Origin of the sequence: Sphingomonas canadensis, from assembly GCF_026013525.1 — a bacterium.
Taxonomy (GTDB): domain Bacteria; phylum Pseudomonadota; class Alphaproteobacteria; order Sphingomonadales; family Sphingomonadaceae; genus Sphingomonas; species Sphingomonas canadensis.
In genome coordinates this window covers 1-55,474 of sequence record NZ_JAPDRA010000015.1, presented here as the reverse complement: position 1 = coordinate 55,474, position 55,474 = coordinate 1, and the positions used below count along the sequence as shown (strand labels likewise).

Sequence of the window (55,474 nt, the reverse complement as noted above, 5' to 3'; positions counted from 1 at the left end):
CGCAGATCTTCGCCGATTATCAGAGCAGCTATTTCACCGATCCGGTGAACGCCGCGACCAACCTGATCGAGGGCCGCACGCTGGTGAACGCCAACGTTCGCTTCAAGTCGGCCGACGGCGACTGGGAGCTGACCGGCGGCGTCACCAACCTGGGCGACAAGCATTATTACATCAATGCGTTCGACATCGTCGCGACCAACGGAACCTCGTCCAAGGTCGTGGGCCGTCCGCGCGAATTCTACCTGACGCTCAAGCGCAACTTCTGATCCCGTCCCGCAATTCGGGTCGCAAAAAAGGGGCCTGGCTCATCGGCGTGAGCCAGGCCCCGTTTTGTTGTTGGCCGCGCTTCGTTCATGTTTCACGCGAAGGCGCGCATTCAATGGCCGCGCGCGGCGGTGCTGGAAATGGAGAGCCGCTATCGCGGCAAAACCCTCTCCGCGCACTCCGCGCCTTCGCGTGATTCAAATGGAGGTGGGCCAGCGCCGCCGTCCTGGGACCGCCATCCCGGCGCTACCGAAGAACGCGGCTCAGGCTTGCGGCGCGACGCGCTAGCCCCAGACGCGCCGCGCGACCTCGACCACCAGCGCGAGCTTGCGTTTCTGTTCGTCGACGGTCAGCAGGTTGCCGAGCTCGGTCGAGGCGAAGCCGCATTGCGGGCTGATCGCCAGATCCTCAAGCGGCACGATCTTCGCGGCCTCGTCGATGCGGCGGCATAGCGCGTCGGGGTCTTCGAGCGCGCCGGTCTTGGTGGTCACCAGCCCCAGCACGACGATCCGCCCGCGCGGCACGAAGCGCAGCGGCTCGAACCCGCCCGCGCGTTCGCTGTCGAATTCCATCAGGAAGCGGTCGGCGTCGACCTGGCCCAGCAGGAACTCCGCGACGCTTTCGTAGCTGCCGGTCACCGCCCAGGCGCTGCGATGGTTGCCGCGGCAGATATGGACGCCGCGCGTCACGCCCGCGCGCTTCATCCGGCCGAGCACGCGATTATCCACCGCGACGAGCGAGGCGAGGGTGTCGCGCGCGTCGGCCGCGGCGATCTGGCCCTTCTCCACCGCGTCGATCGTATCGATGTAGCGCAGCGAATCGAGCTGGAGATAGGGAACTCCGATCGCGTGGAGCGCATCGACCTCCTCCAGATACAGGCCGACCAGATCCTCCATCAGCGCATCGACATCCGGATAGGTGCCGCTGCTCAAATCCTTGTCCCACAGCCGGTTGAACATCGTCGGGCTGGGCATGGTGATCTTGAACGGCCGGCCGGCGTTGGCGGCCAGGAAGCGCGCTTCTTCGGCGGCGAAGCGCCGGGAGAGGCCCACCTTGCCGGTGACAACCTTGCGTTCGGGCAGCGATTCATGCGCCAGATCGGAATGTTCGCCCTGCCAGCGCCGCGCGCCGCCGGTACGCTCGGCATAGGCGCGCGCTGCGGTGCCCATGCCGGTGAGCGAATCGATCAGGCCGTTGCCCCAGGCGGATCGGCGGAATTCGCCGTCGCTCACCACTTCGATCCCGGCCTCGGCCTGTAGCGCCAGCGCGTCGCGGATGGCCGCGTCCTCCACCTCGCGCAGCGCGGCATCGGCCAGCGCACCCGCCTCATGCGCGCGGCGCGCGTCGAGCAGCGCCTGGGGGCGCAACAGGCTGCCGACCTGATCGGCGCGGATCGTCTTGCTCATGGGTTCGCTTCCTTGCTGTCGTCGCGGGTTATTCGGGTTTCGGCCCGCCCTTGTAGCGGCCGGGCTCCAGCGGCCCATCGACCATCGACCGGCCGGAGACGCTGAATTCGGGGATGGGCTGCACCACGTCCCAATGCTCGGCGATCCTGCCGCCGCGCAGGCGGAACAGATCGATATAGGCGATGCCGCGCGGATCGCTGTCGGAGGTGACGCGGCGGTGGACCATCACCATGTCGCCGTCCGCGATCACCCGGGCGATGTGCGAGCGGCGATTGTCCGCGCTGCGTGCCGCGCCGCGGGCGGCGAGATAGGCGATCAGCCCGTCGCGCCCCGGCGGGATGTTGGGGCTGTGCTGGACGAAATCCTCGGCGAGGTAGGTGTTGACCGCCTCCTCCATCTTCCCCGGCTGCTGGCCCAGCGCCATATAGGCGAGGACGATGCGGCGCGATTCCGCGCTGTCCACGCTGCGGTCCGGCGCGCCGCAGACGGGGTTGGCGACGGTATCGCCCACCGCCTTGGCCGCCGCATAGGTCAGGCCGACGCCGCAGCCCACCGGGCGGGGGTTCACCCCGCCCACGGGCAGCGGCTGGATGACGTCCCAATGCTCGATGAACTTGCCGTCCTTCACCTGCCACATGTCCACGAACTCGCGGCCCGGATCGACCGGGCTGGTGAAGACATGCGACTTGATCGCCACCAGATCGCCGTCGGCCAGGATGGTGTGGATCACGGTGACATATTGATCGAGCGCGTCGTGCTGGCCCGGCTCGGCCTCGCGCCGGGCCTCCAGGAATTCGTGGTCGCCCTCGCTGCCGTCGCCGATCCAGGGATCGTGCTGGATCAGATTGGGCGCGAAATAGCGGGCGAAGGCGGTGTGCGGCTTATGCTCGACCATCAGCAGCCGGGCATAGTTGGTCACCGATTCGAGCGGCGTTTCCGCCGCGGCCGGCGGCGGGGGAGGGCCGGGGGGCGTATCCGCCGGGCCGGTGCAGCTCGCTCCCAACAGTCCCGTCATCATCGCCATCGCGCGCTTGCGTGGACCCATGTCGAACCCCTCCTGGCCTGGGCGGCCGGCTCTGCCGGTCTCGCCGTTGCGCCGCATAACGATGCGGCCATGATACGCAGGCGCCGGGGCCGTTGCCCCGGCGGTTACAAAATCGCGGGCGCGACGCGCGCGAAGCGGCCGGAATGAAAGATCAGCGGATCGCTGTCGCACTGCTCGAACCGCACCACGCGGCCCAGGAAGATCAGATGGTCGCCGCCCTCGAACCGCTCGGCGGTCTCGCATTCGAAATGCGCCGCGCAGCCGGTGAGCAGCGGGACGCCGCCATGGCCCGCGATCACGTCCAGCCCGGCGAACTTGTCCTGCCCGCGCGCGGCGAAGCGGGTGGCGAGATCCTGCTGGTCATGGCCCAGCACATGCACGGCGAAGGCGCGCGCGCCCTCGAACGCGGCGAACGAGCCCGAACTGCGCGCGAGCGACCACAGGATCAGCGGCGGATCGAGCGAGACCGAATTATAGCTGTTGGCGGTCACGCCATAGCGCCGCCCCTGGGCATCGACCGTGGTTACGATCGTCACCCCGGTCGCGAAGCGGCCGAGCGCGTCGCGGAACTCGCGGGTATCGAAGCTGGTCATCGCGCGGCGGCCCGGGATCAGGCCTGGGGCGGTTTCATCGCGGCGATGCGATAGCGCCGCACCGACACCAGCTCCACCACGCCCGCCGCGACATAGGGATCGCCGTTGGCGAGCGAGGCCGCCTCCGTCGCGTCGGCGGCCTCGATGATCACCACGCTGCCGACCGGCTGATCGTCGTCGCCCAGCAGGGGGCCGGTGAGCGGCATCGCCGTCCCGAACCCCTTGCGATAGGCGATATGGTCGCCGCGCAGCGCCTCGCGCCCGGCCGGATTGCCGAGCTCGCGATATTCGACAAGATAATGCGGCACGATCAGGCTGCCGCGTCGACCGGCTGGAGCTTCTCCGGCAGCGGCTGGATTTCCTGCCACTTCTTCTCCGGCGGGAAGATGAAGGTTTCGGCGGTGATCTCGTTCCAGTCGAACGCGCCCTGGTCCGCCTGCGGCAGCGTACCCGTTTCCTGGAGCTGGCGCACCGCCTTCAGCATCATCCGGCGGAAGGCGACGACTGCCATGTCCGAACGGCCGAGATGCTCCTTGGTCCGGTCCGCGATCGCGCCCATCGTCTCGCTGACGGCATGATCCTCCAGCGCGACGCCGACGATCCCCGACAGGTTCTGGGTCTTCATCATCGCACGGTCCTGGTTGTACCAGACCGACTTTCCGTTGGTCTTGAAGAAATTCTCGTCATGCGGGGTGTTGGCTTCGGCCATGCGGTGCGCGCGGTCGATCTTCTGGCCCGGATCGTAGAAGAACTGGATGTGCCAGGTGGTATAGTCGTCGCGCGGCACGAAGGCGTTGACGAGACGGCGGTTGCGGCGGAACTCCGGCGCGGTGGGGCCATCGGGCGGGATGAAGGTCCAGAAGGGCAGCGGCACCTGGGTCATGCGGCCGTTCTTCTTGCCCTCGCCCGCCTCGCGCACCGCGCAATAGCGCATGCCGTAGCGGGTGAACTCGATCTCCAGCTTGGGCCGCAGATCCTTCTCATGCGGCCAGCGGGCCTCCTGGTCCCAGGGCACGGAGCGGTGCAGGATGCCGGCGTGGCTGCTGTCCACCGCGCCTTCCAGCGCCTGGGAATAATTGCACTCGTAGATGACCTTGAACGCCTCGCAGCTACCCTCCGGCATGTCGAACCAGGGGAAGGCGGGGAAGGGAGGCTCGTTCTCCTTCTCGCCCATATAGGTCCACACCATACCGCCGGCGACGCGGGTGGGATAGGATTTCACGCGCATCGCCTTGGCGAGCTTGGAATTCTCCGGCTCGGCCGGGGTGTCGATGCACTGGCCGGTGACGTCGAACTTCCATCCGTGGAACAGGCAGCGCAGACCGCAATCGGCGTTGGCGCCGAGCGCCAGAGAGGTGCCGCGATGCGGGCAATGCTCGTCGAGCAGGCCGATGCGGCCCTGGGTGTCCATGAACGCGACGAGATCCTCGCCGAGCAGGCGGATGCGCACCGGCTTGCCGTCGGCCTCCAGCTCCTGCGTCAGCAGCGCGGGCATCCAGAAACGCCGCATCAGATTACCCATCGGAGTCCCCGGGCCGACCCGGCAGAGCAGCTCGTTGTCCTCGTGAGAGAGCATTTGACGCACCTGTTTTGTTAGACGATACAATATAAATATCGTGCTACTCGCCAAGAGTCACTACCTATCCGCAAAATTCCTTACCCGGAGGCATTCGTTGGACCTCGACAGTATCCTGCCCATCGAGAACATGTCGGACCTGACCATCCAGACGCTGGTGGACCGGATCCAGCGATCCCGGACGGACGAGCAATTCATCTATCGCGAGAGCGAGCTGGACGAGCTGTGGCGGCTGGTGGACATCGCGTTGCGCGCGGGCGATCCGGACGGGCTGCGCGACGCGGCCCAGCTCCGCCAGATGCGCGACGCCATCCATCGCGCGCACGATCTGGTGGGCATGGAGGGCAAGCCGGCCGAGGCCGCCGCGGCGCTGCGCGGGGCGCTGGTCTAGGAACGGCTTTCGGTCCGGTTGCACCGGATCGCCGCTCCATTTTTTCGTGTCTGCCGTGATTTCCGGGCCGCCGGGTGATTCCACCCGGCTGGAAATCGCGCTGGCGACGCCCCTGCGCGGAGGGCGCGCGAGGCTCAGCGCCAGTAGACGAAGCCCATCGCGTTCCCGGTGCCCGCCTCGCTGCGATAGCAGGGGATATAGTCCATCACATGCGGCTCCAGCCCGAGCTGCGCCATGGCGCCGGCGACGGGAACCCAGTTCTTCATCTCCGACGTGCCGTCGCGGAAGATGTCCTCGCCCAGCGCGAACACCGGCTCGAACTGCTTGTTGGCGAGCCCGTCCAGGAAGGTGCGGTCCACCGCTTCGTCGATGACGAAATGGGTCAGCCCGCCGCTGGCGATCAGCGCGACGCGCTTGTCGCTGTCCCACTCGCGTATCGCCTGAAGGATCGACTGGCCGAACTTGTAGCAGCGCCGCACCGTGGGCTGGTTGGGCGGGAAGAAGGTGTTCACCGTCACCATCACGCTGGGGCAGGGATTGTCGCGCATGATGCGGCGGTAGACGAAGCCCCAGGCATGCGGCGTTTCCGGCCGCGGCATCGCGTTCATCGCCGCCACGTCGAACTCGTCCGCGATCGCCTGGCCGATGATCCTGAGCGCGAGTTCGGGACAGCCCGGATATTCGGCGCCGCCCGCGGGGATATAGCCCGGCAGCGACTTTTCCACCCCCGGCGGGACTTCCTTCATCCGCTCGGGCGTGAACTCGTAATTGGTGATCGTATCGCCGTAATGGACCGCGAAGGCGGGGTTCAGGCTGTTGCGGTAGATCTCGTTCTGATCGTTGCCGACGATCACCGCGATATCGACGCGCGCATCCGCGAAGATATCGGCTAGCTGCTCGATATTGGCCTGGCAGCGGGCCTGGCGCTCATCCCACACCTCGCGCGTGATCTGGGCGGCGAGCCCTTCACCGGCGCGCGCCTCGACCAGTTGGTCATAGGTCCAGTCGCCGTTGCGCCATGCGTGGACGCTCACCTTGTCATTGGGTACGCGCGCGCCCCAGATTTCGGTTTCGGTGACGAGCATCGGCCCGTGGCTGGTGCCGATTCCCAGTACGATTTCCGCCATGTCCCATTCTCTCCCGGGCCGGACGGACTTGCGACGTGCCGTCGGATAGGTTACCTATCTTGTATAACAATGCTGGCTCGCCGGTCAATCGCGGGCGGCTGGCCATCTCACCAGGCTGGAGGAATGTTTCATGGCAACCACCGCTGAGGACCGGGACCTTGGCATCAACCTGACCGGTGCCTGGCCGGTGCTGCAATCGGGCGAGGCGGCGATGGCCGCGGTTCGCGCGATGCTGCCCGAGGTACGCGCGGCCGACGCGCCATCGGAGGCGGCGCGGCACCTTTCCGACTCGCTCGTGGAGAAGATGCGCGCCTCCGGCCTGTTCGGGCTGGTGATGCCACGCAACCTGGGCGGTTCGGAGCTGGGCTTCGCCGATCTGGTGCGCGTGACGTCGGAACTGGGGTCGGCGTCCGGCTCGGCCGCCTGGATATTCGGCGTGCTCGCCGGCCATAGCTGGCTGATCAACCTGTTCCCGGAAGCGGCGCAGCGCGAGATCATGGGCGATCCCACCACGCTGATCGCCACCGTGTTCCGCCTGGGCGGCTCCGTGGTGCCCGAAGGCGACGGCTATCGCCTGACGGGCGCCACCGGCCGCTTCTGCTCGGGCATCGATTATGCGACCTGGGTGATCATCGGCAATGCGGTGAAGCTGCCCGACGGCAGCATGGAGCCGCGCTTCTTCGTCGTCCCCAAGTCCGAGATCACGGTGATCGACGACTGGACGACGATGGGCATGCGCGCCACCGGCAGCCGTTCGATCAAGATCGACGATTGCTTCATCCCCGCGCACCGGAGCTGTTCGCTGGCCGATATGCTGGCGGGAACCACGCCCGGCGCGCGGCTGCACGAGGGCGCGATCTTCCGCATGCCCTTCGCCGATCTGGCGCCCTTCTCGATCGTCGGCGCGCCGCTGGGCATGGCGCGCGGCCTTGTCCGCGGCTTTGCCGAGCATCTCGGCAAGCGGCTGGAGGGTGCCGATCCGCTGGAGCTGGCGGAGCAATCCGCCACCTTCGCGCGGATCGCCCAGGCGGGGGCGGAGGTGGACGCGGCGCTGGCGCTGGTGATCTCCGACGCGCAGATGATCGATCGCGCCCGCGAGCCTTCCGATATCTCGCCGCTGCAGCGCGCGCAGATACCGCGCAACTGGGCCTGGGCGGTGCAGACCGCGCGCTATGCCGCCAATCGCGTGTTCGAGGTGGCGGGCGGCAGCGGCATCTATGACGGCGATCCCTTGCAGCGCATCTTCCGCGACGTGAACTCCGCCGCGCAGCATTTCGCCTTCACCTGGGATCGCGCGATGACGGGCTATGGCCGCGCGATCTGCGGGCTGCGGCCCAGCGAGTTCGCAATCCAGAAGCGCAAATGAGCGCGGACGCATCCCGCGACGCGAACGCGGCCCGCGCCTATGATTCGGTGGCGGCGGCGATCCATTGGGTCACCGCGGCGATGGTGGTCGCGCTGCTGCTGCTCGCGCTGTTTGACGACGCGATCAGCGACGGGCTGGGCATCGCCGCGGTGCCGCTGCACAAGTCGCTGGGGATCACCGTGTTCGTGCTGACGCTCGTGCGGATCGGCTGGCGTTTCCGCCGGCCTCCGCCGCCGTTGCAACAGACCGGTCCCGCATGGCAGCGGCGCGCGGCCGCGGCGGCGCATGCCGCGCTGTACGGTTTCCTGATCGCGATGCCGCTGCTCGGCTATGTGCTCAGTTCCGGCGGGCCGTATCCGCTGCGCTGGTTCGGCATCGGCCTGCCCAAGCTGCCGGTGGACAGGGCGACGGGGACGATCGCGGGCGACATTCATGTCGCCGCCGGATATGCGATGATCGCACTGATCCTGGTGCATGTCGCCGCCGCGCTGTGGCACCAGTTCGCGCTGCGCGACCGGACGCTGGGGCGGATGCGGCTGGGACCGGCGCCCGAGTGAGGCGCGGGCCGTGCCGCCCCGGTCAACGGGGCGGGGCGAGTACCGCCAGGCTGCTCCACGGGATCAGCCCGATCGCCATGCCGACGATCCACAGCGTTGAGGTGGCGCCGACCGTATAGGACAGCCAGCGCAGCGCCAGCTTCAGCCAGCCCGCCTCGAAGAAGCCGGCCCAGGCGGGCGCATCGCCATCGGGCCGCACCGCGAACATCGGGCGATAGCGGTCGAAATACTCGCTCATCAGATAGGCCTGCATCACGAACACGCCCGCGCCGAAATAGAGCATGTCGAGCGTGCTGGCCCACATCGCCCCCGGCGCCACGCTGCCGGTGACGAACCCGCCGAGCTTGCCCGCGAACGGGAAGAAATCGAGCAGGAAGGTCATCAGCATCACCGGGAAGGACAACACCAGCATCAGCAGCACGTGGCGATTGAGGATCAGCGCCAGGCCCAGCAGGATCTCGATCCCCTTGGTGGCGGTGAACATCCAGCCCGATTCGACCATGGTGCGCAGGATTTCGTGCTTCACCGGGCCGGCCACCGGTTCGGCGATGTTGGGGAAGGGGAGCAGCTTCACCCACCAGTTGATGCCCGATATAAACGACTGCACACCGAGCAGCCACCGCACCGCGGCGATCGCGAAGCGCCTGTCGTTGAGCGCCAAACCGGCCATATATCCTTCCCCTCCCGACCCTGGCGAAGTCCGGCCGCGGGTGGCGGGCGGCTCCCGATTGTAATATCTTATTGGTAGACGATTCTGCCGCAGGGCGCTAGCCTGGGTGCAGCCGGGACGGATCGCCCGGGCATGCGCAGAAGGGGAGTGGGCCGATGTGGCGCGCGATCGAGAAATATGGGGTGATCTTCATCCGCTACTATATGGGCGGGTTCAACCTGATCTCCGGACTCAATTATTTCCTGCTGTTCTGGCCGCAACCGCGGATCACGCAGAGCACGGGTAACGATTATGTGATGATCTCCGTCGAGTTGGGGCTGTTCCAGTTCGCCAAGGTGCTGGAGATCATCGGTGGCGCGAGCCTGTTGTTCAACCGCTTCGTGCCGCTGGGCCTGGTGATCCTGATGCCTGTGACGGTGAACATCTTCCTGATCAACGCGCCATGGTCGCCGCTGCCGCATATCGTCTATTCGACGACCCGGAACTTCGTGTTCCACTGCATCCTGCTCGCGGCCTACGCCAATTATTTCTACCCGATGCTCAAGATGCGCGCCGCTCCCCAGCCGGTGTGGCGCGACGTTTCGCGCATCTGGAAATCCTTCTGAGACCGGAGGGCTGACGATGGCCACCTTCAATTTCGCGCTCGACGGCAAGGTCGACATGATGAGCATCAACCCGCTCGAAATGACCAATTTCGAGATGGCGGGCACCCTGTTCGGGGTGGCCGGGGTGCTGATCGCGCTGGCGCTGAACCATTATGCCAAGAACCGGAAGCGTCAGCTTCCGCACGTCTTCACCGCGCAGGAGACCGAGCAGGACGCCATTGAATAGCGGGCGCGGGAGCGCGGTGCGAACGGCCGCGCTCCCCCTCGCCCCGGCCGCGCGGCTCGGCCACAAGCGCTTCCCGTGAACCGATTCCTGCGTCTCCAGAGCCGCGACATCGTCGTGGCCGTTTCGATCGCGATGTTCATGGTCCAGCTCGACGCGACCGTGCTGGTCGTCGCGCTGCCCCGGATCGCGGCCGATTTCGGCGTGCGGACGATATCGCTGAGCCTGTCGATCACCATCTATCTGACGATGCTGGTGGCGCTGCTGCCGGTCAGCGGCTGGGCGGCGGACCGCTTCGGCGCGCGGCGGGTGTTCTCGCTCGCGATTCTGGGATTCGCCGCGGCATCGGCGCTGTGCGCGCTGTGCGAGAGCTTCTGGCCGTTCATCGCCGCGCGCGCGCTGCAGGGCGCGGCGGCATCGCTGCTGGCGCCGGTCGGACGGCTGATCCTGCTGAAGCGGACGCCCAAGAACGAGCTGGTCGACGCGCTGAGCATCACCGCGATGCCGATGCTGATCGCGCCGACGGTGGGGCCGTCGATCGGCGGCTTCATCGTCGATTACGCGCGCTGGGAATATATCTTCCTGCTCAACCTGCCGTTCGCGGCGTTGCTGTTCTGGATCGCGCAGGCCCGGGTGCCGCGCATTCCGGCAGAGGCGGCGCGGCCGCTCGACTGGCGCGGGGCCGCGATGATGGCAGGCGCGCTGGTCTGTGTGCTGACCGGGCTGGACCGGCTGACGAGCGGCTTCGCGCGGCCGGCGCCGTGGCTGCTGGTGGGGGCGGGCGCGGTGCTCGCCTGGGCGACGTGGCGCCACCTGCTGCGACATCCGGACCCGATCGTGTCGCTGGAGCCGCTGCGCGTGCGCGAATATGCCACCACCGCGATCGGCTCGGGCGCGGTGGTGCGCGTGCCGCCGCGCGCGCTGCTGTTCGTGCTGCCGCTGATGTTCCAGATCGGCTTCGGCATGAGCCCCTTCGCAGCCGGGTTGCTGCTGATGGCGCTGAGCGGCGGCGACCTGTTGATGAAGCCCGCGGTGCGCCCGCTGTTTGACCGGATCGGCTTCGCCAGCACGATCCTGTGGGCGAGCGGTGCGGGGATCGCGGCAATGCTGCTGCTCGCCGTGGTCCAGCCGGGGAGCATCGCGGCGCTGGCGGTGATCGCGGCGGCGCTGGTCGTCTCCGGTATATCGCGATCGCTGCTGTTCACCGGCATGGTCGCCCAGTCGTTCACCGCGCTGCGCGACGCGCACGTCAGCTCCGGCAACGTCGTCGCAAGCATCAGCCAGCAGCTCGTCAACGCGCTGACGGTGCTGCTGTGCGCGATCCTGCTCGCGCTGATCGCCTGGGCGCAGGGCCGGGCCGAGCCGGCGCTTGCCGATTTCCGCATCACGCTGGCGATCATCGCCGCGATCGGCATTGCCGCGACGCTGCGGCTGCGCGCGTTCCTGCCCGCAAGCCTGCACGACGCGCGCGTCGAGGAGCCGTCGCGGGTTGCGGATTAGGCCACGATTGATATACGCAAATGAATACAATTTAGATCAGGCGAATCAGGGGAGACGGCCAATGGCGATCGGACGCGCTGCGGTGCTGGCGCTCGTTGCGGCGGCGCTGACGTCGCCGGCGGCGGGGCACGCGGGCGCCGGCCGGGCCGTTGCGGTGGCACCTGTGGGCAAGAAGCTGACCGGGGCGGAGATCGCCGCGATCCGCCAGGAGTGCGAGACGCTCGCCGCGCGGTACAGCCTCTATCTGGACGGCAAGGATTGGCAGAACCTGCCCAGCGTCTTCGCCGAAGACGGGGTGTGGGACATATTGTCCAACCACCTGGCCGGCCGCGACGCGATCCGCGACTATTGGAAGTCGCGCACCGCCGACTGGGCGCCGACCCATGGACGGCTGCACCAGGTGACCAACCAGGTGATCGACGTGATCGACCGCGATCACGCGCGCGGCACATCGATGGTGATCGTCTATTTCTTCGATACCGCGCCGGGCGCCAACAAGGCGCTGACCCCGCTGCTGATCGCGCGCAACCATGACGAGTTCGTGCGCACGGCGGAGGGCTGGAAGATCAAGCACCGCCGCGTCGAGCGCATCGCCGACGTTGCCCACTGACAGGCACCCACAATTTCTCCAGGAGTTTCAGGTATATGCGTCACAGCACCGATCGCATCCTATGCACCCATGCCGGCCGGCTTTCGTCGTCGCTGCGCGAATTCGAGACGCTCGACCAGGAGGTGTGGCAGGGCCGCAAGCCCGAGGATGACGCCTATCTGGCGATGAAGCGGGAGGCGATCGCCCATGTCGTCGATCACCAGCTTGAGATGGGGCTGGACGTGATCAGCGATGGCGAGCTCGGCCGCCGCCGCGATTTCCCTTATTACGACAAGCGGATGACCGGCCTGGAGCTGCGCGACCTGAAGGAAGGCGAGGTGGGCGCCACCGTGTTCAAGTCGCGCGAGCGCGACGCCTTTCCCGGCTATTACGGCGACGTGGATTCGAAGCGGCCGGCCATCGCGCGGCCCAAGAAGATCGTCTGCACCGGGCCGCTGACCAGCAAGAGCCTGGACACGCTCCACGACGAGATCGCGACCTTCAAGGCCGCGCTGGCGGGCAAGGGCGAGGCGGAGGCGTTCTTCCCCGTCATCGCGCCGGGCTGGCTCGATCACTTCATCTTCAACGAATATTACAACAGCGACGAGGAGTTCATCGAGGCGCTGTCGGAGGTGATGCGCCCCGAATATGAGGCGGTGGTGGACGCCGGGCTGATCGTGCAGATCGACGATCCGGGCCTGGCCGATAGCTGGCCGACGCTCTATCCCAAGCCGACGATCGAGGAATATCGCCGCTACGCCAAGATCCGCGTTGACGCGCTGAACCATGCGCTGCGCAACATTCCCGCCGAACGCATCCGCTATCATTGCTGCTGGGGAAGCTGGGTCGGCCCGCATTCGGAGGACCTGCCGCTCAAGCACATCGTCGACCTGATGCTGAGCCTGAACATCCAGGCGTACAGCGTCGAGGCGGGGAATGTGCAGCACGAGCATGAATGGCAGGTGTGGGAAGAGACGAAGCTGCCCGCGGGCAAGATTCTGATCCCCGGCGTCGTCAGCCACAAGACCGAGGTGGTGGAGCATCCCGAGCTCGTCGCCCAGCGGCTGATCCGCTATGCCAATGCCGTCGGCCGCGAGAATGTGCAGGCGGGCACCGATTGCGGCATGGGCCTGGGCCGCGTGCATTATGAGATCGGCTGGGCCAAGATCGCGAGCATGGTCGAAGGCGCGAAGCTGGCTTCCGAAAAGCTCTGGTGAACATGGCCGGCGCCGCCGATCCGGCCGCCGCGGCGCCGCCTTCCGTCTCGCGCGGGGCGGCGCTGTACATGCTGCTGCTGCTCTGCCTGGTCAATGCGTTCAACTATGTCGATCGCAGCATGCTGGCGCTCGTCATGCCGCAGATGACGAAGGAGCTTCAGCTTTCGGATACGGTGACCGGGCTGGTCGCCGGTCTGCCCTTCGCGCTTTGCTACGCGAGTTGCGCGATCCCGCTCGCCTGGGTTGCGGACCGGTATAACCGGCGGAACCTGCTGGCGGGCGCGCTGGCGGGGTGGAGCGTAGTGACGGCGCTGACCGGCGCGGCGCAGAGCGGGTGGCAGCTCGCCGCGGCGCGTTTCGCGCTGGGGGCGGGCGAATCCGCCGGGCACCCGACCACGGCATCGCTGATCGCGGGCAGCTTCGCGCTCAAGGACCGGACGGCAGCTTTTTCCGCGCTGTCGGCATCGGCCTATCTGGGGCCGTTCGTCGGCTTTCCGATCGTCGGCTGGCTGCTGGCCGAACATGGCTGGCGCGCGGCCTATTACGCCACGGGGATCGCCGGGGTGGCGATGGCGGCGGCGTTCTTCCTGACGGTGCGCGAGCCGCCGCGCGGGCAGGCGGGGCCGGCGGTGCCCGGCGGCGGCGGCTTCGTCGCGGGCGTCCGGCGGCTGCTGGCGACGCCATCGTACCGGCTGGTGGTGCTCGCGGGCGGCTTCAGCGCGGTCAATCAGGGCGCGCACCTGACTTGGGGGCCGACATTCCTGGCGCGGGTGCATCATCTCGATCCGCAGGCGATCGGACTCTATTTCGGCACGCTGCGCGGCGCCGCGGGGCTGGCGGGCGCGCTGTTCGCGGCGGTGGTGGTGGGGATGCTGGTGCGGCGCGACATCCGCTGGCAGGTGCGCGTGCCGATCCTGGTCGCGGGGCTGCCCTTCCTGTCCGATCTGCTGTTCCTCGCCGCGCGCGATCCGCTGCTGTGGCAGGCGGGGCTGGCGCTTTCGGCGTTCGTCACCGCTATCGCCGTGGCGCTCAGCTATCCGCTTTACGTCAACATCGCCCCGCCCGGGCTGCGCGCGACGGCATCGGCCTTCTATTTCCTGGTCGCCAGCCTGATGGGGTTCATCCTGGGGCCGCTCACCGTGGGCGCGCTGAGCGACGTGTTCGCGGCAGCCTGGGGGGCGGAGGCGATCACCGTGGCAATGGCGGCGGCCTCCGGATCGGCGCTGCTGTCTTTCCTGCTGCTGCTGCGCGCCGGACGGAGCTGGACGGAGGACGTCGCCCGCGCGGAGGGGGCGGCGTGAGCGGGGCCTCCGGACCCGGCTCAGCCCATGAGCTTCGGGGAGAGCAGAATCTTGCCCACGCCGTCACGGCCGGCCACCCGCTCATGCGCCTCGGCGGCGCGGGAGAGGGGGAGGATCGCGTCGATCAGCACGCGAAAGTCGCCGCGCGCCGCCGCCTCCAGGCTGGCCATGACATCGGCATCGGTGAAGCCCAGGCTGCCCATCACCGCGATCTGATAGAGATAGAGCCGCTTCACATCGAGCGTCACCTCGCCCCCGCCGTGGCTGCCCGCGGTGACGAGCCGGCCGTGGCGGGCGATGGCGTGGAACGCCTTGGGGAACAGCACCGGATCCCCGATATTCTCGAACACCACGTCCACGCCGCGTCCGCCGGTCAGCTCCAGCACGCGCGCGGTGAGATCTTCGGCGCGATAGTCGATGCCGTGATCGGCCCCCAGGCCGCGCGCCGCCTGCACCCGGTCCGGCGCGCCCGCGCCCGCGATCACCGTGGCGCCCAGCAGCTTCGCCACCTGCACGCCTGCGCTGCCCAGCCCGCCGGACGCGCCCATCACCAGCACGGTTTCGCCGGCCTTCAGCCCCGCGCGATCGCGCAGCAGGTTGAACGCCTGGGGGGCGTGGCGCGTCACCACCGTGGCGGTGGCGAAGTCCAGCCCGTCGGGGATCGCCACCGTCGCCTGGGCAGGGAGCTTCACATATTCGGCATAGCCGCCCAGATGCTGCATCCCCACCGCGTCGAGCGGCCCCGCCGGCTTGCTGCGCCAGGGGAGCGCGACGACGCGATCGCCCACGCTGCGCCCGGCAACGCCCTCGCCCACGGCGCTGACCACGCCCGAGGGATCGACGCCCAGGATGTGCGGCAATTTCACCGGCGCGCCATAGGCTCCCGCGCGCACCACAAGGTCGAGCGTGCGGTTGACCGACACGGCATGCACCTCGACCACCACTTCGCCCGGCCCGGGAACCGGCTTGGGGAAGCGTTCGTAGCGGAGCACCTCCGGTCCGCCGAACTCGTGCATGACGATGGCGTTCATCTGGTCCATTGGGCGGGTCCTTTCAGGGCTGGGGAAGCATGGTGATGGAGCAGGCGCAAGAACTGGCGGCGGTGCTGGACGGGCGGATGCCGCTCAACGCTTCGGGCGCGGAGGCCGCGTGCCTGCTCGCCCGGCGCATCGCGGCGCTTCCGCGCGGGCCGGGGCCGCTGATCCTGGGCATCAACGGCGCGCAGGGATCGGGCAAGTCCACGCTGACCCATGCCACGGTGGCGGCGCTGGCGCGGTTCCACGGGCTTCGCGCGGCGCTGCTCTCGCTCGACGATTTCTACCGGACACGCGCCGAGCGCGGGGAACTGGCGCGCGCCATCCATCCACTGTGCGCCACGCGCGGCGTTCCGGGTACGCACGACATGGCGCTGATGGAGGCCGTGCTGGCCAGCCTTGCTGCCGGGGGCGTCACCGCGATCCCCGTGTTCGACAAGCTGGCCGACGATCGCGCGCCGCGCGCGGACTGGGTGACATTCGAAGGCGTGCCGGACGTGGTGCTGGTGGAGGGCTGGTGCGTCGGCATCCGCGCCGCCGATCTGCCCGCCTGGAGCGGCCCCATCAACGCGCTGGAGGCAGAGGCCGATCCGGACGGCCGCTGGTTCGGCTGGAGCCGGGCGGCGCTGCCCCATGGCTATGAGCCGCTGTGGGACCGGTTCGCGCTGCTGGTGTCGATCGAGGTGCCGGACCTGGAGACCGTCATCGATTCGCGGTTGCGGCAGGAGGACGGCCTGGCCGCTGGCACCGCGCGGGCGCGGATGGACCGCGCCGCCGTCACCCGCTTCGTCCAGCATTACGAGCGCTACACCCGCGCGCTGTGGCCCGCGATGCGCCAACGCGCCGACATCCTGTTCGCCCGCGACCGGGATTTCGGCTTCACCCTCGTCAAGGAATAGCGAATGTCCGATCACCCCGCCCAGGTCCGTATCGCCGTGAAGACCGGCGTGCAGGAAACCAGCCTGCGCTCCTATCCCTGGCCCGATCTGCGCCCCGACGAGGGCATGCTGAAGATCGAGGCATGCGGCGTGGGCGGCGCCGAGCCGGAGGTCTATCGCGCCGGGGACAAATGGCTGCCGGTGGCGATGGGGCACCAGATCGTCGGATCGGTCGTGGCGATGGGCGCGGATGCCGCCCGCCTGTGGAAGGTCGCGCCCGGCGAGCGGGTGGTGATCCAGGAATATCTGCCGTGCAAGGCTTGCCGCTGGTGCCTGCAGGGCGAATACCGCTTCTGCCCCGACGCGGACTTCTTCGGCGGCACGAACCCGCGCCGCTATGGGCTGATCGATCCCGGCGCGGCGCCGCATCTGGTGGGCGGGTTCGCGGAATATATCCACCTTCCCTGGAACACCGTGTTCCACAAGATCCCGCAGGATCTGCCCGCCGAACTGGCGACGCTGGCGATCCCGATCGGCAACGGCGTGCAATGGGTCGCGCGCGACGTGAACGCCGGGCCGGGCAAGACCGTGCTGATCATCGGCCCCGGCCAGCAGGGGCTGGGCGCCGTGCTGGGCGCGAAGGACGCGGGCGCGGAGACGGTCATCCTGGCGGGGATGACCCGCGATGCCGCCCGGCTGGCGCTTGCGCCCGAGCTGGGGGCGGACGCGGTGATCAACGTGGAGGAAGAGACGCTGGACGCCGGGCTGCGCCGCATCCTGGGCGCGCGCGGGCTGGACGTGGTGGTGGACACCACCGGCGATCCCGGCGGGGCGAACATGGACCAGTATCTGGCCCACGCCAATTACGGCGCCTGGCTCTGGGTCAACTGCATGGATCGCGGCGTGCCGGTGCGCGAGATCAAGCGGAAGTTCCTGACCGTGCGCTCGGGCCGCGGGCGGAGCTGGTGGGCGGTGGATACGGCGCTGCGCATCATCACCTCGCGCCGCTTCCCGCTGGAGAAGATGTGTACGCACCGCTTCGGGCTGGATGAGGTCGATCTGGCGATCAAGGCTACCGCCGGCCGCGAGGTGGAGGGTGCTATCCACGTGGTCGTCGATCCCTGGAAATAGCCGGGCGGGGCGGAGCTGGGCGCTCCGCCTTCAGGCCGCCAGCCAGTCGCGCAGCGCCGCGGTGACCGCTTCCGCTTTCTCCAGCATCGGAAAGTGAGCCGCGCCGCCGATCAGGATCAGCCGCGCGCCCGGAATCGCATCCGCCATCGCGCGGTTGCGATCGGGCGTGCTGAGTGGATCCTCCTCGCCCGAAAGCACCAGCACGGGCACCGCGATGCCGCCCAGCAGTCCGCGCGGATCGGGCCGTTCGAGCAGCGCGCGGACCTCCCGCGCATATTCCTGCGGGGTGAAGCTGCACGCCATCGATTCGAGCAGGCCCATATAGTCCGCGTCGCCATGCATCGAGGGATGGGCGATGCGCGGGTTCCACCAGCGCGCGAGCGCGGCCATCCCCTGATCGCGCGCCATGTCGATCTGGGGCTGGCGCCGCGCCGCCTCACCCTCGGCGACCGGGTGGACGCTGGCGTCGATCAGCGCGAGCCGGGTGATCCGCTCGGGTGCCAGCCGCAGCATCTCCAGCGCAACGCGCCCGCCCATCGAAAAGCCGCACAGCGCGAACCGCTCGGGCGCCTCCGCGAGTACCGCGTGGGCCATCGCCACCAGCGAATCATGGCCGTGCAGGTGCGGAATCCAGGGCTCCGCGACGTCGGAAAGCGCCTTCGCTTGATGATGCCAGACGCGCGCGTCGCACAGCGATCCCGGAACGAGGACGAGATGCTGCCGGGCCTGATCCACTATATTCTCCAAAATCGTCTAACAATTTCGCCTAATATTTTGTCTGGCGGTATGCAAGCTTGTGCTGCATCAGGGCCGGGAAAGCAGGAAGGATTTCGCCGATGAATATCGTCGACGCGCATTGCCACGCATCGCCGCAATGGTTCGAGCCGGTGGAGCCGCTGGTCTGCCAGATGGACCTGAACGGCGTGGCGCGGGGCGTGCTGACGCAGGTGCTGGGCCAGTTCGACAACAGCTATCAGGAGGCGTGCGTCGCGCGCTATCCGGGGCGCTTCGCCAGCGTGGGCGCGGTCGCGGTTCAGTCCGAAGGCGCGGATGCGGCGGTGCGCTCCTGCGCCGCGCGCGGCATGACAGGACTGCGCCTGCGGCCCGAGGCGCGCAGCCCCGGCGCCGATCCGCTGGCGGCATGGCGCGCGGCGGATGAGTGCGGGCTGGCGATCAGTTGCGGCGGGCCGAGCGCGAATCTGCTGACCGCGGATTTCACCGCCCTGGCCACGGAGCTGCCCGCGCTGCCGATCGTGATCGAGCAGCTCGGCGGCTGGACCCGCCCCGATTGCGACCGAGATTCGGCGACCTGGGCCGGCATTCTGGCGCTGTCACGCTTCCCCAACGTCTCGCTCAAGCTGCCCACGCTGGGCCAGATCGCGCCGCGCCAGATCGGCAAGCCGCTGCCGCCCGAGGGCGAGCCGGTGCTGGACGCCGCGGCCGGGGCGATCGTTCTGGAGGCGCTGGACGCTTTCGGCGCGGAGCGGCTGATGTGGGGCAGCGACTATCCCGTGGTCAGCTCGCGCGAGGGCTATGCCAATGCGCTCGGCTGGACCCGCGCGCTGTTCGCGGGGCGGCCGGAAGCCGACGTTGCGCTGATCTTCGGCGGCAACGCGGAGCGAATCTTCTTTCGTTGAGCGGCTTCACCGCCTTGCATCCGCGCCACGATAGTTATACGATCTAGTTATACAAAACTGCGCTGTGGAGTGCCAGGATGGCGTACGATTCCGAAGAGACGATCCTCTGCATCTCGGCCAACGGAAAAACCACCTCGTCGAGCCGCAAGGCGGCACGGCGCATGCTGGTGGCCACAACCGAAGGCGTTCTGGATTTCCGCCGCGATGGTCCGGCGGGCGCGTGGCTGCGCCAGGATGGGCTGTTGCTGGAAGGGCAGCATGTGAGCTGCCTGGTCTATGACGAACCCACCGGGCTGCTGTTCGCGGGCATGCACTTCGCGGGCGGGCTGCTGAAAAGCGCCGACGGCGGCAAGAGCTGGCAACGCGCGGACAACGGCGTCGCCTCCGGCCATGCCTATACGCTGCTGGTCCAGCATGTGGGCGGCGAGACGATCCTGAACCTGGGTACCGAGCCGGTGATGTTCTACCGGAGCTGGGACCTGGGCGAGAGCTGGACCGCTTATCCGAGCTGCACCGAGGTGGAAGGTACCGAGCACTGGATATTCCCGCGCGCGCAGCCGCACATCAAGCATATCGCCGCGCACCCCGACGAGCCGGAGACGATCTACATCTGCGTCGAGCAGGGCGATCTGCTGCGCACCACCGATGGCGGCAAGAGCTGGGAATCGCTGCATTCGATGGAGCGGTCGGACGACAAGTTCCGGCGCGACCAGCATCGCGTGGTCTTTTATCGCACGCCGGACGAGATATTCTTCACCACCGGGATCGGCCTCTATCACAGCGCGGACAAGGGCGCGACCTGGGAACGGCTGACCGACACCAGCCACCCTTGCGCCTATCCGGACCCGTTCTTCGTCCATCCGACCAAGGACGTGCTGTTCATGCAGGGCGCGGGAGAGAACCCGAACCCGAAATGGGCGACCGAGGGTACCGCGCATCCGCAGTTCATGAAGAGTATCGATCACGGCAAGACCTGGCAGCAGGCGATGGCGGGAATGGTCGAGCCCGTGCGCGGCAACCTGGAAATCGCGGCGATGCACGATGCCGAAGAGGGCGGGCTGGAACTCTACACCGGTTCCGCCTGTGGCGAACTCTATGTCAGCCGCGACGAGGGCGAGAGCTGGCAGTTCGCCACCGGCGAGCTTCCGCCGATGTCGAAGGGGCCGCACTTCCGATGGTTCCTGACCGCGGAAGAACGCGAGGCATATGAGAATAAGCTTCGTGGAATCAACGCTTTCGCCTGACGCCTCACGTAGGGCGAACACCTGGGGCGGCGCCGGCGTGTGACAGCGGAGTTGCGCGCCGCCCCACCTTTGGGGGAGGATTTCTTGATCGATACGCACGCCCATCTCGTCACGGGCGATACCGCGGCCTATCCGCCGTCGCCGCCGAGCGGCGCGCTGAATCCGGGCGATCTCGACGATCCGATGACGGTCGAGCGGCTGCTCGGCGAGATGGACGCGAGCGGTGTCGAAAAGGCGGTGCTGGTGCAGCGCGGGTCGATTTACGGCTTCGACAGTTCCTATGTCTGCGACAGTGCGGCGCGGCATCCGGCGCGGCTGGCGGCGGTCTGCTCGATCGATGCCGCGGCTGCCGATTGCGGCGCGGCGGTGGAGCATTGGATACGTGATCGCGGCGCGGCCGGCATCCGGCTCATGGAGCTGGTGAGGGGCATGGGGATCGGCTGGCTCGATTCTCCGCTGGCGCGCGATGCGTGGAAGGCGGCGGCGGAGCTGGAAGCGCCGGTTTGCGTCCACCTGTTCCCGTGGAACCGGGCGGAGGGGCTGACGTGTCTTGCCGGCATCCTGCGCGATATCCCGAACGTGACGGTCGTGATCGATCATTTCGGTGCGATCGCGAGCGATGCCGGGCCGCCCGATCACGGCGTTGACGAGTTGCTGGAGCAGGTCGCGGCGTTCGACGGAACGACGATCAAGTTCACCACCATTCCGCTGGGCCGGCTGGACAAGGCCGGGATCGACTATCGCCCGGTCGTGGAGCGCGTGGCCGCGCTGTTCGGGCCGGACCGGATGATGTGGGGATCGGACATCACCCAGTCGCCCGGAAGCTATGCCTATATGGCCGATCTGGGCCGCAGCTCGGTGGAGGGTTTCGGGGCGCGGGAACGTGAACAGATCCTCTCGGGCACGGCGGAGCGCGTATACGGGCGGGGCTGGCACTGATGCGCCGGATCGCGACCGAGGAGGCGTTCGTCATCCCCGAGGTGCTGCGCCCGATGCTCGATCGCGCGGCCGGCGAACCCTATGATTCAGACCTGTTCTTCTGGTCCAAGGCGGCGGACGGCACGCCGCTGCAGCGGCGCCTGCTCGATCTGGACGACGAGCGGCTGCAGATCATGGACGAGACCGGGATCGACGTGCAGTTGATCTCGCTCGCCTCCACCGGCGTGCAGATGTTCCCGGCGGATGAGGCAACGGCGCTCGCCACGCTTGCCAACGATGTGCTGGCCGATGCGATCGCCCGCCATCCGGCGCGCTATGCCGGCCTGGCCAGCTTCGCGCCCCAGGACCCGGCGGGTGCCGCCCGCGAGATCGAGCGGGCGATGACCCGGCTCGGCTACAACGGCGTGATCGTCAATTCGCATACCAACGGCGATTATCTGGATCAGCCCGAATATTGGCCGATCCTGGAGGCGTGCGAGGCGACCGGCGCGCCGCTCTATATCCATCCGCGCGCGCCTTCGCCGCAGATGATCGCGCCCTATCAGGCTTATACGCTGGAACATGCGATCTGGGGGTTCCAGGCAGAGACGTCGCTACACGCGCTGCGGCTGATCGCGGGCGGTATATTCGATCGCTTCCCGCGGCTCCAGGTGGTGCTGGGCCACGGCGGGGAGGGGCTGCACTATTGGCTGCCCCGGCTCGACGCGATGCACGCCAACTTCAAGGCGCCCGAAGGCAGCCGCCCGGCGCTGGAACTGGCGCCGAGCGAATATATCAAGCGCAACTTCGCGATCACCACCAGCGGCATGAACTGGGGGCCGGCCGTGCGCTTCGCGATCGAATCGATCGGCGCGGACAAGGTGATGTTCGCGATCGACTATCCCTTCGTCGACAGCGGCAAATCGGTTGCCGAGATGGAGGCGATCGATTTGCCCGCCGAGGTGAAGGCGGCCATCTGGCACCGCAACGCCGAGCGCATCTTCAACATCGCGCCCAAAGGCTGAGCGAAAGCCGGACGCAGGGAAACGCAGCCTCTCCCCGGCAAGGACCGGGGAGAGGCTTCTCGCGTCACACCGCCTTGGGTATCTGCCGCCGGATCAGCGCCACGCCGGCCACCGACACCGCCAGCGCGCCCGCGATCAGCAGGAAATAGCTCGACGCTCCGCCGATCCCCAGCGCGATCACGCCCGCCCAGGAACTGGCGATCGCGCCCACCCGCCCTGCCGCAGCGGCCGCGCCCACGCCGGTGCCGCGCGCATGATCGGGGTAGATGAGGGCGGAGAAGGTGTAGAGCCCGTTGAGCAGCCCCGCGCTGAACACGCCGATCACCGCGAGCGAGGCCAGGATCACGCCAAGGCTCTTCACCTCTCCCATGATCATCAGCCCCAGCCCGAGCGCCGCGATCACGCCGCCCGATCCCAGGCTGAGCACCGTTGCCCGCGAACCGAAGCGCTTGATAAGCCAGCCGCAGCCGACGCCGCCGACGATTCCGCCGAGCGACAGGGCCGTCATCCCCAGGCTGGTGAGCGACAGTTTGAAGCCCAGCGCGGCGAGCATCGCCGGAACCCAACTGAACATCGCGTAATTGGCCAGCAGGCAGAAGAAGAAGGCGATCCACAGGAATATCGTGCTCGACGCCACATCGGGCGTGAACAGCGCGCCCAGCGGCGTGCGGTGCGTCGATGCCTTGTCGGGCGTGTTGGCGCCGATCGTGCCTTCGCCCAGCTTCAACCCGCACCGCGCGGCCACGGCACGCAGCCGTTCCTGGCTGGCGCCCGAATTGACCAGGTAGATCGGCGATTCGGGCAGCGCGACGAACAGCAGCGCGGCCACCAGCAGCGCGATCCCGCCCAGCGCGAGGAACAGCCCCTGCCAGCCATAGGGATCGAGGAGCAGGTTGCCGATCAGCCCCGCCACCATCGCGCCGACCGCGATGAAGGTCATCCCCACCGCCAGCGCCAGCGCGCGTTCGCGCCGGGGCGTCAGCTCGCTGATCAGCGCGGCGCCGTTGGGGATCATCGCGCCAATGCCGATGCCGTCCAGGAAGCGCAGCGCCAGCAGTTCCTGCGGGTTGGTCACCCATGCCTGGGCCATCGTCATCGCGCCGAAGAAGGCGGTGCTGGCGATCATGGTCGTGCGCCGGCCGAACCGGTCGCCCAGCATGCCACCCACCACCGCGCCCAGCGTCAGGCCCAACAGCCCGAAGGCCGCGATGCTGGCGAACGCCTCCCGCGGCATGCCCCAGTCATGCATCAGCGCCGGTATGGCGAGGCCCATCGACTGGTTTGCGATGCCATCGGTCAGATAGGCGAGCGCGATCAGTGCGAGGATCAGCTTTTGCCGCCCTGTCCAGATGCTATCGTCGAGAGCCGCATTGAGGTTGACGGTTCCGGGGCGGTCTGAGGCGATTTGCTGTTCCATATCGTCTAAATAAATGGTCTAACAAAACAGTCAAACAAACAGGTGCAGGGAAAGCCTAGGGATATGCGAGAGGATGCCAAGACCTGGTTCATCACCGGCTGCGCGACGGGGTTTGGCCGCGCGCTGGCGATGCTGGCGCTCGAACGCGGCGATCGCGTGGCGGTCACCGATCGCGATCGCGCCGCGGTGGCCGAATGGGAGGAGCGCTACCCCGGGACCGCGCTCGCGCTCCAGCTCGACGTGACCCGGCCGGACGAGGTGGCCGCCGCCGCCGATGCCGCCTTCGCGCGCTTCGGGCGGATCGACCTACTGGTCAACAATGCAGGCTACGGGCTCCAGGCGGCGGTGGAGGAAGCCGGCGAGGATCAGATCCGGCGGCTGTTCGAGGTCAACCTGTTCGGCATGATCGATGTGATCCGCGCCTTCGTGCCGCGGCTGCGCGATCAGGGCGGGGGGCATGTGATCAACTTCTCCTCGGTCGGCGGGCGGGTCACGGCGCCGTTGCTGGCGCTCTATGCCGCCAGCAAGTTCGCGGTGGAGGGGCTGACGCTGGGGCTGTCGCACGAACTGGCCGGGTTCGGGATCAAGGTGACGGCGGTGGAGCCGGGCGCCTTCGCCACGCGCTTCGGCACCTCGGCGGCGATGGCCGGCCAGCAGCATCCCGCCTATGCCTCGATCCGCCAGGGGATGGAGGCGATGATCAAGCACCTGCCCCAGGGCGAGCCCGAGACGCTGGCCGCCGCGATCCTGGAACTGGCGGATGCGCCGGAGCCGCCGGTGCAGTTTATCGGCGGCGGCGACGCCTATGTGATGATCGAGGCGGAACTGGAGCGCCAGCAGGCCGAGATGCGCAAGTGGAAGGCGCTGAGCGAGGCCGCGAACAGTCTGGTCCGCGAACGGGCGTAGCCCGCGCCCGGCGCTATTCCGCGGCCTCCGGGCGCCGCAGCACGATCAGCCGGATCGACGCCGCGCAGCCGATCAGGCAGCATGCGATGACGATCGCCAGCCCGCGCGGCGTGCCATCATACAGCAACCCGCCGATCGCGGAGGCTGCCGCGCCGCCAGCGAAGGTCATCGCGCCGAACAGCGCCGCCGCCGATCCCGCGCGCAACGGATCGATCGCCAGCCCGCCGCCCATCGTGTTGGCCTGGATCGGCGAGACCGATCCCGCCAGGAAGAAGAACAGCACATTGATCGCCCACATGCCGCCGGCCTGGGTTCCGGCAAAGAGCAGGAACAGCGCCGCCAGCACCAGCCCGTTGCGCGCCGAAAGCGCCAGCAGCGCATCCGGCGTGCGGTTCTTCAGCAGGCTGCGGTTGATCTGGCCTGCGCCCACCAGCGCCACCGAATTGAGCCCGAACAACAGGCTGAACGCGGCCGGGGTCAGCCCATATCCGCCGACGAACACCACCGACGAGTTGGCGATATAGGCGAAGAAGGACGCGGTGTTGAACATCGCGGCGAGCAGATAGCCCAGCAGCGCGCGGTTGGTGAGCAGCGCCCAATAGGCGGCGAAGGGCTGTTCGGCGCGGGCGTTGGCTGCGGTCTCGGCCGAGCGCGTCTCCGGCAGCGCGGCCATGCCCGCGGCGAACAACACCGCCGCGAACCCCGCCATCACCCAGAAGATCAGCCGCCAGTCGCCAACCAGCAGCAGCCCCGCGCCGATCAGCGGCGCCAGCACCGGCGCCAGCCCCCCGATCAGCGCGAGCAGCGAGAAGAAGCGCGCCGATTCGGTCGCGTCCAGCCGGTCGCGGACGATGGCGCGTGCGGCCACCATCGCGGAACACGCTCCCAGCGCCTGGAGCAGCCGCGCCGCGAGCAGCACCGCGAAGCTGGTGGTGACCGCCGCCAGCGCTCCGGCCGCGACGAACAGCGCAAGCCCGGCGATCGCCACCGGTCTGCGTCCCAGCCGGTCCGACAGCGGTCCGCTGACGAGCTGGCCGCCCGCGAGCCCGAACAGGAACACCGACAGGCTCTGGCTCGCCTGGTCCATGGAAACGCCGAGGTCGGCCGCCAGCGGCGGCATGGCCGGCAGGTACATGTCGATCGCGAGCGGCGCCAACGCCGTAAATCCCGCGAGCAGCGCGGTCTGTCCCCTGGTAAGCACGGATGCCTGTTTCCTTATTTCCGGGATTTTTGTTAGTCTCTTGTGACTAACAATGCTAGAGCGAGATGCCATGACCCAGCCGATACGCGCCGCCGTGAAGACCGACATCGAGACTAGCGTGATCCGGGAGTTCGAGCGGCCCAGGATCGGACTGGACGATGGCCTGCTGCGGGTCGAATCCTCAGGCGTGGGGGGCAGCGATCCGGAGATGTACCGCCGCGCCAACACCGCGCCCTGCATCATGGGGCATGAGGTGGTGGGCACGGTGGAGGAACTGGGCGAGGCCGCGGCGAAGCGCTGGGGATTGCGCCCGGGCGATCGCATCGCGCTGCACGAATATCTGCCCTGCTGGCATTGCCACTGGTGCCTCCAGGGCGATTTCCGCCTGTGCATGGAGGCCGATTTCTTCAACGTGAAAGACCGGTTCAACACGCTGCGCTATGGCACGTGCAACGCTGGCATTGCGCCGCATCTGTGGGGCGGGTTCGCCGAGCATCTGTATCTGGCGCCCAACGCGGTGATTCACCGCATTCCGGCCGACATGGACGCGCGCCATGCCACCCTGGCGGTGCCGCTGGGCAACGGCGTGCAATGGGCGGTGCTGGATGGCGGCGCGGGGATGGGCAAGACGGTGCTGGTGTTCGGCCCGGGCCAGCAGGGGCTGGGCTGTGTGCTGGCGGCCAAGGCGGCGGGATCGGCCTTTGTGATCCTTGCGGGGATGACGCGCGACCGGGCGCGGCTGGATCTCTCTCTGGATCTTGGCGCGGACCTGGCGGTGGACGTTCAGGAGGAAAACCTATACGCGGCGGTGATGGCTGCGACCGGCGGGCGCGGTGTCGACGTGGTGGTCGATACCACGGGGGACCCCGATGGCAGCATCGCGGCCCAGGCGGTGGCCCTTTCGGCCAAGGGCGCATGGTTGAGTTTGAACGGCCTGGAGGCGTCGGTGCCGCTTGGTGAAATCAAGAAGCGCTACCTGACCGTGCGGGCACCGCGCGGGCATAGCTGGCGCGCGGTGCAGACGGCCCTCGATATCGTCGCGTCGCGCCGCTGGCCCGTCGACAAGCTGTGCAGCCATGATTTCGGCCTGGAGGGCGTACATGATGCGATCCTGGCCACCGCCGGCCGCGGAACCGAGGGCGCGATCCACGTCACGGTGAGTCCCGGAGCCGAGCCCGCATGACCGACGCGGAGGTGTTGCTGGAACAGATCGACGATGCCTGCCGCCGGCTGCGCATCGCCCAGTCCACCTTCGGCCGCCAGGCGGTGAACGACGGCAAGTTCGTCAGCAGGCTGCGCCACGGCGGCCGCGTGACGCTGCAGACCGTCGAGCGCGTCCATCGCTTCATCGAGGAACAGGGCGGGCCATCCGCGCGGATGCTGCGATCGGCCATCCGCGGGGCGGAGACGATCGATCCCGCGCACAACTTCCGCTTCTATGACAACCGTCAGAAATATCTGATGTTCGTCAACACATCGTCGGAAAAGCAGATCGTCGCGGATCGCGCGCTGGAGCAGCTTGCCCACGCCCAGCCGGAGCCGCCCGCGATCCGGCTGTTCGACGGCGGCACCGGCGACGGTACCGCGCTCGCCCGGCTGCTGCGCGGGGCGCACCGGCGCTATCCGTGGCTGCCCCTCTATGTCGTCGCGAAGGAGATCAGCGCGGAGAACGTTCGCCTGACGCTGGAGCGCATGCCGGACCGGTTCCAGGAACATCCCGGCACGGTGCTGGTGATGACCAACCTCAACTATGCCGAGGCGCCCTGGCTGAACCCCGGATCGCCTGTCGCCGCCAGTGCGATGGTGTGGCGCGAGGTGGCGCTGGACGGCACCACCGCGGGGGAGTTCGAGGAGGCGATTGCGGGGCTCCAGCCCTTTGTCGAGGCCAACTGGCAGGTCCAGGTCAGCCCGCGCAGCGGACATCCGCTGCCGCGCGTGCCCGCGGTGCTGGTGATCTATCGCCGCGATCAGCGATTCACGCTCGATTCGATCCTGCCGCGGCGCGGCGCGGCGCGCGCGGACTTCGATTTCGTGCTGCTTTCCCATGCCTGGAGGGCACGCGCGCCCGTGGAGTTCAAGGCGGAACGGATCGTGGCGCCGCTGGTGCGCGCGTTGCGCCGCAACGGGCGGCTGATGGGCGTGCAGGGCTATGGCGAGGATCCGGGGATGGAGATCATCCGCGGCGTCTGGCCCGGCGAGGCCCCCTTCATCACGCGGCGCGACGCGCTGATGCGTGCGGTACAGTCCGCGCTGGGGCTGGAGGAGCGGCGCTATTGCTTCCACCAGCTCTCGGATGAGCAGGCGGTGTTCCGCTATCAGATTCGCACGCTGCAGACCGAGATCAAGCCGGCCGGCGACATCGGAACCTCCACGCTGATCGCCGCGTGGAACGCCGCCAGCTATGTCGCGCAGATCGAGGATGCGCGGCTGGCCAATGTGATGAACCACGACCGCTATCTGGACGTGACGCGCGATGTGCTGCGGGCGCATGGCGGGCTGTGGTTCAAGGACGAGATGTTCGTGATTTCGCGATCCGCCGGGCTGGGGACCGTCCCGGCCATGGGCGGCGCGGACAATTGAGCGATGGTCCGCATGCAAATCCCGCCCGCCATCCGCCCTTCCTGCCCCTTCTGCCGCGCCGAATGGACCGATGCGATGCTGGCGCAGTTCGACGCCTATACCGTCGCCGCGTCCTGCGCGTGCTGCGGCCATGGCGAGACGGCGCACGTGCATGGGGACGCGCCGGAGGTGCCGCTGGAGGACATCTGTTGCGCGGCGTGCGGACGGGCGATCTACCTCAAGCCGCAGGCGGCGGCGCGATGACCGGCGGAGCGACCGGCCAGGCTTGCCGAAAGTCAAATTTCGATGTTGCGCATGCGCGTAGCTATGCCAACAATCGCGCGAAGGGTGGGGAAGCGATCAGGGGGGCCAGATGGCAGAATATTCCGAGGTTGACGATTCCCTGCCCAATTACGTGGCCGACGAACTGCGTAGCCTGATCGTGCGCGGAACGCTGCTTCCCGGCGAACATCTGGGCCAGACGCAGCTCGCCAAGCGTTTCGGCCGCAGCAAGGTGCCGATCCGCGAAGCGTTGAAGCTGCTTTCGACCGAGGGATTTCTTCGCCACGATCGCAATCGCGGCTATTTCGTCTCGCCGCTCGAATATCCGGAGGCGTTGCAGCTCTACAAGCTGCGCCGCTGGCTTGAGATCGAGCTGTTGAAGACCGCCGAATGGCCCGAGCCCGAGCAGGTCGCGCGCTTCCGCAAGCGGTTCGACGAACTCGATGGGCTCAGCCCGAACCGCGATTTCGCGCGCTGGTCGGAAACGCTGGGGCAGATCCGGTACGAGATATTCGATCTGTCGCCCGAAAAGGTGCTGCTGCGCGAGGCGAAGCGGCTGTGGACGCTCACCGATCGCTATCGTTCGCTGTTCCCCCGCAACACCGAGGGGAGCCCCGAGCGCAAGCTGATCGACGCGCTGGAGGCGCGCGACCGCGACCGGCTGATCGCCGACTATCTCGCCGCGCGGGGCGGGGTGGAGGCGGCGCTGGAGCAGGCGTTCAACATCGTCGCGGCGGCCTGAACGAACCGGCCTCTAGCGCTTCAGCGTCGCTGCCCAGCCTTCGACGGCGGTCGAGGGGATTTCGGTTCCGATCGCCGCGAACAGCTCCGAAAGGCCCCGGAAATGATGCGCCGCGCCCGGAACATCGGCGAGCATGGAGGAGAGTATCTGCATCTCCTCCACCCATCGCGGCGCCTTGTATGCGAGCTGGGGGAACTGACGTTCGGCCCAGGCGACGGGGCCGGGATGCGATATGCGAAGCTGCTCGATCAGCGCATCGCTCACCTGTTCGCGTTCGGCCAGCGCCATGGTGAAGGCGAGCAGGCCGGTGAGCCCTTTCGAGGCGGCCGCGAATGCCATCTTGAGCGCGGAGGCGGAGCCGGCAGGTGCGTCCAGGACGCGGATGTCGAGCCCCAGCGCGCCGAGCGCGGCGAACTCCGCCGCATCCGGCCCGGACGCATAGAAGCGCGGGCCGGAGCCGCCGCCCGGCGCGGGCGGCCCGCCGACGATCCCCGCATCGGCGAAGCGGACCCGGGCCGGCGCCAGCAGCGCGGCGATGGCGCGGGCCTCTTCCGGATGGATCGCGTTGCATTCGACGAACAGCGGCGGGGAGGGCGCCTCCGCCAGAAACGGGAGCAGGGCCTGCGCCACCGGCATCGCCTGGCTGGGCGCGACGATCGAGAGGATCGTGTCGCACTGTGCAACCTGGTCCATCGTCGCCGCGATCATCCCGGCGTCGCGCGCCCGCGCCCTGGTAGTGTCGCCGCGCCCGTCGAGCGGGGTCAGGACGCGCGCGCCGCCCACCGCAAGCAGGCGGCCCACCGCCGCCCCCATCATCCCGGCGCCGATCACGGCGATACTGCGCTGTTGCGTCATGCGCCCGGCCTAGCATGCGCCGGCCGCGCCATCATCCCCAGGAACATGCCATGACCTTCCTCATCGATTGCCACGCACTGATCGCCAGCACCGATCTGGCCCGCTATCCGCTCGCCGCCGATGCCGCGCCGCTGGAGCCCGGGGAGCTGGAGGGTTTCCTCTCGCCCGCGGGGCTGGCGCGGGCGCTTGACGGTGGCGCACTCAGGGGCGCGGTGCTGGTGCAGCGCGGACGCCTCCACGGGTTCGACAACCGGCTGGTGGCGCAGACCGCCGCGGCCGATCCGCGGCTGCGCGCGCTCTGCACGGTGGATACGGACGCGGCGGATTGCGCGGCGACGGCGGCCGGGCTGCTTGCCTCGCCGGGCGTCGCGGGGCTGCGCTTCATGGAGCCGCGAAAGGGGGCGGACCTGGGCTGGCTGGCGGGGGAGGGCGCGCGGAGCCTGTGGCGGCTTCTCGCTGAAAGGGGAGGAATCGCCGATGTCCATGTCTTTCCCTGGAACCGCGCGGCCGGGCTGGAGGCGCTGGCGGCGCTGGCGGCCGAGTTCGCGGAGGTGCCGGTGCTGCTCGACAATATCGGCGGCGCCGCGGTGGAACAGGGCGCCCCCGATTTCGGCGTGGATGCGGCGTTGGCGCGGCTGGCGGAGCGGCCGGGCGTCATCTTCAAGTTCAGCGAGATGACGCTCGGGCGGCTGGACCGCGCCGGGATCAATCCGCCCGCCGCGATCGCCCGCTATGCGGCGATCGCCGGCGCCGGCCGGCTGTGCTGGGGCAGCGATGTGCTGCCCGCCGGCATGGTGCCGGAGCAGGCTGCCGCAAATGCAGTGGCCGCCGCTGAGGGGCTGGACGCGGCCGGGTGGCAGGCGGTGCTGGGCGGCGCCGCGGCGCGATTGTTCGGGTTCGATTAGTCCCGCCGGGTCTGCAGCGAGTGGTATTTGAACTGCTTGCGTGCGTCGTCGAGGCGCATGCCGGAGCGGCAGGCGGCGCGGATGCGTTCCTCGGCGGCGTGGATCTCCTCTGCGGCGGCGAGGACGGCGTCCTCATGCTCGCGGGGGATTACCACCACGCCATCGGCGTCGCCGCGGATCAGGTCGCCCGGCGCCACGCGCGCGCCGCCGATGTTCACCGGACAATCCATCCGTTCCACCTGGACGCGATCCTTGCCGGTGCGCATCCAATGGCCCTTGGAGAAGACCGGATAGCCAAGCTCGCGGCACAGCGCGACATCGCGGCTGATCCCGTCGATCAGCGTCCCCGCCAGGCGGCGCCGGTGCGCGATCTCGGTCAGGATGTCGCCCCAGATCGTCGCGTCGTCGCGCCCGCCGTTGTCGATCACCACCACATGCCCGTCGGGCACGTCGTCGATATAGTCGCCCACCGTCCCCGCCGGCTTGCCCGCCGGGCCGCAGATCATCGTGAACGCGCGGCCCGCCATCCGGAACCCCGGATCGCGGCCCGATATGCCGTAGCATTGCCCAACGATCCCAAGGCGATCCAGCGCGTCCGACAGCGTCGCCGTATCCAGCGCGGCCGCGCGGGTGACGTTGGTATCGGCCATGATCAGTCCTTCTGAAGCATATGTTCGTAGTTGCCGCCCAGCACCGCGCCCATGCGGGTGCCGCGCGCGATCTCCGCGATCATCGCCGCCTCGCGCGCGACGATGCCCTCGGCGGCCGTCAGCACGGCATCGGCGTCTTCGGGGCGGATGACGATAACCGCGCTGCCGTCCGCCACGATCAGATCGCCGGGGTGGACGGTGACGGTGCCGATCTCGACCGGCACATTGGTTGCCTTCTCCACCACGCGGGCGCGGGCGGTGAGGCAGGTCAGCCGGTTGGTGAAGACGGCGAAGCCCAGCTCGCGCGCCTCGTCGATGTCGCGCACCGGGCCATCGGCCACCACCGCGCGCACGCCCGCATGGATCGCCCCGCGCGTCAGTAGCCCGCCCCAGCAGCCCGCCTCCACGCCGGTACGCTGCTCGACGACGATGATCGTGTTCGCGTCCGCCGCCTCGATCGCGTTGCAGCCCAGGTGCGTGGGCGGCCCCGGCGGCGGATCGCCCGTGCCGAGCTTCACCGTCACCGCCACGCCCGCCACGCGGCCGGCACCGGATTCGCGGCGCAGCCCGGTGACCTGGCCTGCGAGCCCCAGCTTGTCGAGCGCGTCGGAAAGCGCGCAGGTGTCGATCGCCGCCAGCCGCGCCAGCGTGTCCGCCAGGCCGCTCATTTCTTCGGCGGATCGAGCTTGAACAGCGCCATCGCGTTGCCGAACATGATGCCGTCCTTCTGTTCCTGCGTCAGCCAGTCGAAGCCGGTGATGAACGGCGCGATATCGTCCAGCGTCTTGCCCGTCGCCGGATCGACCGCCGAACCCACGCCCGGGCATTCCGCGCCGAACAGGCAGCGATCGTGCCCCACGGTCTTGATCAGAAGCTGCAGCGCCTCTTCCGAATAGAGCACGGTATCGAAATAGAGTTTGCGCAGCCGGTCCAGGAACTCCTCGCCGCGGCGCAGGCCCGAGGCGCGGAAGCGGCCGATGTGGAACGGGATCGCCCCGCCGCCATGGCTGACGACGATCTTCAGGTCCGGGAAATCCTTGAACACGTCGCTTTCGACCAGGCCATAGGCGGCCATCGTCTCTTCGAGCAGGAAGTTGAGCGTATAGGGGGCGCGGCGCGATCGCGACCCGGCGGAGTGGATATGCGCCGGCACGTCCAGCTCGCACAGCTTCTCGTACAGCGGATACCAATAGCGGTCGCCCATCGGCGGCGGCTCGGTGCCGCTGTTTTCATAGGGATCGGGATTGAGCAGGCAGCCCTTGAAGCCCAGCCGCGACACGCAGCGTTCCAGCTCCGGCAGCACATTTTCCACCGGCTCGCCCGCTGCCTGGGGCAGGCCGCAGATCGGGGCGAAGCGATCGGGCAGCAACTGGCACTGGCGCGCGATGATGTCGTTGGTCGCCTCCGTGAACCAATGGACCAGATATTCGGGCTTTTCCGAATGCATCATCTGGAAGGGACGGGGGCTGAGCAACTGATAGTCGGTGCCCACGCGATCGAGCATGTCGAGATGGCCGCACGGCGCCATCTCCTTCTTGTTGGTATAGGCGAGGATCTCCTCGTCGGTCAGGTCCGGGAAGCGCTTGCCATGCTCGCCGCGGTGCGAAAGCAGCAGCGACTTGTAGACCCACAGCTCCGCCGGCGCGCTGACATGGCCGTGACAGTCAATGATCATCGCCGAAACCCCTCTCGCGAAATTGAAGCAGGTTATTGAATACGATTTCGTATACCGATCAGCGCGAACGGGTCAATGTTGCGCGCGACCGCGATCAGAACATCGGGTGCCGCCCGGATCGCTTGTCCGATACCGGCTGGCCCACCGCCCAATGCTCGACGATCAGCCCGTCGCGCACGCGGAAGATGTCGACAAATGCCAGGCCCGGATCGCCCGGGCCGCGTGTCATATGGTGGAACACCATGACCCGGTCCCCGTCGGCGAGCACCTGATAGACGGTGCTGACATTGCCTTCGCCCTCCTTCCACCCGCGCGTTTCGAAAAAGCCGATCGCGGCCTCCTTGTCGCTGGCGGGTTCGTCGGGAGCGGCGAAGTCCGGGTAGCGCTCGATAAAGCCGGGGGCGAGGTAACGACGCATCGCCGCCACCGGCTTGCGATCGAAGAAAGCTAGCTGGTTGAAGCGGTTGACGACCGCCAGCGGCGAAGGATCGTCCTCGGGGAATGCCAGCCGCTCGGCTTCGGTCTGGGGGACGGAGGGCGGGGGCAAGGGCATGGCGGCGATCCTCTCCGTGGCGGCATAGCGGTATCCGCCTTGAATCGGATACAAGATTGACTAATCATCCTGCAACGATTTCGATCCAGGGGAGGAATGGCATGCGGCAGGTTCGGCTCGGCGCGATGCGCGTCGATCGCGTGTGGGAAATGGACGGATCGATGCCGATGCCGATGGCGCTTCCCGGCGTCACCGCCGCCGACCTGGCGCGGATGAAGCCGTGGCATTGGAGCGAGGAACTGTCCGACGATCCGGCGCAATGCCATATGAAGCTAAGCGTGCAGAGCTATGTGTTGCGGCTCGATGGCCTCAACATCCTGGTCGATGCCTGCAATGGCAACCACAAGACGCGCGGCATGCCCTTCGCCAACAATCTGGAAACGCCATGGCTGGAGCATCTGGCCGCGCTCGGGCTGCAGCCCGGGGACATCCATATGGTGATGTGTACCCATCTCCACGCCGATCATGTCGGCTGGAACACGCGGCTGGAGAATGGCCGCTGGGTGCCGACCTTCCCCAACGCGCGCTACGTGTTCAGCCGCAAGGAATATGAGCACTGGAGCCAGGACGACGCGGAGGAGATGCACCGCGGCGCGTTTGAAGACAGCGTGCTGCCGGTCGTCTCGGCCGGGCTGGCGGACCTGGTGGAGACCGATCACGTCGCGCATCGCGAGATCGGCGACGGCATCTGGCTGGAGGATATCAGCGGCCATTCGCCGGGATTGGTGGCGATCCACGCCCAGCGCGGCGGCGGCCATGCGGTGTTCCCCGGCGATTGCTTCCACCACCCCATCCAGCTCGTCCGGCCGGACCTGGTGTTCTTCGCCGACGAGGACGGGGCGGAGGCGTCGCACCAGCGCCGCCGCCTGCTGAGCGCCTGCGCGGACACCGGTACGGTGGTGTTCCCGGCGCATTTCCGCGATCCCTGCGCCGGCCATGTGCGCGGCGATGGCGAGGTCTTCCGGTTCGAATTCCTGGAATAGGCCGCGCGTCCCGCCCCCGCGCCGCGGGGGGGCGGGTCGGCGTCACCACATCGGGTTGCCGCTCTCCGTCTTCTCCGGCACCGGCTGCTTCAGGTCCCAATGTTCGCTGATCTGGCCGCCGCGGATGCGGAAAACGTCGACCTGGGCCGATTGCTTGCCCGTCGCGCCGTCGGTCAGGATGTAGTGGACCAGCACATAGTCGCCCTCGGCGACGATGCGCTGCGGCCCCAGGCTGGGCTTCGGGCCGGAAAGGTCGCCCCATTCGCGGCGCAGATAGTCGATCGCGCCCTGCTTGCCGTCCCCGATCACCGGGCTGTGCTGGCGGTAGCCGGCGGACAGATAGCGCTCGATCGCGCCGAACACGTCGCCCGCGCCGACCTGCGCCACATAGTCTTGAAAGGTCTTGAGCGAATCTGCGCGCTTTGATGCGGGATCGGGGCGGCCGCAGGTGGGATTGACGATGCTGTCGGCCCAGGCCTGGGCGCGCTCCCAGGTCTCGTAATTGCCGCAGGCCATGCCGTTGCCGTGCGCGGAGGTGGCCGGGATGTCCTGGATAACGTCCCAATGCTCGGCGATCTTGCCGTCGGCGACGCGCCAGATATCGACGAACAGGCGCGCGGCGCCGGTGGAATCGACGCTGTGATGCATTACCGAGAACAGGTCACCGTCGACCAGCACCATGTCGGTCACATGGCGGGGCGGGGGCGGGGCCGGATCGGGCTTGGGCGCGCCGAATATCTTGGCGAAATAGGCGCGATGCCCGGCCACGCCGTTGGCGATCTTCGGGTTGTGCTGGATGAAATCGGGATGCGCGAATTCGGCATAGGCGCCGAAGTTGTGCTCGATGAAATAGCGGTTGAGGAACGCCATTGCCACCGCGCGGGTCGCCTCGGTCTGCGCGCGGTGCGCGGCTTCCGCGTCGCTGGCAGCGGTCGCGGCGGGGGCAGGGGCCTGCTGCGCATGTGCGCATCCTGCGAGCGCGATGCCCGCAATGGTGGCGGCGATCGTCCAGCGGCGCATCATTCGTCTCCCAGGCTGTGGCCCGCCAGCCGTTCGAGCTGGCGGACGATCGCGGAATGGTCCAGCCCGCCTTCGCCATTGCCGCGGGCGCTGTTCAAAAGTTGCTGGCAGAACGCAGTCTGCGGCAGCGGCAGGCCGAGCGCGTTGGCGCCGGACAGCGCGAGCGCCAGATCCTTGTGGTGCAGATCGATGCGGAATCCGGGGGTGAAGCTGCGCTTCAGCATGCGCTCGCCATGCACCTCCAGCACGCGCGAGCTGGCGAACCCGCCCAGCAGCGCCTCGCGCACCTTGGCGGGATCGGCGCCGGCCTTGGCCGCGAACAGCAGCGCCTCGCCCACCGCTGCGATGTTGAGCGCGACGATTATCTGGTTGGCCACCTTCGCGGTCTGCCCCGCGCCGCTGCCGCCCACATGGGTGATGTTCTTGCCCATCGCCTCGAACAGCGGGAGCGCGCGGGCGAAGGCGGCGTCGCCGCCGCCGGCCATGATGGTGAGCGTAGCGGCCTTGGCTCCCACCTCGCCGCCCGAAACCGGCGCGTCGACATAATCGGCGCCCAGCGCGGCGATGCGCGCGGCGAAATCCTTGGTGGCGAGCGGCGAGATCGAGCTCATGTCGATCACCAGCTTGCCCGGCGACAGTCCCTCCGCCACGCCGTCCGCGCCGAACAGCACCTGCTCCACCTCGGGCGTGTCGGGCACCATGGTGATGATGATGTCGGCTGCGCGCGCGATCGCGGCATTTCCGTCGCATGCGGTGGCGCCCAGCGCTACCGCCTCGGCTGCGCGCGCGCTGCGGGAAGAGACGAAGAGCTGGTGCCCGGCGGCGATCAGGTGGCCTGCCATCGGCATTCCCATGATGCCCAGCCCGATGAATCCGATGTTCGCCACGGGCCGTCTCTCCTCCACTCAACCTCAGAATTGCCTACACTTTAGTTATGCGATTCTGCAAGCCTATCTGTTCGCAATTGCCATTGCTGCAATTTGTAGGCAATTTGTCCTGCGTATGACGATCGAAACCAGCACGGAGCGGGGCGTACCCGCCGCAATCGCCAGCCAGCTACGTTCGCTTATCGCGCGGGGCACGCTCGCCCCTGGGATGCGGCTGGGCCAGACCGAACTCGCCGAGCAGTTCCAGGCCAGCCGCGTCCCCGTGCGCGAGGCCTTGAAGCTGCTCAGCTCCGAAGGCGTGGTGGAGCATGATCCCAACCGTGGCTTCTTCGTCACCAAGCTCACCCGCGACGAGGCGGAACAGTTGTTCACCCTGCGCAACATGATCGAGGACGAGCTGATGCGCACGATCGAGTGGCCCGAGGAGGAAGTCCTCTTGGACCTCGAACGGCGTGCGCAGCGGCTGGAAGACCTGCTGGACGCGGGCGACCGTTCGCGCTGGTGGGATGAACATCGCGAATTCCATACGATCATCTTCAACCTGAGCCCGAAGAAGACGATCATGCGCGAGGCGATGCGCCTGTGGATGCTCACGGATCGCTTCCGCGCCCTGCTCCCTTTGCCGCGCCGCGCGAGCGAGGAGCGCAAGGTGGTGAACAAGCATTCGCTGCTCACCGCGCTGCGCCAGCGCGACCGCCGCAAGCTGATCGCCGCACGCCGCAACCGCCGCGAAGGTTTCGAACGGCTGTTGCTCGAAACGCTCGAGGCGCGCGGGCTCTGATCCCGTCATGCTGCTTGGCGCGGCGGCGAGAATATGGGGCCGGCGCGAGACCGGAAACGCGCCAGCCCCGCGGCGTTACGCCGCAACCGGTTGCCACAACTCCCGCGATGCGAGCGCCGATCCGTCGACCATCGCCTGGATCTTGGCCCAGCCGATCTCGTGCGACATGCGCCCGCCGCCCATGCCGCAATCGGTGCCCGCGATCACATTTTCGCGGCCGACATAGCGGGCGAAATTCTGGAGCCGGTCCGAAACCACTTCCGGATGCTCGATCGTGTTGGTGCGGTGGCTGACCACGCCGGGGATCAGAATCTTGCCCTCGGGCAGCTTCACGTCCTTCCAGATCTTCCACTCATGCTCGTGGCGGACGTTGCCGGCTTCGAAGCTGTAGGCCTGGGCCTTGATCTCCAGCATCAGGTCCACGACGTGGGCGAAGGGGATGTCGTCGATGTGCGGGCCGTTCCAGCTACCCCAGCACAGGTGGTAACGGACCATCTCCTCGGGGATGTTGCGCAGCGCATGGTTGGTGACGTCCACGCGCAGCTTGGCTTTCTTGCGATATTCCTCAAGCGTGATTTCCGGCACCAGCGTGGCCCATTTGTCGGGCAGGTCGGGGCCATCGAGCTGGAGGATGAAGCCGGCGTTGACCACCGCCTCATATTCCGGCCGCAACACCTCGGCGAGGGCATAGAGGAATTCCTCCTCGTTGCCGTAGTGCTCGTCATAGATGAAGTGATCGAGCCAGCCGGGCGACATCATCGGGAAGAAGGCGTCGCGATCGTTCAGGTCCAACTCGGTCAGGATGCGGCGGAAGCGCTCCAGCTCGCCGGCGATGATGTCGATGTTCTTCACCTTCAGCGCGTCGACGGCGACCATGCGCATCTGGTTGTTGGTCGGCGCGCCGTCCTTGAAGCGTTCGGCGTCGGCGGCCTTGTAGAAGCCCGGGAAGGTGCGGCGCTCGCGGCTGTCGAACACCACGGCGCCGACCTCGCCCGGCTTGCATTCGCGGTAGATCAGCCCCTCGATACGCTTGCCGTATTTGGCGAAGGTGTTGAAGCGCCCCGCCTCGCCGTCGGAGATCACGTCCACGCCCATGTCCACCTGGCGCTGGATCATCTCGCGGATCGCGGCTTCGAGCTGGGGGATATAGACCTCGTCCGGGATATCCTCGCCGCGCGACTTGCGCTGCTCGAGCGCGCGGAACTCCGGGTTCTCCGGCGAGAGCCGGCCCGCATGGGACACGAGGATGCGGTCGCTGCTGCGCTTCATGAAACTCTCCGGCTATGATTGTTAGTCAATATTGTATCACGATTTGACCAATGTCAAACGCGGACTGCCCCTCAGGCCGCCTGCGCGGCGGGGATTGCGCGGTTTCCCAGGATCATGTCGGAGGCCTTTTCGCCGATCATGATCACGGGCGCGTTGGTGTTGCCGCCCACCACGCGCGGCATCACCGATGCGTCGGCTATGCGCAGCCCCTCGATCCCGCGGACCCGAAGCTGCGGATCGAGCACCGCCATCGGATCGCTTTCCGCGCCCATCGCGCAGGTGCTGGAGGCATGGTGGGCCAGGATGCAGGTCTTGCGGTTGAACGCATCGATCTCGTCGTCGGTCTGCACCGCTGCGCCGGGCATCAGCTCCTTGCCGGCAAGCGCGGCGAGCGGCTCGGCCGCGAAGAATTCGCGCATCTGGCGGACGATCCGCCGCATCGTCTCCAGATCGCGGCGGTCCTCGAACATGTTGATGCGGATGCGCGGCGGGGCGGCGGGATCGGCGGAGCGCAGCGTCACGCTGCCGCGGCTGTACGGGCGCAGCAGCACGGCGAAGACCGTCATCGCATGCCCCGCGCCCTTGCGGATGCCGGGGAACCACACGCGCCCGTCCAGCCGGGTGGGATAGACGTTCGCCTTGATATCCGGCCGTTCGAGATCCGGCAGCGTGCGGACGAAGCCGAAGCTGGTGACCGGGAGCTGAAGCGCACTCGAATCGAGCCCCAGCGCGAACCGGGTGACGTTCAGCGCCAGCCGGTCGAAGCGGAGCTGGCTTTCGAAGCCGACCGGCCGGTTCAGCTCACAACCCACGCCCGTCAGCGGGTGTTCCTGAAGGTTGCGGCCGACGCCGGGCAGGTCCAGCACCGGATCGATCCCCGCCGCGCGCAAATCGTCCGCCGGGCCGATGCCCGACAGCATCAGCAGCTTGGGCGAATTATAGGCGCCCGCGGAAAGCACCACCTCGCGCTCGGCCCGGATCGTGCGGGTGCCGCTCTTGTCCGCCAGCTCCACGCCCGTGGCACGGCCCTTCTCGATCACCACGCGGGTCACCAGCGCGCCGGTGATCACGGTCAGGTTGGGGCGGTGCATCGCCGGGCGTAGGAACTGGGTGGCGCTGCTGGCGCGGCGGCCGCGGTCCACCGTCACCTCGGGCGGGCAGAAGCCCTCGCCGGTTTCCGGCCCGTGCTGGTCGTCGGTTACCTTGTGGCCCAGTGCGCGGGCGGCGGCCATGGTGGCGTCGAACACCGGCCCGCGCACGTCCACCGGCGCCACCGGCAGCGGCCCGCCCGCGCCATGCCATTCGCTCGCGCCGCGCCAGCTATCCTCGGATCGCTTGAAATAGGGGAGGACCTCGTCCCAGCTCCAGCCATCGGCCCCCAGCTCCGCCCATTCGTCGTAATCGCGCGGGTGGCCGCGCGAATAGACCATGCCGTTGATCGACGAGGTGCCCCCCAGGCATTTGCCGCGCGGCAGCCACAGCTTGCGGCCGCCCAGCCCCTCCTCGGGTTCGCTCCAATAGCCCCAGGAGAGGCGCTGCACGAACTGGAGCTTCATGAAGGCGAAGGGCATGCGCATGAACGGGTGGCGATCGCGCCCGCCCGCCTCGATCAGCACCACGCGGTTCGCCGGATCGGCCGAAAGGCGGTTGGCCAGCACGCACCCCGCGGAGCCCGCGCCGACGATCACGAAATCCGCTTCACCTACGCTTGCCATCGCCTTTTGCCTTCCCTCTCCGGTCAGATTGGAATACTCGATTGTAAGACGATTTCAAATCAATGAGTCGTGACGAGCGCGGGAGAGGGACGCTGGAAGCGCATCGATTCTACATTGGCGGCGCCTGGGTGGACCCCATTGGAACCGAACGGGTGACGGTGCGCAACCCTGCCGACGGCAGCGTGATCGGCACGGCGGCGATGGGCAATGCGGAGGATGCGGACCGGGCCGTGGCGGCGGCGCGCGCGGCGTTCGACGGCTGGTCGCGGACAGGCGTTGAGGAGCGGCTGGCGCTGCTCCGCCGGATGCGCGCGGCGTTCGACGAGGCCGCTCCCGCCATCGCTGCGCATCTGGTGCGCGAGGTGGGGCTCACCACCATGGTTGCCGAGGGGCAGAGCGCGATGTGCCGTTCGCATTTCGACGGCATCTTCGATCTGCTGCCCTCCTATCCCTTCAGCGCCAGCGACGGCGGAATGGTGGAACTGGCGAAGGAGCCGGTGGGCGTGGTCGTGGCGATCACGAGCTGGAACGCGCCTGTCAGCCAGATGCTGTGCAAGGCGGTGCCCGCGATCGCGGCGGGATGCACCGTGGTGGTCAAGCCGAGCGAGCAGGCGCCGCTGTGCGGCATGCTGCTGGCCCAGGCGATGGACAAGGCGGGCATCCCGCCGGGCGTGTTCAACCTGCTCAACGGCCGTGGCGGCGATTGCGGGCGGCGGCTGGCCGAGCATCCCGATGTCGACATGGTGTCGATGACCGGATCGGTGCCCGGCGGCGGGGCGATGGCGGCGGCCGCGGCACCGACGATCAAGCGCGTTCACCAGGAACTGGGCGGCAAGTCCGCCAATGTGATCCTGCCCGATGCCGATATGGCGGAGGCGGTGCGCAAGAGCGTGTTCGGCTGCATGATGAACGCCGGTCAGACCTGTGCCGCGCCGACCCGGCTGATCGTGCCCGAGGACCGGTTTCAGGAGATCGCGGCGCTGGCGGTGGCGGCGGCCGAGGCGCTGGTGGTCGGCCCGCCCGATGCGCCCGGCGTCACCTATGGCCCGTTGTCCAACCAGGCGCAGTTCGATCGCGTCAACGCGATGCTGGAGCGTGCCATCGCCGAGGGACTGCCGCTGCTGACCGGTGGTCCCGGCCGGCCGGAGCATCTTTCCACGGGCTTCTACGCGCGGCCCACCGTGTTCGGGCCGGTGCCGGTCGAAAGCTTCCTGGCGCAGGAGGAGGTGTTCGGCCCGGTGCTGAGCATCCAGACCTACACCGATGAGGAGGACGCGATCCGCATCGCCAACGCCACCCCGTTCGGCCTCGCCGCCTATGTCCAGTCGGCGGACCCGGCGGCGGCGCGGCGTGTCGCCGGGCGGCTGCGTGCGGGCTATGTCACGATCAACTTCCCGCCCTGGACCGCCGCGGCGCCGTTCGGCGGATACCGCAGGTCGGGCAACGGCAAGCAGTACGGCGTCTGGGGCTTCGAGGAGTTTCTGGAGACCAAGGCGATCGTGCGCGCCTGAAACGTCGCCGGAGACAAGCGAGGAGGAACCATGGGAGACAGGAGCGGGCGCGTCGCGGTGATCAGCGGCGCGGCGGGCGGGCTGGGCGCGGCGATTGCCGAGCGGCTGGCGGCGGAAGGCCATCCGGTGGCGATCGCCGACATCAAGGACGGCGGGCCGGTGGCCGAGCGTATCCGCGCGGCGGGCGGAACCGCCGCCTTCTTCGCCTGCGACATCACCGATCCGGCGGCCGTCGAGGCGATGCGCGACGCGGTGACGTCCCGGCTGGGCGCGCCTGCGATCCTGGTGAACAACGCCGGCCGCTATGAGCATGTCGCCTTCGCCGATCTCAGCTTCGAACATTGGCGCAAGGTGATGGCGCTGAACCTGGATGGCGCCTTCCTGATGCGCAAGGCCTTCGCGCCGGCGATGCGCGTGGCGGGATGGGGGCGGATCGTCAACATGGCGTCCAACTCTGCCTTCCTCGCCCCGCCGGGGATGGCGCAATATGTCACCTCCAAGGCGGCGCTGATCGGGCTGGCGCGCGCGCTGGGCGCGGAATTCGGGGCGGACGGCGTGACCGTGAATGCCATCGCTCCCGGCCCGATCGGCACCGAAAAGGTCCGCCAATCCTATGCCGAGGACATCGGCGGCGGCAGCGAGGCCGGGTTCGACGAATTCATGGGCATGCTGGTCGCCAACCAGACGGTGAAGCGCCCCGGCACGCCGCAGGACGTGGCCGGGCTGGTCGCCTTCCTGGTCAGCGACGACGCGGCGTTCGTGACGACCCAGACGATCGTGGTGGACGGGGGCTGGGCGCGGGTCTGAGGCTGCGCCGGGGCCGCGGCGAAGCGGCTCGCTCCCCTCAATGCGTCTGGCGCGAGGGGGCGGGGGCCTTGGTCTCCTTGCCGCTGCGGCGCGCGATCGTATCGTTGATGATATAGGCCTTGATCGCGGCGATGTCGGCCGGGCTGAGCTGATCGGCGAAGCTCGCCATGCCGGCGAAGGCCAGCGCGCCCTTGCCCACGATCTGCTCGAAATTCTCGATCACCGACGGCGGCATGTTCCACAAATTGGGATAGACCGCGAACGCGCCCCCGGGGAAATGGCAGCGGCTGCAGCGATCGAGGAACAGCGCCTCCCCGCGCTGCATCGCCGCCGCGCCCGCCGCGATCGGCTCGGGCAGCGGGGCCAGCTCCAGCGGCGCGCGCTTCGGCGGCAGAGGGACATCCTTGCCCCCCAGCTTCAGCACGATCAGCCGCTGGTAATTCTCGCGCTCGGCGGCGATCACGCCCGGGCCGAAGAAGCCCCCCTGCGGCCCGCCCGCTCCCGCCAGCACCGCGACATATTGTACGCCGTCCAGCGCATAGGTCATCGGCGCGCCCATGATCACGGTGCCGATGGGCAGGTGCAGAAGCTGCTTGCCGGTCGCGGCGTCATAGGCGTCGAGATGGCCCGACGCCGTGCCCTGGAACACCAGGTCGCCCGACACCATCGTCCCGCCGTTCAGGAAGGTGAGCGGCGCGCTTTCCCAGGCGATCCTGCCGGTGCGCGGGTCCCACGCCTTCAGCCGTCCCTCGAACTTCGATTGCGCGCGGCCCTTCAGGCTTTCGGCGCTGAACGGCGGGAAGCGGCCGAAGGTCGCCTGGTTGATATTGCCGGGAATGAACTGGGCGGGGCCGTGTGCCTGATCCTCCATCCCGGCTTCGTAGACCGGGATATAGACCAGCCCGGTGCGCGGGCTGTATGCCATCGGCTGCCAGCTATGGCCGCCCGCGCCGCTGGGCCAGATGAGCTGCGGCTGGCTGCGGTAATCGGCTTCCGGATTCGGGCGCGGCCGGCCGGTCTTCATGTCCACGCCGGTGGTCCAGTTGATCCGCGTATAGGGGTCGGCGCGCAGTAGCTCGCCCGTCACGCGATCGAGCACATAGAAGACGCCGTTCTTGGGCGCCTGCATCAGCACCTGGCGCGTGCGGCCGCCGATCTCCATGTCGGCCAGCACCATCGGCGAGGTGGCCGTATAGTCCCAGCTATCGCCCGGAGTGGTCTGGTAATACCATTTCATCCGGCCGGTATCGGCGTCCACCGCGACGATCGAGGAGAGGAACAGATTGTCCATCACCTCGCCGGATCTGCTGCGCAGCCAGGCGGGGTGGGGGCCGCCGTTACCCAGCCCCAGATAGGCGGTGTTGGTGGCGGGATCATAGGCCAGGCCGTTCCAGGCGTTGCCGCCCAGCCCAAGCTCCCAGCGCGTATCCTTGGGCCAGGTCTTGCGCGCCAGCGTAACCTCCGGCGTCTCGTCCGGCCCCGCGGCGGGATCGCCCGGCACGGCCCAGAAACGCCAGGCCAGCTTGCCGGTCTTCACGTCATAGGCGGAGACATAGCCGCGCGCGCCCATGTCCGCGCCCGCATTGCCGATCATCACCACGTCGCCCGCGATCTGCGGGGCGCCGGTGGAGCTGTAGTTCCAGCGCTTGTCGGCCAGCGTGTCCGTCTTCCACAGCGGCTTGCCGGTGGCGGCGTCGAGCGCGAAGAGCTTGCCGTCCATCGCGGCGACGAACACGCGGCCGTCCGCCACCGCCACGCCCTTGTTCACCACGCCGCAGCAGGCGTTGCGCGCGAAGCTGCCGTCCGCTTCGGTATCATGGGTCCAGCGCTTGGCCCCGGTGCGCGCGTCGAGGGCATAGACCTCGCCCCAGGGACCGGAGAAATAGAGTGTGCCATCGACCATCACCGGGGTCGATTCCATCCCGTAGTGCGTCCGGCCGCGTACCAGGAAGTCCCTGAACTCCCAGGCGAAGCCCAGCTTCGTCACATTGCCCGCGTTGATCCCGTCGAGCGGCGAGAAATAGCTGTCGCCCATGTCCCGGCCCGATCGCGGCCAATCGCCCGCGCGTTCGGGGGCGCCGAGCAGCCCCTTGTCCGCGGCGCCCGAGCCGCCCGGCGAGCAGGCGGCGGCGAAGATCGCGACCGCGGCGGCAGCCGCGGCGAGCATCGGGCGCGTCGGAAGCATGGACGGGGCGGCTATTCGGCGGCGATGGCGGTGGCCGCCGCCTCCGCAGCCTGTTCGGCGGCGATCAGTTCCTTCAGCATGCGGCGTGCGGTGACCGGCGGGCCGTCGGTCTTCAGCAGTACGGGATTGAGCGAATCGAGATCGCCGGTCGGCCCCATCCGCGCCTGCACCGCCTCGATCATCGGCTCGTCCTGGGTACGGAAGGCGGTGTTGAGCACGCCGAGCAGTGCCGCGTCGATCGCCGGATCGTCCAGCTTCAGGTTGCGCGCGGCGGCGAAGAAATAATGGCAGGTCGTCTCCGTCTCCGGCGTCATGCAATGGGCCTGGGGGAAGCAGAAGCCCTCCATGTCGTCCTGGCCGGGGAATTTGGTGCCGTTGTCGAAATCGATCAGCGCGGGCGGGTACCATGTCATATGCGTGCGCGTCTCACAGGGCTCGGCCGGGAAATCGAACAGGTCGATCGTCGCCTGGTTCGGCGGCAGCCCGGTGCGCAGGCGATAGGCGAGCAGGCGATCGTCGAACCGGTCCAGCCGCGTGGTGGTGGCGGCAAGCTGTTGTTCGGGCGTGACGTTGGGCATCTTGAAGCCCGGATGCAGATAGGGGGCGTGCGTCAGATCGAGCAGATTATCGGTGACGAGCTGATAGTTGCCCTTCACGTGCAGGTGGCCGCGCTGGACCTTCCAGCGGCTGTCGTCCTCCAGATAGGGATAGTGCGGCAGCAGCGCGGGATCGGCCAGTGCGGGATCGCCCGGCCAGATCCAAACGAAGCCATAGCGTTCGAACAGGTGGAAGCTGCGGATATCGGCGGCGCGCAGCGGCTTGCCCCCGTTGTGCGGATTGGAGACGCAGGCGCCCGAACAATCGAACACCAGCCCGTGATAGCCGCACTGGATCGCATCGCCGATCAGCGTGCCGGTGGAGAGCGGGGCAAAGCGATGCGGGCAGCGATCGACCAGCGCGACCGGCGTGCCATCCTCGCGCCGGTAGAAGACGATGGGCGTCTCCAACAGGGTGCGCGACATGGGTTCGCGCGTCACTTCGTCCGAAAAGGCGGCTGCATACCAGCAATTCTTGAGAAACAGGCTCACTGGATTCCTCTCCACTCGCGTTGCCCGGCCGCTCCGCCCAGCGCCGGTCTTCTATCCCCACATGCCAAAAAACTCCGGGCGATGCACCCCAGAATTGACTAACACGATTTGCTACCACATTATCCGCAGCGAGGGGAGAGGGGAAAGGCGGCAATGGTGTATTCCGGGCTGAATCGATCGCTCTTTCCACGCGCGCCGCGCTTCGCGGGTGAGGAGGCGGAACGGGCATGAGGTACAGGCTGTTTGGCGGAGGCGCGCTGGCGGCGTCGGCGCTGCTGCTGGCCGGCACGGTCGCGGCGGACCAGGCGGTGCAGAGCGACCGGCCCTCGTGGCGATCGCCCGCGGGCGAGGTGGCGCGCGGGCAGGGGCTGGCGCAGGCCTGCCTCGCCTGCCACGGCGAGAACCCGACGGCGGCGGCGGGACTGGACCGGCCACCGCCCAAGCTGTTCCGTCAGCGCGCCAGCTACCTGTTCTTCGCGCTGCGCGAATATCGCGACGGCACGCGCAAGCATGCGGTGATGCAGGGCTTCGCCCAGGGCCTGTCGGATCAGGACATGCGCGACATCGCCGCCTATTTCGGCCGCAATCTGCCCGACAAGCCCCCCAAGCCCGATCCGGGCAAGCCGATCTACGAGACCACCTCGCGCGAATGCGGCTTTTGTCACGGCGAGACGGGGATCGGCGAGTTCGAGGGAATCCCGGTGCTGGCGGGGCAGGAGCGCGACTATCTGATGCGCGCGCTGGAAGACTATCGCAGCGGCAAGCGCGGCGATCCGACGATGCGCGCCGAACTGAAGCGGATCGCGCCGGAGAAGGACGCGGCACTGGCGGACTATTACGCCGGATACCAATGGCTGGAGCATAAGGAATGATCCGCGCGCCGTTCCTCCTCGCCACCGCCGCGCTGACGGCGCTGGCCGGCTGTTCGGGCAGCACCAAGGGCGCCGAGGCGCCGCTGCCGAAAATGATCGCGGTGCCGGGCGGCACCTTCACCATGGGCGCCCCGCCCGATGCCGACGCGCAGCAAGGCAAGCCCCAGCATCAGGTTAGCATCCGCCCCTTCCGCCTGGGCGAGACCGAGGTGACCTTCGACCAATATGACGCCTTCGCCCGCGCAACCGGCCGCGCGCTGCCGCAGGACGACGGGCTGGGGCGGGGCGGCCGCCCGGTGATCAACATCGATCTTGCCGACATGCTGGCCTACACCGGCTGGCTCAACCGCTCGAGCGGCCAGACCGGGTTCCGCCTGCCCAGCGAAGCGGAGTGGGAATATGCCGCGCGCGCGGGCACCACGACCGGATTCTACTGGGGCGACGAGCCCGATCCCAACCGTGCCAACACGCGCGCCAACACGGGCGCCGACAGCTTCGAGTTCACCGCCCCGGTGAAGAGCTTCCCGGCCAATCCCTGGGGCTTCTTCGACATGGCGGGCAATGTCTGGGAGATGACGGCCGATTGCCGCTATCCCGATTATGCGGGCGCCCCTGCGGACGGCAGCGCGCGCACCGGCCCGGACTGTTTCAGCCATATCGCGCGCGGCGGCGACTACAGCAGTTCGCGCCGCGGCCAGCGCCCCACCGCGCGGGTGGCCGCCGGTGAGAAGTTCCGATCGACCAGCCTGGGATTCCGCGTGGCGCAGGATATGTAGGCGGCGGGTTTAGCGTTTCGCCTTCATCAGATCCGCCCCGTCGCCCGGGCGCAGCGTCAGGAAGCTGACCACCGACAGCGCCATCACGCCCGCCAGCGCCAGCGTGGGCGCCACGAAGTCGGCCCAAACGGGAACCCCTGCGTCCGAGGAAAAGGCCAGCAGGATCGCCGTCGCGCTGATCCCGAGCGCCATCGACAGCCGCTGCACCACCGCCGCCACCGATGTCGCGCGGCCCAGCGCCTCCTGCGGCAGGCCGGAGAAGTTGAGCCCGGCCAGTGTCGAGAGCTGGATCGAATGGATCAGCCCGAACAGGAACATGAACCCGCCCAGCAGCCAGAAAGACGCACCCGGCTGGAACAGCAGCAGCGACGCCAGCAGCAGCCCCAGCACCGCGCTGTTGAAAATCAGCAGCCGCTTTACCCCCAGCTTCTTCAGCAGCGGATCGATGCCCAGCCGCAGCGCGATCTGGCCAAAGGCGAGCACCGCCATCAGATAGCCGGCCACCACGGCCGATCCGCCCAGCCCGAGCTGGAAATAGAGCGGAAACAGGAACATCGTCGCGCCCAGCACCAGCCGCGAAAAGCTGCCCCCCAGCACCGCCACCGCGAAGGCGCGATAGCGGAACAGCCGCAGGTCCAGGATCGGATCGGCGCGGCGCGCGTGGCGCGCATAGAGCGCGATGCCGGCCGCGCCGATGCCCAGCGCGATCCAGGCGATCATGCCGACGCGGCTTTCCGCCGCGATTGCCTCGAACCCCGTTTGCAGCGCCACCAATGTCACTGCGACGATGACGAAGCCCCAGCCGTCGAACTTCGCCGCCTGGGTGGGTTCGCTGCGATCCAGGAAGTGCAGCGCCAGCACGATGCCCGCGAGCCCCAGCGGCACGTTGATGAAGAAAATCCAGCGCCAGTCCCAGTAGGTGGTGATCCATCCGCCCACAACCGGCCCCAGCATCGGCCCCAGCAGGCCCGGCACGATCATGTAGCTCATCGCGCGCACCAGCTCGTCGCGCGGGAAGCTGCGCGCCAGGATCAGCCGCCCGACGGGCGTCATCAACGCGCCGCCAGCGCCCTGGAGGAAACGGCCCGCGACCAGCGTGTAGAGGTCGCTGCTGATGCCGCAGACGACCGATCCCAGCACGAAAACCGCGATCGCGCCGATGAACACCCGGCGCGCCTCGAACCGGTCCGCCAGCCATCCGCTGGCCGCCATCCACATCGACACGCTGACCAGATAGGCGGTGAGCGATACGCCGATCTCGTTCGGCGTCACATTCAGCGCATGCGCGATCTGGGGCAGCGACGTCGCGATGATCGTGCTGTCCAGCCCCTCCATGAAGAAGGTGGCGCCGACCGTCATCGGGATCAGCAGCGACGGGCGCTTCGCCGCCGGCTGCGGATTTCCGATCGAGGGCACTTCGCCCTCAAGGGTCGCCGCGCTCGCGACGTCCACGGCGCGCTCGCCGTCGCGGTCCATGGTGCCTGTCACGACCGGGTCAGCGCGCCTGTTCGGCCGCGATCAGCGCCGCCAGCGCACGGCGTGCCGCCACGGGCGCGCCGTCCGACTTGAGCAGCACGGGATCGAGCGCCAGCACGTCGGTTTCCGCGCCCATCCGCGCCTGCTGCGCCTCGATCATCGGTTCGTCCTCGTTGCGGAAGGCGTTGTCGAGGATGCCGAACAGCGTCTCGTCCGCCACCGGATCGTCGAGCAGCATGTTGCGGCCCTGGGCGAAGAAATAATGGCAGCTCCGCTCGGTCTCCGGCGTGATCGCGTGCATGGCGGGCAGGCACAGGCCCAGCTCCTCGGCCTCGTCCAGCCGCGCCGCGCCGGCATCGAAGAAGATCAGCGACGGCGGCAGCCAGTGCATGTGCGACCGCGAATCCATCAGCGGATCGGTGAAGCCGAACAGCGAACGGGTGGGGCCGTTGGGCGGACAGCTCTTGCGCCAGCGCCGGGCGATCACCCGCTCCGGCCGGCGCTCCAGCTCGGTGGTGGTGCGGGCCAGCCGCTCCTCCACGGTCATCCCCGGGATCGCGAAGGCGGGGTGGAGATAGGGGGCGTGCGTCAGGTCGAGCAGGTTGTCCACCACCAGCATATAGTTCGCCTCGACCCGCAGATAGCCGGAGACCGCCTTGAAGCCGGGAGCGGTGAGGAAGGCGAAATCCGCTGGAAGCTTGTCCGCGTCGGCGGGTTCGTCGCCCATCCAGATCCAGACCATGCCATAGCGTTCCAGCAGCGGATAGCTGGCGACCTTCGCCGCCTTGGGCAGCGCGGCATAATGCGGATTGTACACGCATTCGCCGCCGGTGCCGAAACGCAGGCCGTGATAGGGGCACTGGATCTGGTCGTCGATCAGCGTGCCCATCGACAGCGGGGCAAAGCGATGCGGGCAGCGATCCTCAAGCGCATGCGGCGTGCCGTCCGCCGTGCGATAGAGCACGACATGCTCGCCCAGGAACTGGCGGGCCATCGGCTTGTCGCCGATATCCTGCGACCAGCCTGCGGCATACCAGCAGTTGCGCAGATAGCTCATGCGCCCGGAACTCCATCGATTGCGTGACGATGCGAAGATTGTATCACTATTTTGACTAACAATGCAACGCGCTTTCGCCCCGGGGCGGGCATCGCCGGGCGCGCGCCGGGTGATTGCTAGCGGGCGCGCGGCACCATCTTGCGGACCTCATGGATCGCCTTGGGATCGGCGGCGTGCTGGACGATCATGGTGCTGAGCCACACCGTCATCGCCAGTCCCATCGCCAGCGCGATGGGCGCAAGCGCCAGCATCGCGGGCCGGGCGAGCGCGCCCAGCAGGTCGGCCGCCGCGCCGCCTTCGGCCGGTTGCGGGCGATCGGGATGGAGGTTGGGCGCCGCCTTCAGCGCCATCATCGGCCGGAAATGATCGAAATAGGCGAAGAGCAGATAGACGTTCATCACCAGCGATCCGCTGCCCATCAGGAACGCGCGCAGCTTCCATTCGGGCTTGAACACGTCGGTGATGAACACCGGCACCGTCACCGTCATCGCCACCACGAGCGACAGCGGGACGAAGCGGTTGGCGAGCAGCGCGATGCCGGTCACCACCTCGATCCCCTTGGCCAGGTGAAACATGATGCCGTTTTCGATCAGCGCGCCGACGATGTCGGGCGGCGGCATATAATCCACGAAATCGGAGATGCTGGGATAGGGCGTGATGATCTTCACGAACCAGTTGAGCCCGTTCACCAGATAGGCGAAGCCGAGCATCAGGCGTACCGCCTGGGTTGCGCGATCGAGCCAGCCCGCGCCGTGCATCAGCCCTTGTTCCCCGTGTTGCGGGCCAGAAGCGTATCGAGCCGCAGGACATCCCATTCCGCAGGCAGCAGCAGCAGCGCCACCACCATTGCCATGCGGAACACGGCCTGCTGGATATCCCATCCCGCCGCCTCCATGCCATGGCCGAAGGTGACGACCACCAGCACGCTGAGGATCATGTAGAGCCCCCAGTCGCGCTTCAGCCCGAGGATCAGCAGCGCGCCGCCGACCAGCTCGAACACGGCGGCATAGATGTTGGTGGCGCGCAGCACCCAGTCCGGGAACCAGACGCGCAGCTTCTCGAACCACTGCATGTTCCATTCGAGCCCGTCGATGAACAGCTTGAACATCGCGAGCTGGAACGACAGCAGGCCGATCATCATCCTGAGCCCCCAGGTGCCCAGCGCCCGATTCCTGGTCTGAACGTCACCCATCGATTTTCCCCTGGGGTTGCCGGCGCGTCCCGTTCTCCCCCGCCTGGGGGATGGGGCCGGCGAAGCTGGAGGAGAGGGGAGGACGCCGGAATATGCCCCGGGGCATCCTCCCCCCTCCGTCGCGCTACGCGCGCGCCCTCCCCCTTGCGGGGGAGGGCGTTGCCGGGCGCCTTCCCATCGCAGGCGCCCGGCCCGGGCCGGATCAGAAGGTGCGCTTCACCGACAGCGCCCAGCGCCGCGGGGCGCCCGGATAGCCATAGGTGGAGCCGGTGAAGGTCGTGTTGTCGATGTAGTTGGAGTAGTAATATTTGTCGGTGAGGTTGGTGACCTCCAGCGCGAGCTGCCAGTTGCGGTCCGGGTTGTCCCAGGTCAGCCGCGCGTTGGCCAGGGTGCGGCCGGCGATGCGGTTGAACGCGGTGTTGACCGGATCGGTGTACAGATCCGACTGATAGGTCACGTCGATGCGCGGGGTGATGCTGCCCGCGCCGCCGCCCAGCGGAATCTTGTACTGGGCGCCGAAGCTGGCCTTCCACTCCGGCGTGAACGGCGCGCGCATGTCCAGCGTCATCGTCGGCACGTTGTTGATCGCGTAATAGTCGAAATCGAGGTGCGCGAGCGTGGCATCGATGTTCAGCCCGTCCACCGGCTCGGCCGCCAGTTCGATCTCGAAGCCCTTGATGTGCGCGCTGCCCACATTCTGCGGGCCTGCGCAGGGCGCCGGCGTCGACGGCGGCGGGCAGGTGAGCGCCTGAAGCTGGATGTCGGTATAGTCGCTGTAGAACACCGCGCTGTTCAGCGTCAGCCTGCGGTCGAGCAGCGACATCTTCACGCCGCCTTCCCAGGTGCCGATCCGCTCCGGCCCGAACGGATAGACCTGATCGGGGAAGAAGGGCTGGCCGTTGGTGCCGCCGCCCTTGAAGCCGGTGGCGTACTGGGCATAGATCATCACATCGTCGTTGACGTCGAAGCTGATGTTGCCGCGATAATCCCAGCTATTGCCGCGATAGATGCCCTGCAGCCCGTACAGCCCGGGGATGGGCGTGCTCGCGCCGTTCGGCTCGGTGCGGTAGAAGACGTAGTCCTTGGTCTCCTTGGTATAGCGGAGGCCGCCGGTCAGGTGGAGCTGCGGGATCGGATCCCACACCACCTGGGCATAGCCGGCCTTCGACTTGGACGTGGTGTCGTCGTCGTTGAAGAACAGGAAGTTGATGTACTGGATGTCGACGCGCTGGTCGCCGTTCACGAACGAACGCAGGTAATAGCCGCCCAGCGTGAACAGCAGGTTGTCCGCCACCTCGCCGTTCAGCCGCAGCTCCTGCGAGAACTGGTTGCCGTGATAGCCGACCTGCAGGTTGCTGAGCGGAATCGGCGTGCCGTCGCTGTCGTTCGGCGCATAGGTGGCGAACGAACGATAGGAGGTGATCGCCTTGACCGAGAAATGGTCGGAAAGATCGACGTCCACCGATCCCTGGATGCCCCAGATATCGGCCTTGTTGGTCGGATCGAAGCAATAGGCGCCGGTGCCGCCATAGGCCAGGCGGTTACAGAAATCGGCATAGCTGGTGTAGGTGCCGCCCGTGGCGAAGCGGCTGTCGATCGCGATGCCGGCCACCGCGGTGGGGGGCACGTTCGCCTGGTTGGTGATCGCGGCCAGCATGTCGGCGCCCGGATCGTTGCGCTCGGCCGTATAGTCGCCGCTGATGTTGATCTCGATATTCTCCGCCGGCAGCCAGCGCAGCGCCGCGCGTCCGGCGACGTAGCTTTCCCCTCCCGCGGTGCCGGCCTTGCAGCCGTCGCCGGGGCCTACCAGTTGCGGGAAGCCCGAGGCCGGGTTGAGGCAGCCATAGTCCAGCCGGGTGACGTAGCCGTCCTCCTTCTTCGCGGCGACGTTGATGCGGACGAACATATTGTCGGTCAGCGCGAAATCGCCCGCGGCGCGGCCCTCGATCCGGTCGAAGCTGCCGTAGGTGACCTCGGCATAGCCCGAACCATCGCCCTTGGGCTTCAGGCTGAACAGCTTGATCGCGCCGCCCACCGAATTCTTGCCGGCCAGCGTACCCTGCGGCCCGCGAAGCACCTCGACGCGGTCGAGATCGAGCAGCTTGAACAGCGCCCCCGTCATCGAGGCGATGTAGACGTCGTCGACATAGGTGCCGACGCCGGGTTCGTAGAAGGGCGCGCTGTTATACTGGCCGATGCCGCGAATATAGGCGATCAGGCCGCTGCCGCGCTGGCCCTCGCCCTTCTCCAGGCTGACGTTGGGGGCCTGGCCGGCGATATCCGCCACGCTGTTCTGGCCGCGCGCCTCAAGCTGGTCGCCGGTCATCGCGGTGATCGCGAGCGGGGTATCCTGCAGGTTCTGGTCGCGGAACTGGGCGGTGACGACGATCTCGCCATTGGCGGGGCCAGTGTCCTGCTGTTCGTCGGCCTGGTCCGGCTCGGGGGCCGAAGCCAGCGCCGGTGCCGCCGCAGAGATCGCGATCGCGGCCAGCGACGCTGCCCAGATGCGCTGCGCGCCGAATCGAGGCGCACGTCCGGATTCGATTGGTGCCTTCATATTCCCCTCCCTCAATAGATCCGGCTCTTTGGCCGTTTGGTGATCCGATTACGTATACCAAATTGTATAACGATATTGTGTGCATCGCAAGGGGGTCACCACGCCTTGCGCCGTGGGGATGAATCGCGCCGATCTGGTGTGGTTCTGGTGCTGCCTGGCGGGGCTATCCGAGACCCGGATGCGGCGGCAGCGAAGACGGGTATCAGTCGAGCGTCTCGAATCCCGCCTCGCACGGGCGCAGGCGGATGCGCCCTTCGGCGGCGGCGGTCACCCAGCGCGCGGTGCGATCCAGTCCGCCGAACGAGAAGAAATGGAGCGCGGTGTCGCCATGCTCCTCGCAAGCGATGCTGCCGGCCAGGTCGCGGATAACCGGGTCCGGCCCCGCTTCGGCCAGCAGGCGTGCGATCGATGCGCCGCGGCTCGACAGCGCCTGGATCGACGCGCCGATGCCGCAGATGCGGGCATAGCGGCGCAGCGTGCGCAGGTTGGCGGGGCCGGCCAGCCCGATCCGCACCGGGGCATCGTTGCCGCGCGCGCGGAACGCCTCCAGCCACGCCAGGATGGGTGCCGCGTGGAAGGCGAACTGGGTGACGACGAAGGGCGCCAGTCCCTTGTCGGCGATTACCGCCAATTTGGTGTCCACCGCGGCCTCCAGCACCTCCGGGGCGATGGCGGGGTGGCCCTCGGGATAGCCGCCCACGCCGATCGCCCGGATGCCGTGACGCGCAGGATCGCAGCGCGCGATCAGCTCCAGCGCCGATCCGAACTCGCCCGCGATCCGGCGTGTGTCGCCCGCGATCACGAACAGCCGCCGGACCTCCGCCGCCTCGGCCAGCGCGCCGGCCAGCCGGTCGAAAGCGGCGCGATCGGCGATGCCGCGCGCGGCGATGTGGGGCACCGGATCGTGCCCGGCGGCCCGGATCGCGCGCGCGGCGGCGATCCGGTCGGCGTCGCTGTCGCCGGGCAGCCAGGTGACCGACACCGCCGATCCGCGCGGAAGCCGCGCCAGCGCCTCGCCGAGCCCGTCCGCCTCGCGGGCGGCAAGCTCGAACGATGCGGCGGCGGCCATGCCGCGGATCGCCCCGAACAGGCGCTCCGCGTCATCGCGCGGCCCATCCTCCACGCGCGGGATCGGCCAGGCGGTCATCGCGTCAGTACCGGTAGTGATCGGGTTTGAAGGGCCCTTGTACGGGGACGCCGATATAGTCGGCCTGTTTCTGGGTGAGGGAGGAGAGCTTGACGCCGAGCTTTTCGAG

General features: G+C 68.0%; 57 protein-coding genes (1 of these 57 cut by a window edge). 28 read left to right on the top strand and 29 right to left on the bottom strand.

Annotated features, from left to right (window positions below; genetic code table 11):
* Positions 1-266: the 3' portion of a TonB-dependent receptor gene (locus OM513_RS20000; protein WP_264946551.1), read on the top strand. It extends 2,056 nt beyond the left edge of the window; 266 of the gene's 2,322 nt are visible here — the last part of the coding sequence; the start codon falls outside the window, past its left edge; it ends in the stop codon at positions 264-266.
* Positions 267-548: 282 nt separating this feature from the next.
* Here the strand turns inward: OM513_RS20000 and OM513_RS19995 are convergent, their stop codons facing one another.
* From OM513_RS19995 to OM513_RS19975, 5 genes are all read right to left on the bottom strand, one after another.
* On the bottom strand, positions 549-1,670 hold the full coding sequence (locus OM513_RS19995; protein WP_264946550.1) for a uroporphyrinogen decarboxylase/cobalamine-independent methonine synthase family protein: 1,122 nt from the start codon (positions 1,668-1,670) through the stop codon (positions 549-551).
* A 28-nt stretch (positions 1,671-1,698) separates the two neighbouring features.
* A complete protein-coding gene (locus OM513_RS19990; protein ID WP_264946549.1) occupies positions 1,699-2,715 on the bottom strand; it encodes a nuclear transport factor 2 family protein in 1,017 nt (338 codons plus the stop codon).
* A gap of 104 nt (positions 2,716-2,819) precedes the next feature.
* Positions 2,820-3,308: a flavin reductase family protein gene (locus tag OM513_RS19985; RefSeq protein WP_264946548.1), complete on the bottom strand. Its 489-nt coding sequence runs from the start codon at positions 3,306-3,308 to the stop codon at positions 2,820-2,822.
* 17 nt (positions 3,309-3,325) lie between these two features.
* Positions 3,326-3,616, bottom strand: coding sequence for a YciI family protein (locus OM513_RS19980; protein WP_264946547.1), 291 nt, complete (start codon positions 3,614-3,616; stop codon positions 3,326-3,328).
* A gap of 2 nt (positions 3,617-3,618) precedes the next feature.
* Positions 3,619-4,884, bottom strand: coding sequence for a Rieske 2Fe-2S domain-containing protein (locus OM513_RS19975; RefSeq protein ID WP_264946546.1), 1,266 nt, complete (start codon positions 4,882-4,884; stop codon positions 3,619-3,621).
* Between the two features lie 97 nt (positions 4,885-4,981).
* On the opposite strand from OM513_RS19975, the gene OM513_RS19970 reads away from it, so the two are divergent.
* Positions 4,982-5,275, top strand: coding sequence for a hypothetical protein (locus OM513_RS19970; RefSeq protein ID WP_264946545.1), 294 nt, complete (start codon positions 4,982-4,984; stop codon positions 5,273-5,275).
* 134 nt (positions 5,276-5,409) lie between these two features.
* Here the strand turns inward: OM513_RS19970 and OM513_RS19965 are convergent, their stop codons facing one another.
* Positions 5,410-6,402: a DODA-type extradiol aromatic ring-opening family dioxygenase gene (locus tag OM513_RS19965; protein WP_264946544.1), complete on the bottom strand. Its 993-nt coding sequence runs from the start codon at positions 6,400-6,402 to the stop codon at positions 5,410-5,412.
* Between the two features lie 130 nt (positions 6,403-6,532).
* On the opposite strand from OM513_RS19965, the gene OM513_RS19960 reads away from it, so the two are divergent.
* Positions 6,533-7,768 carry an acyl-CoA dehydrogenase family protein gene (locus OM513_RS19960; RefSeq protein ID WP_264946543.1) on the top strand — a complete coding sequence of 412 codons (1,236 nt, stop codon included), beginning with the start codon at positions 6,533-6,535 and terminating at the stop codon, positions 7,766-7,768.
* A complete protein-coding gene (locus tag OM513_RS19955) occupies positions 7,765-8,325 on the top strand; it encodes a cytochrome b (protein ID WP_264946542.1) in 561 nt (186 codons plus the stop codon). Before OM513_RS19960 ends, OM513_RS19955 begins: the two co-directional genes overlap by 4 nt.
* Positions 8,326-8,347: 22 nt before the next feature.
* Here the strand turns inward: OM513_RS19955 and OM513_RS19950 are convergent, their stop codons facing one another.
* A complete protein-coding gene (locus tag OM513_RS19950) occupies positions 8,348-8,995 on the bottom strand; it encodes a hypothetical protein (protein ID WP_264946541.1) in 648 nt (215 codons plus the stop codon).
* Between the two features lie 155 nt (positions 8,996-9,150).
* Here OM513_RS19950 and OM513_RS19945 point away from each other — a divergent pair, with 155 nt between their 5' ends.
* The 6 genes from OM513_RS19945 (at position 9,151) to OM513_RS19920 (ending at position 14,430) form a co-directional block, all read left to right on the top strand.
* On the top strand, positions 9,151-9,600 hold the full coding sequence (locus OM513_RS19945) for a hypothetical protein (RefSeq protein ID WP_264946540.1): 450 nt from the start codon (positions 9,151-9,153) through the stop codon (positions 9,598-9,600).
* 16 nt (positions 9,601-9,616) lie between these two features.
* On the top strand, positions 9,617-9,826 hold the full coding sequence (locus OM513_RS19940) for a hypothetical protein (RefSeq protein WP_264946539.1): 210 nt from the start codon (positions 9,617-9,619) through the stop codon (positions 9,824-9,826).
* A 75-nt stretch (positions 9,827-9,901) separates the two neighbouring features.
* Complete coding sequence (locus tag OM513_RS19935) at positions 9,902-11,323, top strand: MFS transporter (RefSeq protein WP_264946538.1); 1,422 nt, start codon at positions 9,902-9,904, stop codon at positions 11,321-11,323.
* A gap of 61 nt (positions 11,324-11,384) precedes the next feature.
* Positions 11,385-11,933 (top strand): nuclear transport factor 2 family protein, encoded by a 549-nt coding sequence (locus OM513_RS19930; protein WP_264946537.1) that lies wholly within the window; start codon positions 11,385-11,387, stop codon positions 11,931-11,933.
* A gap of 35 nt (positions 11,934-11,968) precedes the next feature.
* On the top strand, positions 11,969-13,129 hold the full coding sequence (locus tag OM513_RS19925) for a cobalamin-independent methionine synthase II family protein (RefSeq protein WP_264946536.1): 1,161 nt from the start codon (positions 11,969-11,971) through the stop codon (positions 13,127-13,129).
* A 2-nt stretch (positions 13,130-13,131) separates the two neighbouring features.
* Positions 13,132-14,430, top strand: coding sequence for an MFS transporter (locus OM513_RS19920; protein WP_264946535.1), 1,299 nt, complete (start codon positions 13,132-13,134; stop codon positions 14,428-14,430).
* A gap of 20 nt (positions 14,431-14,450) precedes the next feature.
* Here OM513_RS19920 and OM513_RS19915 read toward each other — a convergent pair whose 3' ends face one another.
* Positions 14,451-15,470 carry a zinc-binding dehydrogenase gene (locus OM513_RS19915; RefSeq protein WP_264946534.1) on the bottom strand — a complete coding sequence of 340 codons (1,020 nt, stop codon included), beginning with the start codon at positions 15,468-15,470 and terminating at the stop codon, positions 14,451-14,453.
* 35 nt (positions 15,471-15,505) lie between these two features.
* On the opposite strand from OM513_RS19915, the gene OM513_RS19910 reads away from it, so the two are divergent.
* Positions 15,506-16,363 carry a kinase gene (locus tag OM513_RS19910; RefSeq protein ID WP_264946533.1) on the top strand — a complete coding sequence of 286 codons (858 nt, stop codon included), beginning with the start codon at positions 15,506-15,508 and terminating at the stop codon, positions 16,361-16,363.
* A 3-nt stretch (positions 16,364-16,366) separates the two neighbouring features.
* Entirely contained in the window at positions 16,367-17,473 is a 1,107-nt protein-coding gene (locus OM513_RS19905; protein WP_264946532.1) for a zinc-dependent alcohol dehydrogenase, read from the top strand.
* 30 nt (positions 17,474-17,503) lie between these two features.
* On the opposite strand, the gene OM513_RS19900 is transcribed toward OM513_RS19905, so the two are convergent.
* The gene (locus tag OM513_RS19900; RefSeq protein WP_264946531.1) at positions 17,504-18,208 is read right to left on the bottom strand and encodes an alpha/beta fold hydrolase; all 705 of its coding nucleotides are present in this window, start codon (positions 18,206-18,208) and stop codon (positions 17,504-17,506) included.
* A gap of 101 nt (positions 18,209-18,309) precedes the next feature.
* On the opposite strand from OM513_RS19900, the gene OM513_RS19895 reads away from it, so the two are divergent.
* The 4 genes from OM513_RS19895 to OM513_RS19880 all read left to right on the top strand — a co-directional run bounded on the left by OM513_RS19895 (position 18,310) and on the right by OM513_RS19880 (position 22,297).
* The gene (locus tag OM513_RS19895) at positions 18,310-19,110 is read left to right on the top strand and encodes an amidohydrolase family protein (protein WP_264946530.1); all 801 of its coding nucleotides are present in this window, start codon (positions 18,310-18,312) and stop codon (positions 19,108-19,110) included.
* Positions 19,111-19,187: 77 nt separating this feature from the next.
* A complete protein-coding gene (locus OM513_RS19890; RefSeq protein WP_264946529.1) occupies positions 19,188-20,354 on the top strand; it encodes a WD40/YVTN/BNR-like repeat-containing protein in 1,167 nt (388 codons plus the stop codon).
* An 84-nt stretch (positions 20,355-20,438) separates the two neighbouring features.
* Positions 20,439-21,293: an amidohydrolase family protein gene (locus OM513_RS19885; RefSeq protein WP_264946528.1), complete on the top strand. Its 855-nt coding sequence runs from the start codon at positions 20,439-20,441 to the stop codon at positions 21,291-21,293.
* On the top strand, positions 21,293-22,297 hold the full coding sequence (locus OM513_RS19880) for an amidohydrolase family protein (protein ID WP_264946527.1): 1,005 nt from the start codon (positions 21,293-21,295) through the stop codon (positions 22,295-22,297). The genes OM513_RS19885 and OM513_RS19880 overlap by 1 nt, the downstream gene beginning before the upstream one ends.
* Positions 22,298-22,361: 64 nt before the next feature.
* Here OM513_RS19880 and OM513_RS19875 read toward each other — a convergent pair whose 3' ends face one another.
* The gene (locus OM513_RS19875) at positions 22,362-23,714 is read right to left on the bottom strand and encodes an MFS transporter (protein WP_264946526.1); all 1,353 of its coding nucleotides are present in this window, start codon (positions 23,712-23,714) and stop codon (positions 22,362-22,364) included.
* 63 nt (positions 23,715-23,777) lie between these two features.
* On the opposite strand from OM513_RS19875, the gene OM513_RS19870 reads away from it, so the two are divergent.
* Complete coding sequence (locus OM513_RS19870) at positions 23,778-24,620, top strand: SDR family NAD(P)-dependent oxidoreductase (protein ID WP_264946525.1); 843 nt, start codon at positions 23,778-23,780, stop codon at positions 24,618-24,620.
* A gap of 13 nt (positions 24,621-24,633) precedes the next feature.
* On the opposite strand, the gene OM513_RS19865 is transcribed toward OM513_RS19870, so the two are convergent.
* Positions 24,634-25,821 carry a multidrug effflux MFS transporter gene (locus OM513_RS19865; RefSeq protein ID WP_264946524.1) on the bottom strand — a complete coding sequence of 396 codons (1,188 nt, stop codon included), beginning with the start codon at positions 25,819-25,821 and terminating at the stop codon, positions 24,634-24,636.
* A gap of 70 nt (positions 25,822-25,891) precedes the next feature.
* Between OM513_RS19865 and OM513_RS19860 the strand changes: the two genes are divergently transcribed.
* The 4 genes from OM513_RS19860 (at position 25,892) to OM513_RS19845 (ending at position 29,404) form a co-directional block, all read left to right on the top strand.
* Positions 25,892-27,004 carry a zinc-dependent alcohol dehydrogenase gene (locus tag OM513_RS19860; protein ID WP_264946523.1) on the top strand — a complete coding sequence of 371 codons (1,113 nt, stop codon included), beginning with the start codon at positions 25,892-25,894 and terminating at the stop codon, positions 27,002-27,004.
* Positions 27,001-28,401 carry a hypothetical protein gene (locus OM513_RS19855; protein ID WP_264946522.1) on the top strand — a complete coding sequence of 467 codons (1,401 nt, stop codon included), beginning with the start codon at positions 27,001-27,003 and terminating at the stop codon, positions 28,399-28,401. The genes OM513_RS19860 and OM513_RS19855 overlap by 4 nt, the downstream gene beginning before the upstream one ends.
* 12 nt (positions 28,402-28,413) lie before the next feature.
* Positions 28,414-28,644, top strand: coding sequence for a hypothetical protein (locus OM513_RS19850; RefSeq protein ID WP_264946521.1), 231 nt, complete (start codon positions 28,414-28,416; stop codon positions 28,642-28,644).
* A gap of 109 nt (positions 28,645-28,753) precedes the next feature.
* Positions 28,754-29,404, top strand: coding sequence for a GntR family transcriptional regulator (locus tag OM513_RS19845; protein WP_264946520.1), 651 nt, complete (start codon positions 28,754-28,756; stop codon positions 29,402-29,404).
* 12 nt (positions 29,405-29,416) lie between these two features.
* On the opposite strand, the gene OM513_RS19840 is transcribed toward OM513_RS19845, so the two are convergent.
* Positions 29,417-30,259, bottom strand: coding sequence for an NAD(P)-dependent oxidoreductase (locus OM513_RS19840; protein ID WP_264946519.1), 843 nt, complete (start codon positions 30,257-30,259; stop codon positions 29,417-29,419).
* Positions 30,260-30,309: 50 nt separating this feature from the next.
* Here OM513_RS19840 and OM513_RS19835 point away from each other — a divergent pair, with 50 nt between their 5' ends.
* Complete coding sequence (locus tag OM513_RS19835; protein ID WP_264946518.1) at positions 30,310-31,164, top strand: amidohydrolase family protein; 855 nt, start codon at positions 30,310-30,312, stop codon at positions 31,162-31,164.
* On the opposite strand, the gene OM513_RS19830 is transcribed toward OM513_RS19835, so the two are convergent.
* The 4 genes from OM513_RS19830 to OM513_RS19815 form a co-directional block, all read right to left on the bottom strand.
* A complete protein-coding gene (locus OM513_RS19830; protein WP_264946517.1) occupies positions 31,161-31,814 on the bottom strand; it encodes an RraA family protein in 654 nt (217 codons plus the stop codon). The genes OM513_RS19835 and OM513_RS19830 overlap by 4 nt on opposite strands.
* A gap of 2 nt (positions 31,815-31,816) precedes the next feature.
* Positions 31,817-32,482: an RraA family protein gene (locus tag OM513_RS19825; RefSeq protein WP_264946516.1), complete on the bottom strand. Its 666-nt coding sequence runs from the start codon at positions 32,480-32,482 to the stop codon at positions 31,817-31,819.
* Positions 32,479-33,489 (bottom strand): amidohydrolase family protein, encoded by a 1,011-nt coding sequence (locus OM513_RS19820; RefSeq protein WP_264946515.1) that lies wholly within the window; start codon positions 33,487-33,489, stop codon positions 32,479-32,481. Before OM513_RS19820 ends, OM513_RS19825 begins: the two co-directional genes overlap by 4 nt.
* Before the next feature lie 94 nt (positions 33,490-33,583).
* Positions 33,584-34,042, bottom strand: a complete 459-nt coding sequence (locus OM513_RS19815) for a nuclear transport factor 2 family protein (RefSeq protein ID WP_264946514.1) — start codon at positions 34,040-34,042, stop codon at positions 33,584-33,586.
* Between the two features lie 101 nt (positions 34,043-34,143).
* On the opposite strand from OM513_RS19815, the gene OM513_RS19810 reads away from it, so the two are divergent.
* Entirely contained in the window at positions 34,144-35,025 is an 882-nt protein-coding gene (locus tag OM513_RS19810; protein WP_264946513.1) for an MBL fold metallo-hydrolase, read from the top strand.
* 42 nt (positions 35,026-35,067) lie between these two features.
* Here the strand turns inward: OM513_RS19810 and OM513_RS19805 are convergent, their stop codons facing one another.
* Positions 35,068-36,045 (bottom strand): nuclear transport factor 2 family protein, encoded by a 978-nt coding sequence (locus tag OM513_RS19805; protein ID WP_264946512.1) that lies wholly within the window; start codon positions 36,043-36,045, stop codon positions 35,068-35,070.
* Positions 36,045-36,932, bottom strand: coding sequence for a 2-hydroxy-3-oxopropionate reductase (locus OM513_RS19800; protein ID WP_264946511.1), 888 nt, complete (start codon positions 36,930-36,932; stop codon positions 36,045-36,047). Before OM513_RS19800 ends, OM513_RS19805 begins: the two co-directional genes overlap by 1 nt.
* Positions 36,933-37,047: 115 nt before the next feature.
* On the opposite strand from OM513_RS19800, the gene OM513_RS19795 reads away from it, so the two are divergent.
* On the top strand, positions 37,048-37,713 hold the full coding sequence (locus OM513_RS19795) for a GntR family transcriptional regulator (RefSeq protein WP_264946510.1): 666 nt from the start codon (positions 37,048-37,050) through the stop codon (positions 37,711-37,713).
* 75 nt (positions 37,714-37,788) lie between these two features.
* On the opposite strand, the gene OM513_RS19790 is transcribed toward OM513_RS19795, so the two are convergent.
* Together OM513_RS19790 and OM513_RS19785 are read right to left on the bottom strand one after the other, a co-directional pair.
* Positions 37,789-38,982 carry a uroporphyrinogen decarboxylase/cobalamine-independent methonine synthase family protein gene (locus OM513_RS19790; protein WP_264946509.1) on the bottom strand — a complete coding sequence of 398 codons (1,194 nt, stop codon included), beginning with the start codon at positions 38,980-38,982 and terminating at the stop codon, positions 37,789-37,791.
* Between the two features lie 71 nt (positions 38,983-39,053).
* Complete coding sequence (locus tag OM513_RS19785) at positions 39,054-40,697, bottom strand: GMC family oxidoreductase (protein WP_264946508.1); 1,644 nt, start codon at positions 40,695-40,697, stop codon at positions 39,054-39,056.
* 128 nt (positions 40,698-40,825) lie between these two features.
* Between OM513_RS19785 and OM513_RS19780 the strand changes: the two genes are divergently transcribed.
* Together OM513_RS19780 and OM513_RS19775 are read left to right on the top strand one after the other, a co-directional pair.
* Entirely contained in the window at positions 40,826-42,208 is a 1,383-nt protein-coding gene (locus OM513_RS19780; RefSeq protein WP_264946507.1) for an aldehyde dehydrogenase family protein, read from the top strand.
* Between the two features lie 30 nt (positions 42,209-42,238).
* Positions 42,239-43,015: an SDR family NAD(P)-dependent oxidoreductase gene (locus OM513_RS19775; protein ID WP_264946506.1), complete on the top strand. Its 777-nt coding sequence runs from the start codon at positions 42,239-42,241 to the stop codon at positions 43,013-43,015.
* Between the two features lie 37 nt (positions 43,016-43,052).
* On the opposite strand, the gene OM513_RS19770 is transcribed toward OM513_RS19775, so the two are convergent.
* A complete protein-coding gene (locus OM513_RS19770) occupies positions 43,053-45,200 on the bottom strand; it encodes a PQQ-dependent dehydrogenase, methanol/ethanol family (protein ID WP_264946505.1) in 2,148 nt (715 codons plus the stop codon).
* Positions 45,201-45,211: 11 nt separating this feature from the next.
* Positions 45,212-46,288 carry an aromatic ring-hydroxylating dioxygenase subunit alpha gene (locus OM513_RS19765; RefSeq protein WP_264946504.1) on the bottom strand — a complete coding sequence of 359 codons (1,077 nt, stop codon included), beginning with the start codon at positions 46,286-46,288 and terminating at the stop codon, positions 45,212-45,214.
* 227 nt (positions 46,289-46,515) lie between these two features.
* On the opposite strand from OM513_RS19765, the gene OM513_RS19760 reads away from it, so the two are divergent.
* Positions 46,516-47,160 carry a c-type cytochrome gene (locus OM513_RS19760; protein ID WP_264946503.1) on the top strand — a complete coding sequence of 215 codons (645 nt, stop codon included), beginning with the start codon at positions 46,516-46,518 and terminating at the stop codon, positions 47,158-47,160.
* Positions 47,157-47,936, top strand: coding sequence for a formylglycine-generating enzyme family protein (locus OM513_RS19755; RefSeq protein ID WP_264946502.1), 780 nt, complete (start codon positions 47,157-47,159; stop codon positions 47,934-47,936). The genes OM513_RS19760 and OM513_RS19755 overlap by 4 nt, the downstream gene beginning before the upstream one ends.
* Positions 47,937-47,945: 9 nt before the next feature.
* On the opposite strand, the gene OM513_RS19750 is transcribed toward OM513_RS19755, so the two are convergent.
* From OM513_RS19750 to OM513_RS19720, 7 genes are all read right to left on the bottom strand, one after another.
* Positions 47,946-49,412: an MFS transporter gene (locus OM513_RS19750; RefSeq protein WP_264946501.1), complete on the bottom strand. Its 1,467-nt coding sequence runs from the start codon at positions 49,410-49,412 to the stop codon at positions 47,946-47,948.
* A gap of 19 nt (positions 49,413-49,431) precedes the next feature.
* Positions 49,432-50,469: an aromatic ring-hydroxylating dioxygenase subunit alpha gene (locus OM513_RS19745; RefSeq protein WP_264946500.1), complete on the bottom strand. Its 1,038-nt coding sequence runs from the start codon at positions 50,467-50,469 to the stop codon at positions 49,432-49,434.
* 116 nt (positions 50,470-50,585) lie between these two features.
* Positions 50,586-51,227, bottom strand: coding sequence for a DoxX family membrane protein (locus OM513_RS19740; protein WP_264946499.1), 642 nt, complete (start codon positions 51,225-51,227; stop codon positions 50,586-50,588).
* A complete protein-coding gene (locus OM513_RS19735) occupies positions 51,227-51,661 on the bottom strand; it encodes a DoxX family protein (RefSeq protein WP_264946498.1) in 435 nt (144 codons plus the stop codon). Before OM513_RS19735 ends, OM513_RS19740 begins: the two co-directional genes overlap by 1 nt.
* Before the next feature lie 202 nt (positions 51,662-51,863).
* A complete protein-coding gene (locus OM513_RS19730) occupies positions 51,864-54,218 on the bottom strand; it encodes a TonB-dependent receptor (RefSeq protein WP_264946497.1) in 2,355 nt (784 codons plus the stop codon).
* A 202-nt stretch (positions 54,219-54,420) separates the two neighbouring features.
* A complete protein-coding gene (locus tag OM513_RS19725) occupies positions 54,421-55,365 on the bottom strand; it encodes a methylenetetrahydrofolate reductase (RefSeq protein ID WP_264946496.1) in 945 nt (314 codons plus the stop codon).
* A 4-nt stretch (positions 55,366-55,369) separates the two neighbouring features.
* The coding region (locus tag OM513_RS19720; RefSeq protein ID WP_264946039.1) for an adenosylhomocysteinase at positions 55,370-55,474 on the bottom strand (105 nt) is incomplete at its 5' end.

Excerpts from the sequence above, each read along its gene's own strand:
- OM513_RS19995 (WP_264946550.1), bottom strand. The coding sequence starts at position 1,670 with ATGAGCAAGACGATCCGCGCCGATCAGGTCGGCAGCCTGTTGCGCCCC.
- OM513_RS19990 (WP_264946549.1), bottom strand. The coding sequence starts at position 2,715 with ATGGGTCCACGCAAGCGCGCGATGGCGATGATGACGGGACTGTTGGGA.
- OM513_RS19985 (WP_264946548.1), bottom strand. The coding sequence starts at position 3,308 with ATGACCAGCTTCGATACCCGCGAGTTCCGCGACGCGCTCGGCCGCTTC.
- OM513_RS19975 (WP_264946546.1), bottom strand. The coding sequence starts at position 4,884 with ATGCTCTCTCACGAGGACAACGAGCTGCTCTGCCGGGTCGGCCCGGGG.
- OM513_RS19965 (WP_264946544.1), bottom strand. The coding sequence starts at position 6,402 with ATGGCGGAAATCGTACTGGGAATCGGCACCAGCCACGGGCCGATGCTC.
- OM513_RS19960 (WP_264946543.1), top strand. The coding sequence starts at position 6,533 with ATGGCAACCACCGCTGAGGACCGGGACCTTGGCATCAACCTGACCGGT.
- OM513_RS19955 (WP_264946542.1), top strand. The coding sequence starts at position 7,765 with ATGAGCGCGGACGCATCCCGCGACGCGAACGCGGCCCGCGCCTATGAT.
- OM513_RS19950 (WP_264946541.1), bottom strand. The coding sequence starts at position 8,995 with ATGGCCGGTTTGGCGCTCAACGACAGGCGCTTCGCGATCGCCGCGGTG.
- OM513_RS19945 (WP_264946540.1), top strand. The coding sequence starts at position 9,151 with ATGTGGCGCGCGATCGAGAAATATGGGGTGATCTTCATCCGCTACTAT.
- OM513_RS19940 (WP_264946539.1), top strand. The coding sequence starts at position 9,617 with ATGGCCACCTTCAATTTCGCGCTCGACGGCAAGGTCGACATGATGAGC.
- OM513_RS19930 (WP_264946537.1), top strand. The coding sequence starts at position 11,385 with ATGGCGATCGGACGCGCTGCGGTGCTGGCGCTCGTTGCGGCGGCGCTG.
- OM513_RS19925 (WP_264946536.1), top strand. The coding sequence starts at position 11,969 with ATGCGTCACAGCACCGATCGCATCCTATGCACCCATGCCGGCCGGCTT.
- OM513_RS19920 (WP_264946535.1), top strand. The coding sequence starts at position 13,132 with ATGGCCGGCGCCGCCGATCCGGCCGCCGCGGCGCCGCCTTCCGTCTCG.
- OM513_RS19915 (WP_264946534.1), bottom strand. The coding sequence starts at position 15,470 with ATGGACCAGATGAACGCCATCGTCATGCACGAGTTCGGCGGACCGGAG.
- OM513_RS19910 (WP_264946533.1), top strand. The coding sequence starts at position 15,506 with ATGGAGCAGGCGCAAGAACTGGCGGCGGTGCTGGACGGGCGGATGCCG.
- OM513_RS19905 (WP_264946532.1), top strand. The coding sequence starts at position 16,367 with ATGTCCGATCACCCCGCCCAGGTCCGTATCGCCGTGAAGACCGGCGTG.
- OM513_RS19895 (WP_264946530.1), top strand. The coding sequence starts at position 18,310 with ATGAATATCGTCGACGCGCATTGCCACGCATCGCCGCAATGGTTCGAG.
- OM513_RS19890 (WP_264946529.1), top strand. The coding sequence starts at position 19,188 with ATGGCGTACGATTCCGAAGAGACGATCCTCTGCATCTCGGCCAACGGA.
- OM513_RS19880 (WP_264946527.1), top strand. The coding sequence starts at position 21,293 with ATGCGCCGGATCGCGACCGAGGAGGCGTTCGTCATCCCCGAGGTGCTG.
- OM513_RS19875 (WP_264946526.1), bottom strand. The coding sequence starts at position 23,714 with ATGGAACAGCAAATCGCCTCAGACCGCCCCGGAACCGTCAACCTCAAT.
- OM513_RS19870 (WP_264946525.1), top strand. The coding sequence starts at position 23,778 with ATGCGAGAGGATGCCAAGACCTGGTTCATCACCGGCTGCGCGACGGGG.
- OM513_RS19860 (WP_264946523.1), top strand. The coding sequence starts at position 25,892 with ATGACCCAGCCGATACGCGCCGCCGTGAAGACCGACATCGAGACTAGC.
- OM513_RS19855 (WP_264946522.1), top strand. The coding sequence starts at position 27,001 with ATGACCGACGCGGAGGTGTTGCTGGAACAGATCGACGATGCCTGCCGC.
- OM513_RS19850 (WP_264946521.1), top strand. The coding sequence starts at position 28,414 with ATGCAAATCCCGCCCGCCATCCGCCCTTCCTGCCCCTTCTGCCGCGCC.
- OM513_RS19845 (WP_264946520.1), top strand. The coding sequence starts at position 28,754 with ATGGCAGAATATTCCGAGGTTGACGATTCCCTGCCCAATTACGTGGCC.
- OM513_RS19840 (WP_264946519.1), bottom strand. The coding sequence starts at position 30,259 with ATGACGCAACAGCGCAGTATCGCCGTGATCGGCGCCGGGATGATGGGG.
- OM513_RS19835 (WP_264946518.1), top strand. The coding sequence starts at position 30,310 with ATGACCTTCCTCATCGATTGCCACGCACTGATCGCCAGCACCGATCTG.
- OM513_RS19830 (WP_264946517.1), bottom strand. The coding sequence starts at position 31,814 with ATGGCCGATACCAACGTCACCCGCGCGGCCGCGCTGGATACGGCGACG.
- OM513_RS19825 (WP_264946516.1), bottom strand. The coding sequence starts at position 32,482 with ATGAGCGGCCTGGCGGACACGCTGGCGCGGCTGGCGGCGATCGACACC.
- OM513_RS19820 (WP_264946515.1), bottom strand. The coding sequence starts at position 33,489 with ATGATCATTGACTGTCACGGCCATGTCAGCGCGCCGGCGGAGCTGTGG.
- OM513_RS19815 (WP_264946514.1), bottom strand. The coding sequence starts at position 34,042 with ATGCCCTTGCCCCCGCCCTCCGTCCCCCAGACCGAAGCCGAGCGGCTG.
- OM513_RS19810 (WP_264946513.1), top strand. The coding sequence starts at position 34,144 with ATGCGGCAGGTTCGGCTCGGCGCGATGCGCGTCGATCGCGTGTGGGAA.
- OM513_RS19805 (WP_264946512.1), bottom strand. The coding sequence starts at position 36,045 with ATGCGCCGCTGGACGATCGCCGCCACCATTGCGGGCATCGCGCTCGCA.
- OM513_RS19795 (WP_264946510.1), top strand. The coding sequence starts at position 37,048 with ATGACGATCGAAACCAGCACGGAGCGGGGCGTACCCGCCGCAATCGCC.
- OM513_RS19790 (WP_264946509.1), bottom strand. The coding sequence starts at position 38,982 with ATGAAGCGCAGCAGCGACCGCATCCTCGTGTCCCATGCGGGCCGGCTC.
- OM513_RS19785 (WP_264946508.1), bottom strand. The coding sequence starts at position 40,697 with ATGGCAAGCGTAGGTGAAGCGGATTTCGTGATCGTCGGCGCGGGCTCC.
- OM513_RS19775 (WP_264946506.1), top strand. The coding sequence starts at position 42,239 with ATGGGAGACAGGAGCGGGCGCGTCGCGGTGATCAGCGGCGCGGCGGGC.
- OM513_RS19770 (WP_264946505.1), bottom strand. The coding sequence starts at position 45,200 with ATGCTTCCGACGCGCCCGATGCTCGCCGCGGCTGCCGCCGCGGTCGCG.
- OM513_RS19760 (WP_264946503.1), top strand. The coding sequence starts at position 46,516 with ATGAGGTACAGGCTGTTTGGCGGAGGCGCGCTGGCGGCGTCGGCGCTG.
- OM513_RS19755 (WP_264946502.1), top strand. The coding sequence starts at position 47,157 with ATGATCCGCGCGCCGTTCCTCCTCGCCACCGCCGCGCTGACGGCGCTG.
- OM513_RS19750 (WP_264946501.1), bottom strand. The coding sequence starts at position 49,412 with ATGGACCGCGACGGCGAGCGCGCCGTGGACGTCGCGAGCGCGGCGACC.
- OM513_RS19745 (WP_264946500.1), bottom strand. The coding sequence starts at position 50,469 with ATGAGCTATCTGCGCAACTGCTGGTATGCCGCAGGCTGGTCGCAGGAT.
- OM513_RS19740 (WP_264946499.1), bottom strand. The coding sequence starts at position 51,227 with ATGCACGGCGCGGGCTGGCTCGATCGCGCAACCCAGGCGGTACGCCTG.
- OM513_RS19735 (WP_264946498.1), bottom strand. The coding sequence starts at position 51,661 with ATGGGTGACGTTCAGACCAGGAATCGGGCGCTGGGCACCTGGGGGCTC.
- OM513_RS19730 (WP_264946497.1), bottom strand. The coding sequence starts at position 54,218 with ATGAAGGCACCAATCGAATCCGGACGTGCGCCTCGATTCGGCGCGCAG.
- OM513_RS19725 (WP_264946496.1), bottom strand. The coding sequence starts at position 55,365 with ATGACCGCCTGGCCGATCCCGCGCGTGGAGGATGGGCCGCGCGATGAC.